This window comes from Sinorhizobium chiapasense (assembly GCF_036488675.1).
Taxonomy (GTDB): Bacteria; Pseudomonadota; Alphaproteobacteria; order Rhizobiales; family Rhizobiaceae; genus Sinorhizobium; species Sinorhizobium chiapasense.
Window position 1 is genome coordinate 3,889,241 of sequence record NZ_CP133148.1, and the last position, 57,671, is coordinate 3,946,911.

General features: G+C 62.8%; 50 protein-coding genes (2 of these 50 running past the window's edge). 29 read left to right on the plus strand and 21 right to left on the minus strand.

Annotated elements, in window-relative coordinates:
* Nucleotides 1-741: the final stretch of a DNA topoisomerase (ATP-hydrolyzing) subunit B gene (gyrB, locus tag RB548_RS18515; protein WP_331372674.1), read on the plus strand. Its footprint begins 1,695 nt before the window's first position; the window shows 741 of its 2,436 coding nt (coding positions 1,696-2,436); its start codon lies off the left edge, out of view; the stop codon is at nt 739-741.
* 61 nt (nt 742-802) lie between these two features.
* Here gyrB and RB548_RS18520 read toward each other — a convergent pair whose 3' ends face one another.
* The gene (locus tag RB548_RS18520) at nt 803-1,399 is read right to left on the minus strand and encodes a nitroreductase family protein (protein ID WP_331372675.1); all 597 of its coding nucleotides are present in this window, start codon (nt 1,397-1,399) and stop codon (nt 803-805) included.
* Nucleotides 1,400-1,497: 98 nt separating this feature from the next.
* On the opposite strand from RB548_RS18520, the gene RB548_RS18525 reads away from it, so the two are divergent.
* The 3 genes from RB548_RS18525 to hpaI all read left to right on the plus strand — a co-directional run bounded on the left by RB548_RS18525 (nt 1,498) and on the right by hpaI (nt 5,458).
* Nucleotides 1,498-2,904: a pyridoxal phosphate-dependent decarboxylase family protein gene (locus RB548_RS18525; RefSeq protein ID WP_331372676.1), complete on the plus strand. Its 1,407-nt coding sequence runs from the start codon at nt 1,498-1,500 to the stop codon at nt 2,902-2,904.
* Nucleotides 2,905-2,938: 34 nt separating this feature from the next.
* Nucleotides 2,939-4,393, plus strand: coding sequence for an NADP-dependent succinate-semialdehyde dehydrogenase (gene gabD / locus RB548_RS18530; protein ID WP_331372677.1), 1,455 nt, complete (start codon nt 2,939-2,941; stop codon nt 4,391-4,393).
* A gap of 264 nt (nt 4,394-4,657) precedes the next feature.
* The gene (gene hpaI / locus RB548_RS18535; RefSeq protein ID WP_331372678.1) at nt 4,658-5,458 is read left to right on the plus strand and encodes a 4-hydroxy-2-oxoheptanedioate aldolase; all 801 of its coding nucleotides are present in this window, start codon (nt 4,658-4,660) and stop codon (nt 5,456-5,458) included.
* A 32-nt stretch (nt 5,459-5,490) separates the two neighbouring features.
* Here the strand turns inward: hpaI and RB548_RS18540 are convergent, their stop codons facing one another.
* A complete protein-coding gene (locus RB548_RS18540; RefSeq protein WP_331372679.1) occupies nt 5,491-6,369 on the minus strand; it encodes a GntR family transcriptional regulator in 879 nt (292 codons plus the stop codon).
* A gap of 354 nt (nt 6,370-6,723) precedes the next feature.
* Between RB548_RS18540 and RB548_RS18545 the strand changes: the two genes are divergently transcribed.
* From RB548_RS18545 to RB548_RS18615, 15 genes are all read left to right on the plus strand, one after another.
* A complete protein-coding gene (locus tag RB548_RS18545) occupies nt 6,724-8,229 on the plus strand; it encodes a UxaA family hydrolase (protein WP_331372680.1) in 1,506 nt (501 codons plus the stop codon).
* A 41-nt stretch (nt 8,230-8,270) separates the two neighbouring features.
* Nucleotides 8,271-9,290, plus strand: coding sequence for an aldo/keto reductase (locus tag RB548_RS18550; protein WP_331372681.1), 1,020 nt, complete (start codon nt 8,271-8,273; stop codon nt 9,288-9,290).
* 277 nt (nt 9,291-9,567) lie between these two features.
* Nucleotides 9,568-10,557 (plus strand): ABC transporter substrate-binding protein, encoded by a 990-nt coding sequence (locus RB548_RS18555; RefSeq protein ID WP_331372682.1) that lies wholly within the window; start codon nt 9,568-9,570, stop codon nt 10,555-10,557.
* Nucleotides 10,558-10,820: 263 nt separating this feature from the next.
* Entirely contained in the window at nt 10,821-12,368 is a 1,548-nt protein-coding gene (locus RB548_RS18560; protein WP_331372683.1) for a sugar ABC transporter ATP-binding protein, read from the plus strand.
* Nucleotides 12,369-12,409: 41 nt separating this feature from the next.
* Nucleotides 12,410-13,387, plus strand: a complete 978-nt coding sequence (locus RB548_RS18565) for an ABC transporter permease (protein ID WP_331372684.1) — start codon at nt 12,410-12,412, stop codon at nt 13,385-13,387.
* Nucleotides 13,388-13,401: 14 nt separating this feature from the next.
* A complete protein-coding gene (locus tag RB548_RS18570; RefSeq protein WP_331372685.1) occupies nt 13,402-14,424 on the plus strand; it encodes a zinc-binding alcohol dehydrogenase family protein in 1,023 nt (340 codons plus the stop codon).
* The gene (locus RB548_RS18575; RefSeq protein WP_331372686.1) at nt 14,421-15,254 is read left to right on the plus strand and encodes an amidohydrolase family protein; all 834 of its coding nucleotides are present in this window, start codon (nt 14,421-14,423) and stop codon (nt 15,252-15,254) included. The genes RB548_RS18570 and RB548_RS18575 overlap by 4 nt, the downstream gene beginning before the upstream one ends.
* Nucleotides 15,255-15,496: 242 nt before the next feature.
* The gene (gene phaZ, locus RB548_RS18580) at nt 15,497-16,771 is read left to right on the plus strand and encodes a polyhydroxyalkanoate depolymerase (RefSeq protein WP_331372687.1); all 1,275 of its coding nucleotides are present in this window, start codon (nt 15,497-15,499) and stop codon (nt 16,769-16,771) included.
* Nucleotides 16,772-16,936: 165 nt separating this feature from the next.
* Nucleotides 16,937-17,359, plus strand: a complete 423-nt coding sequence (locus RB548_RS18585; protein ID WP_331372688.1) for a DUF2852 domain-containing protein — start codon at nt 16,937-16,939, stop codon at nt 17,357-17,359.
* Nucleotides 17,360-17,448: 89 nt separating this feature from the next.
* Nucleotides 17,449-18,204, plus strand: a complete 756-nt coding sequence (locus RB548_RS18590; protein WP_331372689.1) for a M48 family metallopeptidase — start codon at nt 17,449-17,451, stop codon at nt 18,202-18,204.
* Nucleotides 18,205-18,553: 349 nt separating this feature from the next.
* The gene (locus RB548_RS18595; RefSeq protein WP_331372690.1) at nt 18,554-19,240 is read left to right on the plus strand and encodes a phosphoribosylanthranilate isomerase; all 687 of its coding nucleotides are present in this window, start codon (nt 18,554-18,556) and stop codon (nt 19,238-19,240) included.
* Nucleotides 19,224-20,444: a tryptophan synthase subunit beta gene (gene trpB / locus RB548_RS18600; protein ID WP_331372691.1), complete on the plus strand. Its 1,221-nt coding sequence runs from the start codon at nt 19,224-19,226 to the stop codon at nt 20,442-20,444. Before RB548_RS18595 ends, trpB begins: the two co-directional genes overlap by 17 nt.
* Before the next feature lie 5 nt (nt 20,445-20,449).
* Nucleotides 20,450-21,289, plus strand: coding sequence for a tryptophan synthase subunit alpha (gene trpA, locus RB548_RS18605; protein ID WP_331372692.1), 840 nt, complete (start codon nt 20,450-20,452; stop codon nt 21,287-21,289).
* Nucleotides 21,290-21,339: 50 nt separating this feature from the next.
* Nucleotides 21,340-22,254, plus strand: a complete 915-nt coding sequence (gene accD, locus RB548_RS18610) for an acetyl-CoA carboxylase, carboxyltransferase subunit beta (RefSeq protein ID WP_331372693.1) — start codon at nt 21,340-21,342, stop codon at nt 22,252-22,254.
* Between the two features lie 108 nt (nt 22,255-22,362).
* The gene (locus RB548_RS18615) at nt 22,363-23,706 is read left to right on the plus strand and encodes a bifunctional folylpolyglutamate synthase/dihydrofolate synthase (protein ID WP_331372694.1); all 1,344 of its coding nucleotides are present in this window, start codon (nt 22,363-22,365) and stop codon (nt 23,704-23,706) included.
* A gap of 109 nt (nt 23,707-23,815) precedes the next feature.
* Here RB548_RS18615 and trxA read toward each other — a convergent pair whose 3' ends face one another.
* From trxA to chvI, 12 genes are all read right to left on the minus strand, one after another.
* Nucleotides 23,816-24,139, minus strand: a complete 324-nt coding sequence (trxA, locus tag RB548_RS18620; RefSeq protein WP_136505223.1) for a thioredoxin — start codon at nt 24,137-24,139, stop codon at nt 23,816-23,818.
* Between the two features lie 159 nt (nt 24,140-24,298).
* Entirely contained in the window at nt 24,299-27,865 is a 3,567-nt protein-coding gene (addA, locus tag RB548_RS18625; protein ID WP_331372695.1) for a double-strand break repair helicase AddA, read from the minus strand.
* The gene (addB, locus tag RB548_RS18630) at nt 27,855-31,031 is read right to left on the minus strand and encodes a double-strand break repair protein AddB (RefSeq protein ID WP_331372697.1); all 3,177 of its coding nucleotides are present in this window, start codon (nt 31,029-31,031) and stop codon (nt 27,855-27,857) included. Before addB ends, addA begins: the two co-directional genes overlap by 11 nt.
* Nucleotide 31,032: 1 nt before the next feature.
* Nucleotides 31,033-31,764 (minus strand): nucleotidyltransferase family protein, encoded by a 732-nt coding sequence (locus RB548_RS18635; protein WP_331372698.1) that lies wholly within the window; start codon nt 31,762-31,764, stop codon nt 31,033-31,035.
* Between the two features lie 9 nt (nt 31,765-31,773).
* Entirely contained in the window at nt 31,774-33,282 is a 1,509-nt protein-coding gene (gene tsaE / locus RB548_RS18640; protein ID WP_331372699.1) for a tRNA (adenosine(37)-N6)-threonylcarbamoyltransferase complex ATPase subunit type 1 TsaE, read from the minus strand.
* Nucleotides 33,282-35,765 carry a PAS domain-containing sensor histidine kinase gene (locus tag RB548_RS18645; RefSeq protein WP_331372700.1) on the minus strand — a complete coding sequence of 828 codons (2,484 nt, stop codon included), beginning with the start codon at nt 35,763-35,765 and terminating at the stop codon, nt 33,282-33,284. Before RB548_RS18645 ends, tsaE begins: the two co-directional genes overlap by 1 nt.
* Before the next feature lie 352 nt (nt 35,766-36,117).
* On the minus strand, nt 36,118-37,518 hold the full coding sequence (ahcY, locus tag RB548_RS18650) for an adenosylhomocysteinase (protein ID WP_331372701.1): 1,401 nt from the start codon (nt 37,516-37,518) through the stop codon (nt 36,118-36,120).
* 209 nt (nt 37,519-37,727) lie between these two features.
* Nucleotides 37,728-38,021, minus strand: a complete 294-nt coding sequence (locus RB548_RS18655) for an HPr family phosphocarrier protein (protein WP_167528290.1) — start codon at nt 38,019-38,021, stop codon at nt 37,728-37,730.
* On the minus strand, nt 38,018-38,419 hold the full coding sequence (locus RB548_RS18660) for a PTS sugar transporter subunit IIA (RefSeq protein ID WP_280660692.1): 402 nt from the start codon (nt 38,417-38,419) through the stop codon (nt 38,018-38,020). Before RB548_RS18660 ends, RB548_RS18655 begins: the two co-directional genes overlap by 4 nt.
* Before the next feature lie 155 nt (nt 38,420-38,574).
* A complete protein-coding gene (locus RB548_RS18665; protein WP_331372702.1) occupies nt 38,575-39,033 on the minus strand; it encodes an HPr kinase/phosphorylase in 459 nt (152 codons plus the stop codon).
* The gene (gene chvG / locus RB548_RS18670; RefSeq protein ID WP_331372703.1) at nt 39,030-40,814 is read right to left on the minus strand and encodes a two-component system sensor histidine kinase ChvG; all 1,785 of its coding nucleotides are present in this window, start codon (nt 40,812-40,814) and stop codon (nt 39,030-39,032) included. The genes RB548_RS18665 and chvG overlap by 4 nt, the downstream gene beginning before the upstream one ends.
* Before the next feature lie 192 nt (nt 40,815-41,006).
* A complete protein-coding gene (gene chvI / locus RB548_RS18675; RefSeq protein WP_153440567.1) occupies nt 41,007-41,732 on the minus strand; it encodes a two-component system response regulator ChvI in 726 nt (241 codons plus the stop codon).
* A 330-nt stretch (nt 41,733-42,062) separates the two neighbouring features.
* Here chvI and RB548_RS18680 point away from each other — a divergent pair, with 330 nt between their 5' ends.
* The 4 genes from RB548_RS18680 to RB548_RS18695 all read left to right on the plus strand — a co-directional run bounded on the left by RB548_RS18680 (nt 42,063) and on the right by RB548_RS18695 (nt 45,813).
* Nucleotides 42,063-43,673, plus strand: a complete 1,611-nt coding sequence (locus RB548_RS18680; protein WP_331372704.1) for a phosphoenolpyruvate carboxykinase — start codon at nt 42,063-42,065, stop codon at nt 43,671-43,673.
* Between the two features lie 292 nt (nt 43,674-43,965).
* On the plus strand, nt 43,966-44,400 hold the full coding sequence (arfB, locus tag RB548_RS18685) for an alternative ribosome rescue aminoacyl-tRNA hydrolase ArfB (protein ID WP_331372705.1): 435 nt from the start codon (nt 43,966-43,968) through the stop codon (nt 44,398-44,400).
* Nucleotides 44,401-44,536: 136 nt separating this feature from the next.
* Nucleotides 44,537-45,010 carry a peptidoglycan-binding protein LysM gene (gene lysM / locus RB548_RS18690; RefSeq protein WP_331372706.1) on the plus strand — a complete coding sequence of 158 codons (474 nt, stop codon included), beginning with the start codon at nt 44,537-44,539 and terminating at the stop codon, nt 45,008-45,010.
* A 191-nt stretch (nt 45,011-45,201) separates the two neighbouring features.
* Entirely contained in the window at nt 45,202-45,813 is a 612-nt protein-coding gene (locus RB548_RS18695) for an alpha-ketoglutarate-dependent dioxygenase AlkB (protein WP_331375012.1), read from the plus strand.
* Nucleotides 45,814-45,986: 173 nt separating this feature from the next.
* On the opposite strand, the gene coaA is transcribed toward RB548_RS18695, so the two are convergent.
* The 7 genes from coaA to hisB are packed head-to-tail and all read right to left on the minus strand — an operon-like array spanning nt 45,987 to nt 50,648.
* Entirely contained in the window at nt 45,987-46,982 is a 996-nt protein-coding gene (gene coaA / locus RB548_RS18700) for a type I pantothenate kinase (protein ID WP_331372707.1), read from the minus strand.
* Nucleotides 46,983-46,992: 10 nt separating this feature from the next.
* A complete protein-coding gene (locus RB548_RS18705) occupies nt 46,993-47,316 on the minus strand; it encodes a phosphoribosyl-ATP diphosphatase (protein WP_331372708.1) in 324 nt (107 codons plus the stop codon).
* 18 nt (nt 47,317-47,334) lie between these two features.
* On the minus strand, nt 47,335-48,111 hold the full coding sequence (gene hisF / locus RB548_RS18710; RefSeq protein WP_331372709.1) for an imidazole glycerol phosphate synthase subunit HisF: 777 nt from the start codon (nt 48,109-48,111) through the stop codon (nt 47,335-47,337).
* Nucleotides 48,112-48,115: 4 nt separating this feature from the next.
* Nucleotides 48,116-48,853: a 1-(5-phosphoribosyl)-5-[(5-phosphoribosylamino)methylideneamino]imidazole-4-carboxamide isomerase gene (gene hisA / locus RB548_RS18715; RefSeq protein WP_331372710.1), complete on the minus strand. Its 738-nt coding sequence runs from the start codon at nt 48,851-48,853 to the stop codon at nt 48,116-48,118.
* Between the two features lie 34 nt (nt 48,854-48,887).
* Nucleotides 48,888-49,538: an imidazole glycerol phosphate synthase subunit HisH gene (hisH, locus tag RB548_RS18720; RefSeq protein ID WP_331372711.1), complete on the minus strand. Its 651-nt coding sequence runs from the start codon at nt 49,536-49,538 to the stop codon at nt 48,888-48,890.
* Nucleotides 49,538-50,014 carry a DUF2628 domain-containing protein gene (locus RB548_RS18725; RefSeq protein ID WP_331372712.1) on the minus strand — a complete coding sequence of 159 codons (477 nt, stop codon included), beginning with the start codon at nt 50,012-50,014 and terminating at the stop codon, nt 49,538-49,540. The genes hisH and RB548_RS18725 overlap by 1 nt, the downstream gene beginning before the upstream one ends.
* Before the next feature lie 25 nt (nt 50,015-50,039).
* Nucleotides 50,040-50,648, minus strand: coding sequence for an imidazoleglycerol-phosphate dehydratase HisB (gene hisB / locus RB548_RS18730; protein WP_331372713.1), 609 nt, complete (start codon nt 50,646-50,648; stop codon nt 50,040-50,042).
* A 510-nt stretch (nt 50,649-51,158) separates the two neighbouring features.
* Here hisB and hslV point away from each other — a divergent pair.
* From hslV to RB548_RS18760, 6 genes are all read left to right on the plus strand, one after another.
* Nucleotides 51,159-51,716 carry an ATP-dependent protease subunit HslV gene (gene hslV / locus RB548_RS18735; RefSeq protein WP_331372714.1) on the plus strand — a complete coding sequence of 186 codons (558 nt, stop codon included), beginning with the start codon at nt 51,159-51,161 and terminating at the stop codon, nt 51,714-51,716.
* Nucleotides 51,706-52,224, plus strand: a complete 519-nt coding sequence (locus tag RB548_RS18740; RefSeq protein ID WP_331372715.1) for a GNAT family N-acetyltransferase — start codon at nt 51,706-51,708, stop codon at nt 52,222-52,224. The genes hslV and RB548_RS18740 overlap by 11 nt, the downstream gene beginning before the upstream one ends.
* Nucleotides 52,221-53,525 (plus strand): ATP-dependent protease ATPase subunit HslU, encoded by a 1,305-nt coding sequence (gene hslU, locus RB548_RS18745; protein ID WP_331372716.1) that lies wholly within the window; start codon nt 52,221-52,223, stop codon nt 53,523-53,525. The genes RB548_RS18740 and hslU overlap by 4 nt, the downstream gene beginning before the upstream one ends.
* Before the next feature lie 195 nt (nt 53,526-53,720).
* The gene (locus RB548_RS18750) at nt 53,721-54,671 is read left to right on the plus strand and encodes a DUF1402 family protein (RefSeq protein ID WP_331372717.1); all 951 of its coding nucleotides are present in this window, start codon (nt 53,721-53,723) and stop codon (nt 54,669-54,671) included.
* A 117-nt stretch (nt 54,672-54,788) separates the two neighbouring features.
* On the plus strand, nt 54,789-56,189 hold the full coding sequence (locus RB548_RS18755) for a cytochrome P450 (protein ID WP_331372718.1): 1,401 nt from the start codon (nt 54,789-54,791) through the stop codon (nt 56,187-56,189).
* A 143-nt stretch (nt 56,190-56,332) separates the two neighbouring features.
* On the plus strand, nt 56,333-57,671 hold the 5' portion of the coding sequence (locus tag RB548_RS18760) for a hydantoinase/oxoprolinase family protein (protein ID WP_331372719.1). The gene runs 665 nt beyond the window's last position; the window shows 1,339 of its 2,004 coding nt (coding positions 1-1,339); it begins with the start codon at nt 56,333-56,335; its stop codon lies off the right edge, out of view.

Consider the following 57,671-nt stretch of genomic DNA (forward strand, 5'->3'; position numbering starts at 1 on the left):
GATTACCTGATCAGCATGGGTCTCGAGGAAGCGTCGCTCGCGCTCGCGTCGGGCGAGGTGAGAGCCGGGCAGGACCTGCGCGAGGTGATCAACGACGCGCTGCGCCTGCGCTCGCTGATGGACGGGCTGCATTCCCGCTACAACCGGGCGATCGTCGAGCAGGCCGCCATTGCCGGTGCACTGAACGTCGAACTGAATGGCCGCCGCGACGAATACGAGAAGGTGGCGGCGGAAGTGGCACGCCGGCTCGACGTCATCGCCGAGGAGACCGAGCGCGGCTGGGTCGGAGCGGTCACCGCGGAAGGCGGTCTGAAGCTCGAGCGCATGGTGCGTGGCGTCAAGGAAGTCGCGGTGCTCGATATGGCGCTTATCGGCTCCTCCGATGCCCGCCATATCGATCAGCTTACGGCCAAACTCAGGGAAGTCTATGCCGAGCCGCCGGTGCTGCGCCGCCGTGACGGCACCCAGGACATCAGCGGACCGCGTGCTCTGCTCGACGCCATCTTCGCGGCCGGCCGCAAGGGCCTCTCGATGCAGCGGTACAAGGGGCTGGGCGAGATGAATGCCGAGCAGCTCTGGGAAACGACGCTCGATCCGAACGTGCGTTCGCTCCTGCAGGTGAAGGTTTCCGATGCGACCGACGCCGACGGCCTGTTCTCGCGCCTGATGGGTGACGAGGTGGAGCCGCGGCGCGATTTCATCCAGGAGAACGCGCTGAGTGTCGCCAATCTCGATATCTGATCCGCTGTCTGGCGGTCGAAAAATCGCCGGCGCCGCAAGGCGCCGGTTTTCTTTTGTGTGATCAGTCGGCCCTGAACCGGCCTTCGAAAACGAAATCGGCAAGCGGCTTGCGCTGGCTCGGCTTTTCCCGCTCGCGCAGATCGTCCGGAAGCGTCGACGGATCGGCAAGTCTGCCGATCGCGACGGCGGCCTCGACCCGGTAATGTTCCGGCACTCTGAGCACGCGCATCGCCTTGTCCCGGTCGACTCCCGCCATTGCATGCGCGTATAGGCCGGCAAGTCGCGTCTGCAGCGCGAGCGCGAACCACGCGGCACCGGTGTCGAAGGCATGGGTGTAGGCCGGTCGCATCTCGCCGTTTGACGTGAGCCTGTGGGTCTTCGAAAGAATGATGACGATCGCCGAGGCGTTTTTCGCCCAGCGCTGGTTGCTTTCGTCGAGAATGTCCAGCAACGACGCAAAGTGTTCGGTGCCGCGGCGAGCATAGACGAAGCGCCAGGGCTGGTTGTTGCTCGCCGAAGGCGCCCAGCGCGCCGCCTCAAAAAGGGCAAGCAGATCCTCTTCGCTGATTTCCTCGCCGGTAAAGGCGCGCGGCGACCAGCGCTCCAGGAAGATCGAGTGGATCGGGTGGTCGGCTCTTCTATGGTTGATTTCTGTCACGAACGAACATCCTTATTGCGCGCGAATCCTTTTGGGGCGGATTCGGCGTCACGCTACAAAAGTTCCAGCATCGATGGAACTGCACATGGGAGGGAACGATGGATGAGGCAACGTTCAGGCATTGGTCGTCCAAGGCCGCGGATTGGGGAGCGGACTACCGGCAATCGCTTCGTGACCGTCCCGTCCGGGCGCAGACCGCTGCCGGTGAGATAGCCGGCCAGATCGCACAATCTCCTCCGGAAACCGGCGAGGCCATGGAGCGGATCTTCGAGGATTTCGAGACGATCATCGTGCCGGGCATGACCCATTGGCAGCACCCGCGTTTCTTCGCCTATTTCCCGGCCAATGCCGCACCCGTCTCCGTCGTCGCCGAATATCTGGTCACCGCGGTCGCGGCGCAATGCATGCTCTGGCAGACCTCGCCGGCGGCGACCGAGCTCGAGACGAAGATGCTCGACTGGCTGCGACAGGCGATCGGCCTTCCGGCAGGCTTTTCCGGCGTCATCCAGGATTCCGCGTCCTCCGCCACGCTCGCTGCAGTGCTGGTGATGCGCGAAAAGGCTCTCGCCTGGAATGGCAATCGCGCAGGGCTCGCCGCCAACCCGCGTATCCGCATCTATTCCTCCGATCAGGTCCACACCTCGATCGACCGCGCCATCTGGGTGAGTGGCATAGGCGAACAGAATCTCGTGCGTATACCGACCATCGGTGAACGTCGAGGAATGGACTGCGCCGCCCTTGCTGCGGCAATCGAGGCGGATCGCAAGGCGGGTTATATTCCCGCAGGTATCATCGCCTGCACGGGCGGCACCAGCGTCGGCGCCTGCGATGACATTGCCGGAGTCGTCCGCGTCGCCAAAGAACAGGGGCTTTACGTCCACGTCGACGCCGCCTGGGCGGGTGCCGCGATGATCTGCGAGGAATTCCGGGAGCTCTGGCGGGGTGTCGAGGGCGCCGATTCGGTCGTCTTCAATCCGCACAAATGGCTCGGTGCGCAATTCGACTGCTCCGCCCATTTCCTCAGCAACCCCGATGATCTCGTCCGCACGCTGGCAATCCATCCTGAATTTCTGAAGACGCACGGGCAGGACGGGATCATCAATTATTCCGAATGGTCCGTTCCGCTCGGCCGGCGCTTTCGGGCGCTTAAGCTGTGGTTCCTGCTGCGCTTCCACGGTCTTTCCGGACTGAGAGAGATGATCCGCAACCATGTGCGCTGGGCGGAGGCGCTCGCCGAGCGTTTGCGGAACGAACCGGGCTTCGAAATCGTTACTGAACCGGTTCTGTCTCTCTTTTCGTTTCGACATGCCGGCGGCTCCGATGCCGACGCCCATAACCTCGCCCTGGTGAAGGCGATCAACGACGACGGCCGCATCTACCTGACGCAGACACGAGTCGACGGACGCATCGCCATTCGTTTCCAGGCGGGGCAATTCAGCATGGCCGAGGAGGATGCAGAAACGGCGTTCAGGACCATTGTCGAGTTGGCGAAAAAAGTTGTATAAGTTCTGTAGATTTTTTTCCGAGGAAGGACGCGCCATGAACTTGAAAGATCCGTCGCTGTTTCGCCAGGCCGCTCTCGTGGGCGAAAACTGGATCGAAGCCGACCCGAAAAACGCGATCGAGGTGAACAACCCGGCAACCGGCGAGATCATCGGCCGCGTCCCAAAACTCGGTGCAGCCGAGACGCGCGCCGCGATCGAGACCGCGGCGCGGGTGCAGAAGGAATGGGCGGCGAAGACCGCCAAGGAGCGCGCGGGCGTTCTGCGCCGCTGGTTCGAGCTGATGATAGAGAACAAGGACGATCTCGGCCGGATCCTGACGATGGAACAGGGCAAGCCGCTCGCGGAGGCAACCGGCGAAATTGTCTATGGTGCAGGCTTCATCGAGTGGTTCGCCGAAGAGGGGCGCCGCGTCTATGGCGACCTCGTGCCCGGCCATCAGAAGGACAAGCGCATCCTGGTGATGAAGCAGCCGATCGGCGTCGTCGCCGCGATCACGCCATGGAATTTCCCGAACGCGATGATCACCCGCAAGGCCGGCCCCGCCTTTGCCGCCGGTTGCGCCATGGTGCTGAAGCCGGCCGGGCAAACGCCGTTTTCCGCGATTGCCATCGCGGTGCTCGCAGTGCGCGCCGGCATGCCGAAGGGCCTCTTTTCGGTCATCACCGGCTCGGCACGGGAGATTGGCGCCGAGATGACCTCGAACCCGACTGTGCGCAAGCTGACTTTCACCGGCTCAACGGAAGTCGGCGCCGAGCTCTATCGCCAGAGCGCCGGCACGATCAAGAAGCTCGGCCTGGAACTCGGCGGCAATGCGCCCTTCATCGTTTTTGACGATGCCGATCTCGATGCGGCCGTCGAGGGCGCATTGATCGCAAAGTTCCGCAACAACGGCCAGACCTGCGTCTGCGCCAACCGCATCTATGTTCAGGACGGCGTCTACGAGGCCTTCTCCGAGAAGCTTGCCGCCGCGGTCGCCAAGTTAAAGACCGGGAACGGCATGGAGGAAGGCGTCATTCTCGGTCCGCTGATCGACCAGCCGGCGCTTGCCAAGGTCGAGGAACATGTGGCCGATGCGCTTGCCAAGGGCGCCCGAGTCGTCCAGGGCGGCCGACGCCACGCTCTCGGCGGCACATTCTTCGAGGCGACCGTGCTTGCCGATGTCACGCAGGCGATGGCGGTCGCGCGCGAAGAGACCTTTGGGCCGGTCGCGCCGCTCTTCCGCTTCAAGGACGAGGCGGACGTCATCCACCAGGCGAACGACACCGAATTCGGTCTCGCCTCCTATTTCTACGCCAAGGATCTCGCCCGGGTCTTCCGGGTCGCGGAAGCACTCGAATATGGCATGGTCGGCGTCAACACCGGGCTCATCTCCACGGCCGAAGCGCCGTTTGGCGGCGTCAAGCTCTCCGGCCTCGGCCGCGAAGGCTCGAAATACGGCATCGAGGAATTCATGGAGATCAAGTACGTCTGCCTCGGCGGCATCGCCTGAGGTGACAGTATTCCAGCCCCGGAGCAAACCGGCCGAAACTCTGGCCGGTTTTCTTTTGCGGGCAAGACGTTAGTGTTGTGCTCGATTCCGAATGATTACAGGACTACGGAGAAACTGCCGCTTGCCCCTCATCCGCCTGTTGGCACCTTCTCCACGCTTTGCGGGGAGAAGGGATATGCCGCGCCGCCCAAGTCCCCTCTCCCCGAGAGGGTTAGGGTGAGGGGCTCCAGTCCAATTTTCAATTGCGCGAGAGGAGAGCGATCGATGCCAGCGCCCAAAAATCCCTTTAAAGCAGCGATCCGCGAAAACCGCTTTCAGCTCGGCCTGTGGGTGGCGCTGGCGAGCCCCTATGCCGCTGAAGTCGTGGCCGACAGCGGTTACGATTGGCTGCTGATTGACGGAGAACACGCGCCGAACGATCTGCCGCTTCTTTCGGCGCAGTTCCGCGCGATTTCCGGGCGCGGTAGCCATCCGATCGTTCGTCTCCCCGTCGGCGATACGGCGCTTATCAAGCAGGCGCTCGACACCGGCGTTCAGACGCTGCTCATCCCGATGGTCGATAGCGTCGAGCAGGCGCAGCAACTGGTCCGCGCGGTTCGTTATCCGCCGCACGGCATTCGCGGCGTCGGCGCCGCGCTTGGCCGCGCCACGAATTTCGGGCGGATCGGCGACTATCTCAAGACGGCGAACGAGGAGATCTGCCTCATCCTGCAGATCGAGAGTCGCAAGGGATTGGACGCGATCGACGAGATCGCTGCGCTCGATGGCGTCGATGGTCTCTTTATCGGCCCGGCCGACCTTGCCGCGGACATGGGCCACCTCGGCAACCCGGGCCATCCGGACGTCCGTGCCGCCATCGTCGATGCCTTTGCGCGCATCAAGAGCGCCGGCAAGGCGCGCGGCATCATGACCCTCGATCTCGCCCAGGCGCGTGATTATCGCGATCTCGGCGCCGATTTCATGGCCATCGGCACCGATGTCACGCTGCTCGTCAGTGCGACGCAGCGCTTGCGGCAGGAATTTACAGGCGAGCAACAAACGTCGAGGCCACCATCCGGCTACTGAGCAGCCGCCGAGTTCTGTAAGCCTTTAGTCGGCTACGGAATGGATTGCAGCAACGTCTCCCGCGCCGATTTCAAATGCCGCCGGCAAGCCTGGTCCACTTGCTTGGGGTCGCGCGACTGGAGCGCAGCGATATAGGCGAGATGCTCTTCGAGCGCGCGCGCATTGCGTTCACGTGAGTTGGCCTTGTTCCACTGATAGTGATAGTGGAAGACGATCGCGATGATGTCGTAGAAATCGATGATGAAGCGGTTGCTGGACGATTTGTGCACCAGCAGGTGGAAGCGCTCGTCGAGCTCGGAGAATTCCTTGTAGCGGTTGTCGATGTCCGCCAGGATCTCGCGGTGCACGGCCTCGATCTTTTTCAGCTCCTCCCAGGCCGGGTGGTCCTCCGGCAGGGCGACGAAGCTCGCCGCGGACCTTAGCTCGAACATTTCCCGCACTTCCGTCAGTTCGAGAGCGAACTCGCGGGTAAAACCCTTGAGCACCCAGTGGCTGTTCGGTCGCTTCTCGATCAGGCCGAAGCGGCTGAAGCGGATCAGGAACTCGCGCACGCTCGTCGTGCCGGTGCCGATCTCGCGTGCCAGTTCGAGTTCGTTGATCTGCATGCCGGGCTCGGCGCCGCCGGCGAGAATCCGGCGCATGAAACTGCGCTCGATGATTTCCGCAAGCGAATTGGTCTCTTCCGTCGGAAAATAGTCCGCTGGTTCGGGACGGCGCAGCACGATCTTCCGGCGCTTGTCCCAGATGATCAGCTTGAGTTCCTCGCAGCGGGCGAGAATGGCACGGACGGTGGTGCGGCTCACCCCGAGCACCTGTCCGAGTTCGGGCTCGGACGGCAGCGTGGAGGTCTCCGCCAAGAGCTTCAGGCAGCGATTGAAGGCGTCCTTGAAAACGGTGTTCTGCTTCGCCATGGAAGGTCCGGCTGGTTCCCTGTTGCTGCGGGCATCGGCCCGAAACGTGTTGCTGCTCTATCGCGCGGCGCGTCTGGCCCGACGCGGAAAGGTCGCTGTGGCACTTTGAATTGCTGTATTGTCCTTCATCCGAAACCGTCCGAAGCAATCATGCTGTAGCGCGGTAGGGCGTATTTGTCTTGGCCGTCGCGGAGACATTTCGACATCTGATGACTCCAGTCTCCGCACACCCGCTTCGGCCGACCACGTCAGTTTTCAATCATAATACCTGTTGACGTATTTCTGTCTATTGTGGATAAAAGACAAATTGACTGTGCGAGCAATGCACATGAACGAAATCCAGGAGTGCCGCTTTTGTCCGCCCCGTCTTCAATCCTTCTTTCGCCGGAGGACAATGTCGCCGTAGCCACCTTTCCGATCGAGGCGGGACAGCCGCTTCCGGGCGGCGCCAGGGCCAAGGCGCGGATCGAGCCCGGCCACAAGGTTGCGGTACGGGCGATCGGAAGCGGCGAGCCGGTGATCAAGTACGCCCAGGCGATCGGCCGCGCGACCAGCGACATCGGCGCCGGCGACCACGTGCATTCGCACAATCTCGCCTTTGACCAGGACCGTCTCGCGATCGGCGCCGCAGTGCCGCCCGAATCCGCAAGTGCAGCCGACAAGGCTCGGACCTTCCTTGGTTACCGAAGGGCGGACGGACGGGCCGCCACGCGCAACTATATCGGCATCATCGCCAGCGTGAACTGTTCCACCACGGTCTGTCGCGCCATCGCCGACGAGGCCAACCGGCGCATCCTGCCGCGATATGAAGGCATCGATGGCTTCGTGCCGATCGTGCACGATCAGGGCTGCGGCATGTCGTCCACCGGCGACGGCATGAAGAACCTGCACCGCACACTTGCCGGCTATGCCCGCCACGTCAATTTCGGCGGCGTGCTGATGGTCGGGCTTGGTTGCGAAGTCAACCAGCTGACGCTCTACGGCCAGAGCGGCTCCGGCGCGGAGAAGCGTCATTTCAACATCCAGGAGGCGGGCGGATCCCGCCGTTCTGTCGAGCGCGCGCTCGGCGTACTCGATGAAATCGCCCAGGAAGTCGCAACGGCGCGGCGTGTGCCGATCCCGGTCAGCGAGATCATTGTCGGCCTGCAATGCGGCGGCTCCGACGGTCTTTCGGGCGTCACGGCGAACCCCGCACTCGGCGCAGCGGTCGATATTCTCGCCGGTGCCGGCGGCACCGCGATCCTCTCGGAAACCTCGGAAATATACGGCGCCGAACATCTCTTGCGCAGCCGCGCGGTCAATGAAGACGTGGGGGTGAAGCTCGACAGCCTGATCGCCTGGTGGGAAAACTACGTTGCGTTACACGGCGCATCGCTCGACAACAATCCTTCGCCGGGCAACAAGCGCGGCGGCCTCACCACGATCCTGGAAAAATCGCTCGGTGCAGTCGCGAAGGGCGGGCGGTCGCCGTTGACGGCTGTCTACAACTACGCCGAGCGCGTAACTGAGCACGGGCTCGTGTTCATGGATACGCCTGGCTACGATCCGGTTTCGGCAACCGGTCAGGTCGCCGGCGGTGCCAACGTCATTGCCTTTACCACTGGACGCGGCAGCTGTTTCGGCTGTCGCCCCGCGCCATCGATCAAGCTCACCAGCAACACGCCGCTTTATCGCGCCATGGAGGAAGACATGGACATCGATTGCGGTGTGATCGCTTCGGGAGAGGCGACCATCGCCGGGCTTGGCCGTGAAATCTTCGAACTGATCATCGATACCGCTTCCGGCCGCAAGACCAAGAGCGAACTGTTCGGCTACGGCGACAATGAATTCGTTCCCTGGCATCTGGGGGCGACACTCTGACGATGTGAGAAATGCGCATCCTTGGAGGGAGGAGACAGGGAATGCAGACAAGAAAAATCGGCCGAACGGATCTCTCCGTGACCGAATACAGCTTCGGCGCGGCCGGGCTCGGCGGCCTCTATCGCGAATGCACGCGCGAAGCCGCAATGGCGACGCTGGACGCCGCCTGGGCCGCCGGCATCCGCTATTTCGACGTAGCGCCCTATTACGGGCTGGGCTTGGCCGAGCGGCGCGTCGGCGATTTCCTGCGGGACAAGCCGCGCGACAGCTTCGTGCTCTCCACAAAAGTCGGCCGCCTGCTTCATCCGGTGCCGGAGGGCGCGGTTCCCGACTATTCCTATGTCAAACCGCTGAATTTCGACGTCACCTTCGACTACAGTTATGACGCGATCATGCGGTCCGTCGAATTCAGCTATGCGCGCCTCGGTCTCAATCGCATCGACATCCTTTATGTCCATGACATCGGCGTCTACACCCACGGCGCCGCAAAGAATGCCGTGCTCTTGCGGCAACTGATGGATTCCGGCCTGAAGGCCTTGGAAGAGCTGAAATCGAGCGGCGTCATCTCTGCCTATGGGCTAGGCGTCAACGAAGTGCCCGTCTGCCTTGAGGTCATGCGGCGGGCCGATATCGACTGCATCCTCCTGGCCGGGCGCTACACGCTGCTCGACCGCTCGGCGGTCGCCGAACTGCTTCCCCTATGCGAAAAAAGAGGGACGTCGCTCGTCGTCGGCGGCGTTTTCAATTCCGGCATCCTCGCCACCGGTCCGGTGGACGGCGCGCATTTCGACTACAGCCCGGCGAGCGAAGATGTGCGGGCGCGGGTTGCGGCGATGGAAAAAATCGCACGCGAACGCGGCATGCCGCTTGCGGCACCCGCGCTCCAGTTTCCGCTTGCCAACCGCCAAGTCGCCTCGGTTCTGCTCGGTACCGCGAAGCCCTCAAGCCTCGAACGCAATATGGAACTCACCCGACGAAGGATCGCTACGGCAGACTTCGCTGCCTTCGAGCCTTACACGCTCGTCGCGCCCGAACTCGGGCTCGAGGCGGTACGGGCCTGACACGTAACGCCGCGCTCGCTTGATGCCGGCGCGGCGGCCAAAAAAGAAACCGGGGACACCGGCACTTCGCTGGCCCGTCCGGATACCGAAATGCCTATGAAAACATGTTGTTGCGTCTGGGAGGAACGCAATGAAATCGAACCGGCAGAACGGCTTGCCATTTGAAATTCACTGCGCTAGCGTGCCAATCTGTTTTTTATAGATAAAAGATCGATCCGTGTGCACCTTGCGGATCGCATTCGATAACGGAACAGGTGTAGTTGAGAGGAGAAACCCGATGAGCATCACAAAGCACATTCTATCCCGCCGTGCCTTTACCGCACTTGCCGGTGCCGCCTTTCTTGCAACAATGGCGCCGGTCGCGTCATTCGCTCAGGACGTCACGATCCCGATCATCGTGAAGGATACAACTTCCTTCTATTGGCAGATCGTTCTTGCGGGTGCGCGCGCCGCCGGCAAGGACCTCGGCGTGAGTGTGCCGGAACTTGGCGCCCAGTCCGAATCGGACATCAACGGCCAGATCAGCATCCTTGAAAACGCCGTCGCCGGCTCTCCGGCTGCCGTCGTCATCTCGCCGACCGAGTTCAAGGCGCTCGGCAAGCCGATCGACGAGGCAGCAAAGTCGGTTCCGATCATCGGCATCGATTCGGCCGCTGATTCGAAAGCTTTCACCTCGTTCCTGACGACCGACAACGTCCAGGGCGGTCGTATCGCCGCTGACGGGCTCGCCGCCGCAGTCAAGGAGGTGACCGGCAAGGAGGAAGGCGAAATCGCGATCATCACCAGCCTGCCCGGTGTCGGCTCGCTCGACCAGCGCCGCGACGGCTTCCTCGATCAGGTCAAGGCCAAGTATCCGGGCTTCAAGGTTGTCGCCGACAAATATGCCGATGGCCAGGCTACGACCGGCCTCAACATGATGACCGACCTGATCACCGCCAACCCGAACCTCGTCGGCGTCTTCGCCTCCAACCTGATCATGGCGCAGGGCGTCGGCCAGGCGATCGCCGAAAACAAACTCGGCGACAAGATCAAGGTGATCGGCTTCGACAGCGACGAAAAGACCGTCGGCTTCCTCAAGGAAGGCGTGCTGGCGGGTCTCGTCGTGCAGGACCCCTATCGCATGGGCTATGATGGCGTGAAGACGGCACTGGCGGTTTCGAAGGGCGAGAAGGTCGAAGCCAACGTCGATACCGGCGCGAACCTCGTGACCAAGGCCAATATGGCCGATCCGAAAATCGATGCGCTTTTGAACCCGAAGGTAAACTAGACCCGGAGGCATGACGCTGCCGCATGTATCCTTAGATCCTAGCCGATTGAGGATAAAAACATGCCGCAGCTCAAGGTGCTGCAGCGCCGTTTGCGCGTCTGATCGGACGCGCGGCGCTGCAGGCGACGGCAGGTACGAGGGGGCGCCGTCGCCATCCGGGTTGGCGCATAACCCCGGGAAGCGATTTTCGGGGTTATGTGCGGATAGGCGTTGCAGCGGCGCGTCGGCTTTGACGCGAAGGCGCTGTCGAGGAGGAGGCATTCATGATTGGACTTCAAGAGGTCGGCCATCGACACGAGCTGAGAACGCCCGCCGGCCACCCCGTTCCGAAAGGTGAGCCGATCCTCGAATTGCACAGTCTGCGGAAGAACTACGGTGCGGTCGAAGCGCTGAAGCCGGCGACCATGACATTCCTTTCGGGCGAGGTGCACGCAATCGTCGGTGAAAACGGCGCCGGCAAGTCGACGCTGATCAAACTGCTGACGGGGGTGATAACCCGAACCTCGGGCGAGATCCTCTGGTGCGGCGAGCCGGTCCAGCTCGCGAACCCCAACGAGGCGATTTCGCGCGGCATCAACGCCGTTCATCAGGAAGTCGTGCTCTGCCCGCACTTGAGCGTCGCGGCCAACATGTTCCTCGGGGACGAGATGAACAGACGCGGCCTGATGCGTAAGCGCGCCATGACCGATGCGGCCCAAGGCGTGCTCGACGATCTCGGTTTCAAGCTGCCCGCAGGCGCGGTGCTCGGCAGTCTGACGATCGGCCAGCAGCAGCTTGTCGCTACGGCGCGGGCGGCGATGCGCGGTACCCAGTTCCTGATCTTCGACGAGCCGACTGCCTATCTCACGCGCCAGGAATCCGAGCAACTGTTCCGCCTCATACGCCGGCTGCAGAGCGAAGGTGTCACGATCGTCTATATCAGCCACCGCCTGGAGGAGGTATTCGAGCTCGCCGACCGGGTCTCGGTTCTCCGCGACGGCACCCATGTCGGTACGCGGGCGATCGGCGAGACCAACGAGGCCGAGCTGATCGCGCTGATGATCAATCGCACGATCGAACAGATTTATCACAAGGAACATTTTCCCGCGGGCGAGACGCTCCTCGAAACGCGCGGGCTCTCCGGCCCGGGCTTTGCCGACGTGTCGCTGACGGTCAGGGCCGGCGAAATCGTCGGCCTCTATGGCCTGATCGGTGCCGGCCGCAGCGAATTTGCACTCGGCCTTTATGGCCGCCATCGGCTGAGCGCCGGCGAGGTCTTCTGGCAGGGCAGGAAGGTCGAGATCGACAGCGAGCGAAAGGCGATGGAACTCGGGATCGCGCTTGCGCCGGAGAGCCGCCGCGATCAGGGGCTCTGCCTCAACCTGCCGATCGGCCTCAACATCAACTTGCCGGTTTTCCGCAAGCTGACGCGCGGACTGACGATCAACCGTGCCGAGGAGGCGGCGAACGCCGACCGCCAGATCCGTGATCTGAAGATCAAGACGCCGTCGCGCCGGGTGCTGGCATCGGCCATGTCCGGCGGCAACCAGCAGAAGATCGTTATCGGAAAGTGGCTGAGCCACGGGGCGAAGCTGTTCATCTTCGACGAACCGACCGTCGGCGTCGATGTCGGCACCAAGGCGGAAATCTATCGGCTCTTCGCGCGGCTGCTTGAGAAGGGGGCGGGCATTATCCTGATCTCGTCCTACCTGCCGGAGGTCTACGAACTGTCGGACCGGCTGCATGTCTTCCGGCAGGGGCGGCTTGTCGGGAGCCACGGCTACCACACGGCAAGCCATGAAGAGGTGCTGGCGCAGGCGATCGGCGCGTGATGGCAAGAAACAAGGCATAGCGGACTGCAGGGAGGAATGACATGAGTGTGGAAACGGTTGAAAGCAGCACAGGGCCGACGCCGAGGAAAGGGATCAGCATCCTGTTCGGCCTGACGCTGGTCGGACTGCTGCTCTTCCTCTGGCTGCTCCTTGGTTTTGCGACCAACAGCTTCTGGACGCCGAACAACATCAGCAACCTCCTGCGCCAGGGCGCCATGACGGCGATTCTCGCCGTCGGCCAGACCTTCGTGATCATCACCGCCGGCATCGATCTCTCGGTCGGGGCCGTGGTCGGCTTCACGAGCGTCATCGTCGCATGGCTGCTCGCCGCCGGCGTTCCCCTGTGGCTGGCCCTCGTCGCCACCCTGGCGATCGGCGTCCTGATCGGCGCGTTCCACGCCTTCGGCATCGTCCGCATGGGCCTGCCGCCCTTCATCATCACGCTGGCAACGCTGACCTCGCTGCGCGGCATCGGCCTGCTGATCACCAACGGCTCGACGATATCGATCACCAACGAGGCCTTCACCACTTTCTCCCGGGCCGATTTTCTCGGCGTACCGAGCCTGTTCTGGATGGTGATCGTCGTCGCCGTGCCGGCCTATGTCTTCCTGCACCTCAGCCGCTTCGGCCGCTATCTCTTTGCTGTCGGCTCGAACAGCGAGGCGGCGCGCCTTTCCGGCGTCAACGTCAACCGCACGATCTATCTCGCCTATATTCTGTCATCGACCTGCGCCGCCTTTGTCGGCCTGCTGCTTGCCTCGCGCATCGGCATCGGCAACGCCACCCAGGCAGAGGGCTGGGAACTGCAGGCGATCGCCTCGTCGGTGATCGGCGGCACGAGCCTTTTCGGCGCCGTCGGTTCGGTCCACGGTCCGCTGCTCGGCGCCTTCATTCTGGCGACGATCAACAACGGCGCCAATCTCTTGAACGTCAATTCCTTCTGGCAGCGCATCATCACCGGGCTGCTCATCATCGTCATCGTCTACTTCGACCAGCTCCGGCGGCGGGGCGAGCGATGACCGGGAGTGATGGTATGAAGGCCGTCCTCTGCCCGGAGCCGGGCCGCCTCGAGATCGTCGAACGCAGCCGGCCTGAGGCGCCTGCCGCCGGCTGGGTGCGCCTCGCCGTCAGCCATGTCGGGATCTGCGGTACCGATTATCATATTTTCGAAGGCAAGCATCCCTTCCTGCAATATCCCCGCGTGATGGGGCACGAAATCTCGGCGAACGTGATCGAAGCGGGGCCTGAAACGTCGCTCGCACCGGGGACGCTGGTGGTCGTCAATCCCTATCTCTCCTGCGGAGACTGTGTGGCCTGCAGAAGCGGAAAGCCGAATTGCTGCACGGCAATCCGTGTCCTCGGCGTGCACACCGATGGTGCCTTCTGCGAGGAGATCATTATGTCGGCAGGAAATCTCTACCCGGCTCAGGATCTGTCACCCGAAGCCGCCGCTGCGGTCGAGTTCCTGGCGATCGGAGCCCATGCCGTGCGCCGGTCGAAGGCAGCGCCCGGCGCCCGTTCGCTGGTCATCGGCGCCGGCCCTATCGGCCTCGGGACGGCGATCTTCTCGCGCATTGCCGGGCACGACGTGACCCTTCTCGACACGAGTGCGGAACGACTGGCCTTTGCCATCGACAAGCTCGGCTTCTCGCGCCGCATCGTTGCCGATGGCGACACGGAACGTGCGGTCGCGCAGGCCACGGATGGCGATGGCTTTGATGTCGTCTTCGATGCCACCGGCAATGGAACGTCGATGGAGCGGTCGTTCGCGTACGTCGCCCATGGTGGAACGCTGGTCTTCGTGAGTGTGGTCAAGGAAGATATCCGCTTCTCCGATCCGGAATTCCACAAGCGCGAGATGACGCTCATCGCCAGCCGCAACGCGACACGGGCGGATTTCGATCATGTCGTCGCGTCGATCCGTGACGGCCTGGTCCCGGTCGACGTGCTGATCACCCATCGCACGACGCTCGCTCAGGCGGTGAACGATCTGCCGCGCTGGGCGCACGAAAAGGCCGGTCTCGTCAAGGCCGTGATCAAAGTGGGTGCCGCATGACCTTGATCGATGCTCACCAGCATTATTGGGCGCTCGGCCTTGGCCATAACAACTGGCCAGGGCCGGATCTGGCGCCGATCTATCGCGATTTCGGGCCGGACGATCTCAAGCCTAGCCTCGCGGCGGCAGGAATTACGCGAACCGTTCTTGTCCAGGCCGCACCGAACGTGAGGGAAACCGAGTTCCTGCTTGCCATCGCTGAGCGGGAGGAGACGGTGGCCGCCGTGGTCGGTTGGGTCAATATCCTGGCCGCCGATGCCGTTTCAGAGATCACTCGCCTCAAGGCCCACCGGAAATTCAAGGGCATCCGACCGATGCTGCAAGGCATTGTCGAGACCGCCTGGATCCTGCAGCCGCGGGCGATCGTCACACTGCAGGCATTGCCGCAGTTGGACCTGCGGTTCGACGCCCTGATTCAGCCGCGGCATTTGCCGGTCGTTGCTGCCCTTGCCGATGAGGTGCCCGAGCTTGCGATCGTCGTCGACCATGGCGCCAAACCCTTTATCGCCGCCGAAAAGATGGAGCCGTGGCAGTCGGACATGGCGGCGCTCGCCCGTCGCCCCAACGTCCACGTCAAACTCTCGGGGCTGGTGACCGAGGCTGGCGGCGGCTGGTCGGTCGAGAGGCTCAAACCCTACGCCGCGCATCTCCTCGATGTCTTTGGAGCGGATCGCGTGATGTTCGGCAGCGACTGGCCGGTGGTGCTGCTCGACGCCGACTATGGCGCGTGGTTCGTTGCAGCGCAGGAGTTGACGGCGCACCTCAGATCCTCAGAGCGGGAGGATGTCTTTTCGCGCACGGCGGCCCGCTTTTACGGAATTTCCGGCTAAGGAATTGTCTTGCCGGCTTTTCCCGGGGAGAACAGCCTCGCGCAAGGGAACCGGCGCAGCGTTCAGAATCCAGTAACATTTTACTGAAAGATCTTGTACCGGGGCGGAAAGGGCATATTTGTTGCACCGCACAAGAAACGTGGTAGTCTGCCAGCGATTGCGGACACCAAGACAAACAATCGCAAGCTTGCGTCCGACTGGGAGCGGCGTTGTCATTGATTGAAACAAGGGGTACGCGTCCCATGTTCTACCAGCTCTACGAATTGAACCACGCCATGATGGCGCCGTGGCGAACGGCCGCGGATGCCCTGCGCCTCGCCTTCAACAATCCCATGAATCCGGTTTCGCACACCTATTTCGGTCGTGCCACGGCTGCGGGATTGGAGGTATTCGAGCGCGCCACACGGCGTTACGGCAAGCCGGAATTCGGCCTTCCCGAAACGATCGTCGACGGGCAACCGGTGCCGGTGCACGAGAAGATCGTCTGGCGTGCGCCGTTCTGCAATCTCATCCACTTCGAGCGCACTCTTCCGAAGGGGAGAGCGTCGGATCATAAGGTGTTGATGGTCGCGCCGATGTCCGGCCATTACGCTACGCTGCTGCGCGGCACCGTCGAAGCGCTGCTGCCGCATGCCGATATTTACATCACCGATTGGATCGACGCCCGGATGGTGCCGCTGGCCGAGGGCACGTTCGATCTCGACGACTATATCGACTATGTCATCCAGATGCTGCACTTCCTCGGGCCCGATACCCATGTGATCGGCGTCTGTCAGCCGGCTGTGCCGGTTCTGGCCGCGGCCTCGCTGATGGAAGCGGCGGAAGATCCGCTCGCACCTGCATCGATGACGCTGATGGGCGGACCGATCGACACCCGCATCAATCCGACGGCCGTCAATCAGCTGGCGAAAGAGCGGCCGATCGAATGGTTCCGCGACAATGTCATCATGCCCGTGCCGTGGCCGCAGCCGGGCTTCATGCGCATGGTCTATCCGGGCTTCCTGCAGCTCTCGGGCTTCATGTCGATGAACCTTGATCGGCACTTGATCGCCCACAAGGAATTCTTCGCGCACCTCGTCAAGAACGATGGTGACGCCGCCGACAAGCATCGCGACTTCTATGACGAATATCTGGCGGTCATGGATCTGACGGCGGAATTCTACCTCCAGACCGTCCAGGTCGTGTTCATGCAACATGCCTTGCCGAAGGGCGAGATGATGCACCGCGGGCGGCGCGTCGACCCATCGGCAATCCGCAAGGTTGCGCTCCTGACCGTCGAGGGCGAAAACGACGACATTTCCGGCGTCGGTCAGACGAAGGCCGCGCAGACGATCTGCACCAACATCCCGGAAAATATGCGTCAGCACTACATGCAACCGGATGTCGGCCATTACGGCGTCTTCAACGGATCGCGCTTCCGCCGCGAAATCGCGCCGCGCATCGTCGCCTTCCAGCGCGAACATTCGCGTCGCGCGGCGCCGGTCAAGCAGCTCATCAAGGGCGGAAAGTCGGCCTGACGGGAGACGTTCCGCTTTCGCCGAAGGCGGTCGTTTTTGACTGTGCAGAGTCAAGATCTTGTCCGATTCCGACACCGGAAGTCTTGCAGACACGGCGGGCCTTTCCCACATCGTTTTCATCGGGTCGCGATTGTCGCGGCCCGCTGATTGCGAGGAATCGTGAAGATGAACCAATCTGCATTGATCCGTCCGGACTGGACGCCCGCGACCATTGCATTGATGGTGCTCGGCTTCGTTGTGTTCTGGCCGCTTGGCCTGGCAATGCTCGCTTATATCCTCTTCGGCGAAAAGCTGAGGGCGTTCAAGAAGGACGCCAACGGCAGCGTGGATCGCATGTGCGCCGGCTTCCGGCGTAACCACCGTCAGCACTGGGCGCATCATCGCACCGGCAACGTCGCTTTTGACGACTGGCGCGAAGCGGAGCTTGCCCGCCTCGACGAAGAGCGTCGCAAACTGGACGAAATGCGCGAGGAATTCGACGCCTATGTGCGTGAACTTCGCCGCGCCAAGGACCAGGAGGAGTTCGACCGCTTCATGCGCGAACGCAGGAACGGCGGCCCTTCGCCGTCTTCCGGCGAGACGAACTGACCCGAAAGCCGCTATCCGGCGTTTCATGTGAAACGCCGGATATCCAAGCCCGTGCTGCGAATGATCCGCGAATCGGATAGAAAGGCGCCATGTTTTCCTCTCTCAAGCGGCGCCGCCACAATGGAACCCCTGCCGACATCACGCGCGACATCGAGGTCGCCGGCAAGCTCCTGCCGCTGACCATCCGCCAGAATGCCCGTGCCACGCGCATGACGCTTCGTATCGAACCGGGCGGTCGGGCACTGAAGCTGACCGTCCCCGAAGGCCTACCGGAGCGCGAAGTTCAATCCTTCCTGAACCGTCATCAGGGCTGGCTCTTGACCAAGCTCGCGCGGTTTTCCGGTGAAAGCGAAATCGAGGAAGGGGGCTCCATCCTGATCCGCGGTGTTGCTCACCGCATCGAAAGAACGGGCCGGATCCGCGGCCTGACCGAGGCCGTGATGCTCGGGGAAGAGAGTATCTTGCGGGTGAGCGGCGGAGAGGAGCATTTGCGCCGGCGCATCGCCGATTTTCTGAAGAAGGAAGCGCGCAATGATCTTGAGCGTCTCGTCGCCGTCTACACCGGCAGGATTGGGTGCCGGGCGCGATCCCTGAGTTTGAAGGATACCCGCAGCCGGTGGGGCTCCTGCTCCGTCGACGGCGATTTGAGCTTTTCCTGGCGCATCGCCATGGCGCCGCCAAAGGTCATCGCCTATCTCGCGGCGCACGAGGTTGCGCATCTTGAGGAGATGAACCACGGACCGGACTTCTGGGCGCTTTGCGAAAAGCTGTGTCCCGACACCCGCGATGCCAAGCACTGGCTGAAGCGCAACGGCACCATGCTGCACGCGATCGATTTCGGTTAGAGCGGTCCTGGTGCCGCGTTACAATTTTCCGCCCGCTGGTTCAAGGCGTCAGGCGCGATCCCGGGCCCCGAGCGCCGCCCTTGATCTTAGGGCAGAACGAGAGCCGATCAGCAGACGCATGGTTCCCTTCTCCGTTGTGGTACAATGCATGTGAGAAGCTGGCCGTCCCGCAACGTTGCGCCGGCCGCGTTTGCGGCGCCGCGCGTCTTATCAGGCGCAAAGGACGCTGCAGTACTTTGAATGCCGCATGTTTTTATCCCTTAGATCGGCTACGGTTTGAGGAAACATGCAGCAGGCGACGCAACGTTTTGGCTCGACTCGGGCGACATTTCATGCAAGGTCGCTTCCCATGAAAACCGACGTGAAGATTTGCGGGCTGAAGACTGCGGAGGCTGTGGAGCGTGCCGTGGCGCTTGGCGCATCGCACACCGGCTTTATCTTCTTTCCGAAAAGCCCGCGCAATATCGAACCGGACGACGCCGGCCGTCTGGCGGCGCGTATCCGCGGGCGGGCGAAGATCGTTGCAGTCACGGTCGATGCCGGCAATGACGACCTCGATGAGATCGTTTCCGCCCTCAACCCGGATATCCTGCAGCTTCACGGTTCGGAGAGCCCGGAGCGCGTGCTGACGGTGAAGGCGGTCTACGGTCTGCCTGTCATGAAAGCCTTGTCGATCCGCGAAGCGTCCGACCTCGACCGGATCGGACCTTATGTCGGCATTGCCGATCGTTTCCTCTTCGACGCCAAGCCGCCGGCGGGTTCGGACTTGCCGGGCGGCAACGGCGTTTCGTTCGACTGGCGGCTGCTCGACGCGCTTGACGCCGGCGTCGATTACATGCTTTCCGGTGGATTGAATGCGAACAACATCGGCGAAGCCCTTGCGCTGACTGGCGCGCGGGCCATCGACACATCCTCCGGCGTCGAGAGCGCGCCGGGCGTCAAGGATTTGGAGCTCATGGAAGCATTTTTCGATGCCGTTCGTCGGGCGGACGACGAGCGCCACGAGCAGGGAGCGAGACGTGAACGAGGCGCCTAAACTGAACTCCTTCAGAGCCGGACCCGACGAGGAAGGCCGCTTCGGTATCTTTGGCGGCCGTTTCGTTGCCGAGACGCTGATGCCGCTGATCCTCGACCTTCAGGACGAGTGGAACAAGGCAAAGTCTGATCCGGCCTTCAAGGCCGACCTGGAAAAGCTTGGAGCGCATTACATCGGTCGCCCGAGCCCGCTCTATTTCGCCGAGCGCCTGACGGCCGAACTCGGCGGCGCAAAGATCTATTTCAAGCGCGAGGAGCTGAACCATACGGGCTCGCACAAGATCAACAACTGCATCGGCCAGATCCTGCTCGCCAAGCGCATGGGCAAGACGCGCATCATTGCCGAAACCGGAGCGGGCCAGCATGGCGTCGCCTCCGCGACCGTTGCGGCCCGCTTCGGCCTGCCCTGCGTCGTCTACATGGGCGCGACCGATGTCGAACGGCAGGCGCCGAACGTCTTCCGCATGAAGCTCCTCGGTGCCGAAGTGAGGCCGGTGACTGCCGGCCACGGTACCCTCAAGGATGCGATGAACGAGGCGCTGCGCGACTGGGTGACGAATGTTGACAGCACCTATTACCTGATCGGCACCGCCGCCGGACCGCATCCGTATCCGGAAATGGTCCGCGACTTCCAGTCGGTCATCGGCCAGGAAGCCAAGGAGCAGATTCTCGCGGCGGAGGGCCGGCTTCCCGATCTCGTTATCGCGGCGGTCGGTGGCGGCTCCAATGCGATCGGCATCTTCCATCCGTTCCTCGATGACGAAGGCGTCAAGATCGTCGGTGTAGAGGCCGGCGGCAAGGGCCTTGAGGGCGACGAGCATTGCGCCTCGATCACGGCCGGTTCGCCGGGCGTCTTGCACGGCAACCGCACCTATCTGCTTCAGGACGGCGACGGCCAGATCAAGGAAGGGCATTCCATCTCCGCCGGTCTCGACTATCCGGGCATCGGGCCGGAGCACGCCTGGCTGAACGATGTCGGCCGCGTCGAATATGTCCCGATCATGGACCATGAGGCGCTCGAAGCCTTCCAGACGCTGACGCGGCTCGAAGGCATCATTCCGGCGCTCGAACCGTCGCACGCGTTGGCCGAGGTCATCAAGCGGGCGCCGAAGATGAGCAAGGACGAGATCATCCTGATGAATCTCTCCGGTCGCGGCGACAAGGACATTTTCACGGTCGGCAAAATTCTGGGTATGGGGCAATAACGATCATGACCGCACGTATGGAGAAGAGGTTCGCCGACGTAGCGGCGGCGGGTCGCCCGGTCCTCGTCACCTATTTCATGGGGGGAGACCCGGATTTCGATACGTCGTTGGCGATCATGAAGACGCTGCCCACGGCAGGCGCCGACGTGATCGAGCTTGGCATGCCTTTTTCCGACCCGATGGCGGATGGGCCGGCGATCCAGCTCGCGGGGCAACGCTCGCTGAAGGGCGGCCAGACGCTTGCGAAGACGCTCGAGCTTGCGCGCCGCTTCCGCGGAGAGGACCAGCACACGCCCATCGTGCTGATGGGTTACTACAATCCTATCTACGTCTATGGCGTCGATCGTTTCCTGACGGATGCGCTGGAAGCGGGGATCGATGGCCTGATCGTCGTCGACCTGCCTCCGGAGATGGACGACGAGCTCTGCATCCCGGCGCTTAAGAGGGATATCAACTTCATCCGCCTGGCGACGCCGACGACCGATGACCGCCGCTTGCCAAAGGTGCTCGAAAACACGTCGGGTTTCGTATATTACGTCTCGATGACCGGCATCACCGGTTCGGCTCTGCCGGATCCGTCGCTGATTGCGGGCGCCGTTCAGCGGATCAAGTCGCACACTGAGCTGCCCGTCTGCGTCGGTTTCGGCGTCAAGACCGCCGAACACGCACGGGCGATCGGCGCATCGGCCGATGGTGTCGTCGTCGGCACCGCGATCGTCAATCAGATCGCCTCCAGCCTCACGGAAGAGGGACGTGCGACCGATGCGACGGTGCCGGGTGTCGAAGCGCTGGTCAAGGGCCTCTCGGCTGGTGTGCGGGCGGCAAGGCTCGCTGCAGCCGAATAATCGCCCAGATTAACGCGCACAACCCGAAGGAATTCTTCAGGAGTTTATAAGTGAACTGGATCACAAACTACGTTCGGCCGAAGATCAATTCGATGCTGGGCCGCAGGGAAGTTCCGGAAAATCTCTGGATCAAGTGCCCTGAAACCGGCGAGATGGTGTTTCATCGCGATCTCGAAGAGAACAAGTGGGTCATTCCGCAGTCCGGCTACCATATGAAGATGCCGGCGAAGGCTCGGTTGAAGGATCTTTTCGATGGTGGGATTTACGAGACGCTGCCACAGCCGAAGGTGGCGCAGGACCCGCTCAAGTTCCGCGATTCGAAGAAGTACACCGATCGCCTGCGCGACAGCCGTGCGAAGACCGAGCTTGAGGACACGATCGTCGCCGGTCTTGGCCTCGTTCAGGGGGTCAAGCTCGTTGCCGTCGTTCACGAGTTCAACTTCATCGGCGGCTCGCTCGGTATGGCTGCCGGCGAAGCGATCGTTAAGGCTTTCGAGAGGGCTATTGCGGAAAAATGCCCGCTGGTGATCTTTCCCGCCTCCGGGGGCGCCCGCATGCAGGAAGGCATCCTTTCACTGATGCAGCTTCCGCGCACCACCGTGGCGGTGAATATGCTCAAGGAAGCCGGGCTTCCCTATATCGTCGTATTGACCAATCCGACGACCGGTGGCGTGACCGCTTCCTATGCGATGCTCGGCGACATCCACATCGCAGAACCCGGCGCGGAAATCGGCTTCGCCGGAAAACGGGTGATCGAACAGACCTTGCGCGAAAAGTTGCCGGAAGGCTTCCAGACGTCCGAATACCTGCTGGAGCACGGCATGGTCGACATGGTGGTCAAGCGGCATGACCTCCCGGCGACCCTGGCACGTGTGCTGAAGATCCTGACGAAGAAACCGGTCGAAGCTGCCAAGCGCGAGGGTGGATCGCAAGTGTCGGCCTTGCCGGTCGCGGCGCGGGCTTAGACCTCACGCCCCCTCGGTTTCGGTAGACTCGGTGCGGCATCCAGGCGTGATCTGCTTCATACTCTTTCGGTGGTGAGTCCCGGCGGACGATTTTTCGAGGCGATTGACATGACGGCGACGCAGGTCAGCGAAGCGGCGCAGGAGATCGAGAAGCTTCTCGCCCTGCACCCCAAGGGGTTCGATCTGTCGCTCGACAGGATCACGCGGCTTTTGGCGGCACTCGGCAACCCGCAGGACCGGTTGCCGCCCGTCATCCATGTCGCGGGCACCAACGGAAAAGGATCCGTCACTGCCTTTTCCCGGGCGATCCTCGAGGCTGCGGGTCTCAGCGTCCACGTCCACACGTCGCCGCATCTCGTGAACTGGCACGAGCGCTATCGGCTGGGCGTCAAGGGCGGCAAGGGTTCGCTTGTCGGCGATCGCGAGCTTGCCGATGCGGTGCGGCGCGTGGCGGAAGCCAATGCCGGACAACAGATCACGGTCTTCGAAATCCTGACCGCGGTCACCTTCCTGGTCTTTGCCGAGCATCCTGCTGACGTCGCGATCATCGAAGTCGGCCTTGGCGGCCGGTTTGACGCGACGAACGTGATCGCCCGGCCGGCGGTTTCCGTCATCATGCCGATTTCGCTCGATCACCAGTCCTATCTCGGTGATCGGGTGGAACTGATCGCCGCCGAAAAGGCCGGGATCATGAAGCGAGGCTGCCCGGTGGTGATCGGCCATCAGGAGGAAGACGGTGTGCGCGATGTGCTCGTCGCCACGGCCGAGCGCCTCGGTTGCCCGATGTCCGTCTACGGTCAGGATTTCATGGCGCATGAGGAGTTTGGCCGGCTCGTCTTCCAGGATGAGCGCGGATTGGCGGACCTGCCGCTGCCGCGCCTGCCCGGTCGGCACCAATACGCCAACGCCGCCGCGGCGATTCGCGCCGTCAGGGCGGCCGGTTTCGATGTTCCGGAGGCAGCGATCGAGAAGGGGCTCGCTGGCGTCGAATGGCCCGGGCGTCTGCAGCGCCTCGCCGGCGGCAAGCTTTCGCATCACGGTCCGCCGGGTGCCGAGATCTGGGTCGACGGCGGACACAATCCGGGCGCCGGCCAGGTCATCGCCGAGGCGATGGCGAGTTTCGAGGAGCGAGAGCCGCGGCCCCTGTTCCTGATCATCGGCATGATCAACACCAAGGATCCGGTCGGCTATTTCAGAGCCTTTCTCGACCTTGCGGAGCAGGTCTTCACTGTGCCGATCCATGGGTCCGATTCCGGACTGGACCCGGTGGCCCTGGCCGAGGATGCCGGCTTTGTCGGTTTCGAGACCACCGCGACCTCGTCCGTTGCGGAAGCGCTCGGGATCATTGCCGAGCTTGTCGACGAGGATCCGGTTCCACCGCGCATCCTGATCGGCGGATCGCTTTATCTCGTCGGCGACGTGCTCGCCGAAAACGGCACGCCGCCGCGATAGAGCAATTGCAGGAAAAGTGTGTAACGGTTTTTCGTCCGGAATTGCGCACGGCAAGAAAAAAGCCCGGCGTGCCGGGCTTTTCGAGTTCTATGTCTTGGGACTTGGCCGCTCAGGCTACGGCAGTCGAAATCCAGGAGGTCAACGCGGTCTTCGGAGCGGCGCCGACCTTGATGTCCGCCACTTCGCCGGCCTTGAACATGGCGAGCGTCGGGATCGAGCGTACGCCGTATTGAGCGGCAAGCTCGGGGTTTTCGTCGATGTTGAGCTTGGCAACCTTGACCTTGCCAGCGAGCTCGGTGGCGATTTCCTCAAGGCTCGGCGCGATCATCTTGCACGGACCGCACCATTCCGCCCAGAAATCGACGACGACCGGCTCGGCCGAGTTCAGGACTTCCTGCTGAAAATTGGAGGTATCGACTTTCACAGTGGCCATCTGCTGCTCCTTGCTTTCGGAAATGGCGACCGCACGACCTTGGTCGTGCGGTACTTCAAAATGTTACCGCGCCTTTCGGTTCGAACCGGGGCGGCGCGGCGTGTCCAGATGTTGTGCCTCATGTGAGGTGTCGCCACCGGATTTGCAATATCGTGTATCTCACTTTGTTGCGAGCTCTTCAAGGCTCCTGTCCAGCATCACGTCAGGCAGCACCTGGATTGCCGGTCCCTCGGTGAAGATCAGCGCGCAACGGAAGCGCAGCCCGGGGTAGAGCGGCTTGAGCAGTTCCCGGTAGATGGCAAGTTGCGTTCTGTAGACCGGCGGCACCTCCGCCAGCGACGTCGGCACCTGGCGATTGGTCTTGAAGTCCGCAATCGTCACCGTGTCACCGGAAACGGCCAGTCGGTCGATGCGACCCGACACCGCGAACTCGCGCCCACCGAGGGTGAGCGTTCCCATGACGGAGACTTCCGCCCGGCTGTGCGCGGCAAAGAGTGTCTGCAGGTCGGGATGGTCCAGCAAATCGATCACGGCGTCGGCAAGCGCCCGACGCTCCGGCTCGGCCCAGCGCGGGACCGAGCGCAGCAGATAGCGGTCGGCCGCCGCCGGGCGTTCCGCAGGATCGATCGACGGGAGAACCTGCAGCAAGCGATGAAGGATCGCGCCGCGCAGCAGCGAGCGATTGGGTGCCGCCTTTTCCGTGAAGAGCGCCGATCCGACGATCGAATCGCTGTCCGGATCATCGATGACTATGCCGGTGCCGGATGGGGTGAGCGGCCGCGGCAGCCGACGCGGCGACGGCAAGGGTGCCGAAAGCGTCGCGGGCAGGCCCGGCGCTCCGCGTTCTCCCTCGGCCCGCACACCCTCTGCCACGGGGGCGTCTATATGGGGATGCGTCTCGCGCCACGCGTGGCCCTCCCACTCTTCGCCGCCCGCGCGGAACACCATGGGCGTCCCGCGTCCCTTGATATCCTGGGCCAGCGTCCCCCGGACCATGGCATGCCAGGTATCGGTATTCTCCCTCTGTCCGCGATAACCGCAAATGACGAGCCGGTCTGCGGCGCGCGTCATGCCGACATAGAGCAGACGCCGGTACTCCTCCTCGGCCAGCGCCTTCAGGCGCGTATTGTCGGCGTCGAGCAGGGAATTCGATCCGGAACCAGGCGCCCGCCAGACAGGTACGGTGACGACGGAACCATCGGCCCGCGGCTTTTCGAAAAGGCGCAGATCGGGAACATGTTGGCTGTTGAAGGCTTTTCCACCGCCGTCGACGTGGAAGACGACCGGCGCCTCCAGGCCCTTTGCCGCGTGCACGGTCATGACGCGGACTTCGTCACGCTCCTTGTCCTGCTCGCGCTTGACCGTCGGCGCTTCGATCTCGAGCGTCGAGATGAACGCCTGCAACCCGGGCAAGCCCGCTCTTTCGTGATCGAGCGCGAAAGTGAGGAATTCGTCGAGAATGTCGCTGACCTCGCTGCCCAGCCGGGCAAGGAAAGCCGCTCTGCCGCCCAGAACACCCAGGATGCGGGCATAGAAATCGTGCGGCAGCATATGGCGGGCGAGATCGGAATACTGCGAGAGCGTGCGCGCGACCGCGTGGTATCGGCTCGTCTCGTCGATGCCGAGGCTCTGCAGGCGTTGCCAGAGGCTCTCGGTTTCCGCCCTTCCCGCCGCAAGCTCGAAAAGATCGTCCTCACCGAGATTGATGAGCGGACTTTTCAGCAGCGCGGCGAGAGAAAGGTCGTCCTCCGGCAAAAGGGCAAAGCGGCCGAGCGCCATCAGATCCTGAATCGCAATGTGGCTGGTCAGCACCAGGCGGTCGGCGCCCGCGACCGGGATGTTGTTTCTGCGCTTCAGCGCCCGCGTCAACGCATTGACGAAGGCGTCGCGCTTGCGAACGAGGACGATCACGTCACCCGGGCGCATCGGTCGGCGAACGCCCTTCTCGATGACGGTTTCCTTGCCGATCCATTCATCGAGAACCGCGGCGATGCGTCGGGCGAGAATGTTTGCCGGCGCGCGCTCGGGCGTCGCGTCGAACGCGGCCGTCCATTCCTCTTCGGCGAGCGTCGGTTCGGGCGCGATCACGTCCCATATGTCGACCGCGCCGGGGTGGCCGATCCGGTTCGAGGCATGGACGATCGCCTCGTCCCGCGCGCTAAGCCCCTTGGCATTCGCCTTGTTGGCAAAGACCGTGTCGACCGCCGACAGGACGTCGATGGTCGAGCGGAAGGAAAGCTGCAGGCGGATCGGGCTGAAGTATTTTCCGCCAGCGCGCACGCGCCGCTCCGTCACAATGCTTTCGCGGGAGAAACGCTCCGGCCGTGCGCCCTGGAACGAATAGATCGATTGCTTCTCGTCGCCGACGGCGAAGATCGTCCGCTCGTCCACCCTCGCCGTCTCGCCGGCGAAGAAATCGGCGGCAAGCGACTGGATGATCGTCCATTGCGCCGGGCTCGTGTCCTGCGCCTCGTCGACGAGGATGTGGTCGATGCCCTGATCGAGCTTGTAGTGAACCCAGGCGCCGACGTCGCCGCGGGCGAGAAGCGCTGCCGTGCGGTTGATCAGATCGTCGAAGTCGAGCTGGCTGCGCGCCTTCTTGATTTCCTCGTAATCGCGGTTGAGCCTCGCGGCGAGGGTAAGAGCGGCCCGTGTCGCCTCGTACATCCTGACGATGCTGAGACGGTCGACGCAGGCGGCGACATGATCGCGCGCTTGCTCGACCAAGGGGGCGAGATCAGGCGCCTCGCGCCGCATCGCGGCGTTCAGAAACGTGGAGTCGGCCCTCGGCTTGCCGCCGCCGTTGAAGAAGAGCCCGAGCAGTCGACGATAGCGTTCCTCGGGATCGGCGAGTATTGCGACCGCCTTCAATCCTTCCGCAAACTCGACGGGCTTGGCGCCGCCCTTGCGTGCCGCGAGCTCGAGATATTGCTGAAGCGCCGCCCCGTTCAGGCCAGCCAGCGGCCAGACCTTCGCCAGCACACCTTCGGCGGTCTCGCCCGGCGCAATGGCAAGCGACGCACGCAGATGCGCTTCCAATCCGCCGCGCTTTGAGGCGCGATCGAGAAAGGCTTGAATGGGCGTGCGATTGGCGACGATCGTCGCTAGCAGCCGTTCAAGACCGGTATCGTCGGCGAGATCGAGAACCGTGGCAAAGGCGCCGGCTAGCTCTGCGTCGTTTGCCGCGGTAGCCGCCAGCAACGCGCGCCGGGCATCCGTGAGCAGGACCGCGGCGGCGCTGTCGTCGAGCACGGAAAAATGCCCGGCGACATTGGCTTCGAGCGGAAACTGATGCAGGAGCGCTTCGCAGAACGCGTGGATCGTCTGGATCTTCAGGCCGCCGGGTGTCTCAAGGGCGGCGGCGAACAACCGCCGCGCCTCTTGGATTTTCACGGCCGATGGCCGGGCGCCTTCGATCGCTTCGATACGCCTCTCAAGAGCGGGGTCGTCAAGCGTCGCCCATTCGGCCAGGCGCTCGAAGATCCGGTTCGACATTTCCGAAGCGGCGGCCTTCGTGTAAGTGAGGCAGAGAATTGCAGAGGGGCGGCAGCCAGCGAGCAGCAGGCGGATGACGCGCTGGGTCAGGACATGCGTCTTACCCGATCCGGCATTGGCGGAAACCCAGGCCGAGCGCGCCGGATCGGAGGCAAGCGATTGCCGCTCCGTCGTCCAGTCGAGCCAAGCCCGGGGCGTCGTTTCTCGAGGCCCGAAAGTATCATCCCTCATCGGCATCGTCCTCGCCTTCGGCGGTCGCCCATTCGGCAACACGCGCCAGATGATCGTATTCGCCTCCGTAGTCGCGCTCCTTCTGCACGATCAGGCGCGAAACGAAGCCGTGGCGGCCGGTCATCAGTGCCGCGAGCAGTTTCCGCAATTCGGTGAGCGATTCTTCCGCCAGTTGGTCGGCGGATTTCGTTTCCTTTTGCCTGCCACCCTCGTTGTTGACGGGATCGACGCTGAAGCGGTTGCCGGGTTTCAGGCGGACGTAGAGAAGCGCATTCGGTTCGGCGCGTCCCGTCGCGCCGAAGGCTCCGGCCTTGAGGGCGGCGGCCTCGAGCGAAAGCTGCGGGTCGAGCAAACTGCGCGCCTCCTTGGGCGAGGGACTGGAGCCGGTTTTGTAGTCGATGATGTCGATGGTGCCGTCCGGACGCTGATCGAGGCGATCGGCAACGCCGGTCAGCCGGATATCCGCAAGGCCGATATCCATGGATGCGGAAACCTCGGTGAAAGATTTCAGAATACTCTTCCGGCGGTCGCGCTCCCAGGCGAGGAATGCCTTCCCGACGGCGGCAAAACGCGGGCGCCAGATCGTGTCGATATGCGGCGGGAGCCCTTCCTCGTCGAAGGCTTCGTTGAGCAGTCTCGTCATCACCGCTTCCGCTTCGGATGATGCCGGATCGAAGCCGCCCCTGACGAAGCGATCGACGATTCGATGGTAGAGCGTTCCACGCTCGGCGGCCCCCGGATCACGATTGAACGGATCGATCGGCTGCAAGCGCAGAATCCGCCGTGCATAGACGGCGTAAGGATCGCGACGGAGGCGAGTCACTTCGCTGAAGGAATACTTGCGCGGCTGCAGCTCGGCGGGGGGCTTCGGCTCCGGCCGCGTCGCAAGCGGCTGGCTTTCGCCTTCATCGAGAATGCGCGCCCAGTGCAAATAGTCCGCACCGTTGGACTTGATGAGTTGCGTCAGTCCATCGCCGCCGAGCGCCTGCAGGCGCTGCAGCCACCTCGAAGCGACGGTCGGTGCCGAACCCTGGCGCATGGAGCGCGAAAGGATCAGACGGCGCGTGCCGCAGGCCATCTGAAAATCGTGGGCGAGCTGGCCGATACGCCGTTCCGGCGGTTCGAGGCCGATTCCGGATTTCATCGTCCGCGACAGGAAAGGGTCGTTTGACGTCTGTCCCGGCCAAGTGCCTTCGTTCATGCCGCCGAGCACCACGAGGTCCATGCTTTGCAGGCGCGATTCCAACGCACCAAAGATGAAGACGCGGGGATGCCGCATCGATCGGGGCTTGACCGCCTCGCTTGCCGCAAGCGCTTCGACGATGTCGCACCATTGCGGTCCGTCGGCGTTCATCTGACCTTCCGTCTCGATGATGCCTTTGAGAAGCGTTGCCAGTGTTTCGCCGGCTTCCGTCGACCAAAGGTCGCCAAGGCGGCCGCGTTCGTCCACGCAAACGGCTTCCAACGCGCGACCCGTTCGCTCCGCCCAGTCGGCAAGCGTGAGAACCTTGGACTGAGGCTGGCCGTCGATGCGAAGCACGGAAGCGCTTGCCAAGGGTTCGGCGGCCAACGCAATGCGCTCGGCGAGTTTGCGGGCGGCCGCTATATCCTCCTCGTTGAGGCGACTCTGCCACGGGGGAGGATGGCGATCATGCTTTCGCTTTTCGAGCGCCTGCTCGATCAGCGGGCCAAGTGCCGAAATCCCGGCGCTGCCGGTACCACCGCGCAGCGCCAGCAGTTCCAGCGCATCGGCGGCGCGGCGGACACCCTCGGTTGTCTCGCCAAAGCGGGCGAGCGGGTGCTTGAGGAGAGCGACGAGGGGCACCGGATCGCCCGGCCGCAACGCCGCTTCCAGCAACAAACGGACGACGGCGCCGGCGGCCGTGGCGGCGAGCGGTGTGCCGGCGGAATCGTCGGCCTCGATGCCAAAACGGGCGAGTTCCGCCCCGACGCGGCGCGCAAGCCCCCGATCCGGGGTGATCAACGCCGCCTGGCTTTCGTCGTCGTCGGCGAGCGCGAGCCTGAGTGTGATGGCGATGGCCGTTGCCTCTTCCCGCTCATTTGCCGTCTCGATCAGTGCGACGTCCGAGAAGGCCGAGAGAAGCCTTGCCTGATCGAAGTCTTCACGCGCGCGGGTCCAGCTGTCGGTCGCCCTTGCCGGAAGCAGGGCGCGCGAAAAAACCATGCTGCGATAGTCGAGGGAGCCATCGGCCGGCTCGAGAGTGAGAACATCGCGTCGCCCGATGCCCATGCGTTTCAGCAGCCGGTAGAAGCCGTATTGCGGGTGGCTGCGGCTTGCCGGATCTTTTGTGACGCCGCTCGAAGCATCGCCGACGATCAGCTCCCATTCCGTATCGCTCATCGTCTGATCGAGGCCCGGCAGAACGATGGTGCCGTTCGGCAGCCTGCTCACGGCTGCGATCAGCGCGGCCGTCACCGGGATCGAGCCGGTCGAGCCAGCGATGATGATCGGCCCGCCCACCTTGCCGGCGGCGATGCGCTGTGTTTCTGCCTTGAGAATGGCATTGCGGTGGCGCGAGGGCGAGGATTGCTTGAGTTCGTCCAGCCGCTCCGGCCAGTAGGTGCGGGCGATCTTCAGGAAGGCAAGCGTCAACTGCCACCAGAGCGCATGTTCGCCGGCGTCGAGCTCATCGAGGGCTTCCCAGTCGAGTTCCTCGGTTTCGACGGCGTCGATCAGGTCGGCGAGATTGCGCGCGAGCCAAATGGCATCGGCGGGGCTCGCCGGCGCGATCAGCGGACTTTCGCCATGGATATCGAGCACCGCCTGCGGCAGCTGGTTGCGCCAGGCGAGAATGAGGCGGCCGAGTTCGATCAGGCGTGCCGTGCCGGAAAGCGGCGGGGCGAGATCGAGAATTGCCGGCATCTCGGCGTCGAAAAAACCGCTGTCGTCGTCCGTCTCGCCGAGTGCGCGGATCATCGGCAGGATGGCCGAGCGACCGCCGAGCAGATCGACGAATTCCGAGCGAAGCACACGCGCCGAGCGTCGTGTGGGAACGAAGATCGTCACGCCGGCAAGCATCAGGGGATCCGCGGGATCGTACTTGAAACCCGGGACGAGCCCGCCGTCGCAGAGCTTTCGGGCCAAAGTCCTCAGGAACGGCAGGCCGGCGGGGATCGAAAAGACGTTCGAGGCGTGGCCGGGCATCCTATCCTCCCGGCTGGAAACGGCGCACGGCCGCCTCGGCTTCAGCGATCGCTTCCGGTGTTCCGACCGTCATCCAGTGGCCGTCGAGCATCAACCCGAAGAGGCGCCCCCTGGCGATCGCGTGGTCGAAATAGATGTTGAGGTTGAAGGCATCGCTCGGCGCATCGGCGAAGAGGCGCGACTCCATGGCGATCGCGCCGGCATAGACTACTGGATTTTCCATGCCTTCCTCGTAACGCGCGAGCCTGCCGTCCTGAGCGAGCGAAAAATCTTTCTTGCCGTTGTGTCCGGTCGTGTCTTCGAGCCGCACGCAGAGGAGCGCCATGTCCATCCTCTGCGGATCGAAGAACTCGGTAAGCCTTTGAAGGTTGCTCGGCTCACCGGCGTTTTCGCCGACCCAGAAGAGATCGGCATTCATGACGATCAGCGGCCCGTCGTCCAGCAGTTTCAGTCCCTTGGCGAGCCCGCCCCCCGAATTCATCAGGGCGTCCCGCTCGTCCGAAATCAGGATATCCGGCGTCTCTCGGCGACGGAGATGCTCTTCCATCTGGTCGGCGAAGTGGTGGACGTTCACCGCCGCCTTGGTCACGCCGGCGGCCGCCAGGATGTCCAGCACGTAGTCGATCATCGGCTTGCCGGCGATCTTGACCAGGGGTTTCGGCAGTGTATCGGTGATTGGCCGAAGGCGGGTGCCCAGTCCGGCCGCAAGCACCATAGCATTGGTGATGGGCATGATTTCCTGTCAGTTGGCTGATTCGCTAGCCAAGATTCCAGCCTTAATGCACCAATCGCGCAAGGGCGTCAGCACCTCATGGCCGAGCGCACGGCTCAGATAGGCGAAGGTGCGTGGCATATGCTTCATGTAACCGGGCTTGCCGTCACGCTGCATCAGCCGCACCCAGATGCCGGCGAGCTTGCAGTTGCGTTGCGCCGACATCAGGTGCCAGTCGCGAAGGAAGGTTGCCTCGTCGAATGGGCCGGAGGCTTTGCGCTCGGAGAGATAGGCGTCAATCAGCCGGTCGGCTAGGTCCTGGTCGATGGTCACGCGCGCATCCTGCGTAAGCGAGGCGACGTCATAGGCGGTCGGACCGATCATTGCGTCCTGGAAGTCGATGATGCCGACGCGGCCGAGCCCTTCACGGTCCGGCCGCCAAAGAATGTTCGGCGAGTGAAAATCGCGCAGCAGCAGGTTCTTCTCGGCCGATGCAAGAACATCGATCAGTTGATCCCATATGGCGAAGTACTCTTTACGCTCGCTGTCGGACGCCGCTTCGCCGCGCTTCCATGGCAGGTACCAGTCGATCAGCAGGCTCGCCTCGATCTTGATCGCCGTGCGGTCGAAATCGGGGATGCGATGGATGAGGCCATCGCCAATGGCGATCTCGCGCGTCAGCGGTTCACCGTGAAGACGGGCGAGCAACCGCACGCTTTCGAGGTAGCGCTCCACAACCGGTCTTCCGTCGGCGTCGAGAATACCCTCGGAGCCCAGGTCCTCGATCAGCAGGATGCCCTTGTCGAGGTCGCGGGCGTAGATTGCCGGCGCGGCAAAGCCGTGTCCGCGCAGCAGCTTGGAAATCCCGACGAAGGGAACGACATCCTCGGCAAGGTGCGCAAGTTGCTGATAGTATTTTCCGTCCTGGAGAATGGGGCCGGGCTTATGCCTAGGCGCATCCATCAGAACCTTCGCCGGCTCACCGTCCGTGTCGATCCGCTCATAGGCCCTGATCGAAGCGTCGCCGCTCAGGTGCCGGCGCCGGGCCGTCGCATAGCCGTTTTGCGAGAGGAAACTGCGGATCGCGAGCGAGCGGGAAATACGCTCGAACGAAGCGTCGGGCGCGGAAATGGCAAGCTGGCGCCCGTCGTCATGATGGGCGAAGACGAGCGTGATCCGGTCGGAAGGAAGCGCTTCGTCCCCTTTTTCCGGCCATTCGACAAGACAGATCCCTTCGGAAAGGGCCTCGTCGAAGCCGAGTTCGTCGAGTTCCCAAGCGTCGGCGAGACGATAGAGGTCAAAATGGGCGACGGGGATGCGCAGGTCGTAGTTCTGGACGAGCGTGAAGGTGGGGCTCGGCACTTCGAGCGCCTCGTCGTCGGCGACCGCGCGGATCAGGGCGCGCGCGAAGGTCGATTTTCCCGCGCCGAGATCGCCCGACAAGGCGACGCAATCGCCGGCCTTCAGCGCCAGCGCCAGGTCTTCGCCAAGCTCGATGGTGGCTGCCTCGTCCTTCAGGAACCGTTGCAGATGCTTCATTATTCGGCCGCGATGATCTTCGGCATTTCGGACGACGGAATGCGGCAGGTGACCTCGGTGCCTTCGCCCTCCTTGCTGTGGATCGAAACGGTGCCGTGATGCAGGCTGACGAAACTCTCGACGATCGACAGTCCGAGACCGGCGCCGCCGTGCTGACCGTAGCTTTCGAAGCGGTTGAAGACGGTGTTCAAGACGTCCTGCGGAATGCCGGGGCCGGAATCGCTGACCGAGAAGACGAAATCGGTGCCTTCGCGCCGGCACTTGAGATCGATCGTGCTGCCATCGGGCGCGAAGTTGGCGGCGTTGGTGAGAAGCTTGATGAAGATCTGCTTCAGCCGCTGCTGGTCTGCGATCATGCGGCCGAGGTTGTCGGGCGCATCCACCTGCAAGGTGACGCCGCTTTCGACAAGCCTGTCGGCCATTTGATGGGCAACGTCATCGAGAAAATCGACGAGGTTCACCTCGGACATGTCGAGCTCGACGATGCCGGCGTCGACGGTCGCCAGGTCGAGGATGTCGTTGACGATCGTCAAGAGCAGCGACGATGACGTCGCGATGTGGTCGACATATTCCGCCTGGCGCTCGTTGAGCTCGCCGAATGCGGGCGTCTTCAGGAGATCGGCGAAGCCGATGATGTTCGTGAGCGGCGAGCGCAATTCGTAGGAGACGTGATGAACGAAATCGTTCTTCAGCGCGTCGGCCTTGCGCAGCGCCTCGTTCTTCTCGGTCAGAGCGCGCTCGACCCTGACGCTGTCGGTAATGTTGACAAAAGTCAGCATCGTCTGGGCGTTCGGCAGCGGGATCACGGCATAATCGAGGATCAGGCCGGTCCGCAATTCCAGAATGCCGCGGCTCGATGGCCGCTCGTCGTCGAAGCTGGTGATGATATGGGCAAATCGCTTCCAGCCATCCGGCTGGTCGTAGGAGGGCAGGCAGGCCTGTTCGACCGCGCGAATGTGCGTGCCGGGTTTGGCCTCCGCCTCGCTGATGCCCCAGATCGCCCGGAACGCCGGGTTGGACAGCCGGATGCGGCCATCGGGCCCGAACACCGCGACCCCTTCGGCGAGATGGTCGATCGTTTCGCCCTGGACCTGGAGCAGGGTATTGTAGCGGGTTTCAAGATCGACCTTTTCGGTCAGGTTCTCGAACACCCAGGTTGCGCCGCCCTGCGGCCGCGCCGTGGCGAAGACCCGCAGCGTCTGGCCGTTCGGCAGGTGCCAGAGGTCGGATTGCGTGTCGAGCGCCTGATAGACGGACAACGCATTGGCCTTCCATTGCTTCCAGTTGAGTTGCTCGGGGAGCTTGCCGCTGGCCCGCAACCGGTCGAGCACCTCGCCATTGTCGGGCTTGCGCTCGAGGAAGCCCATGTCCAGATTCCAGACCCGCTGGAACGCCTGATTGTAGAATTGCAGGCGTTGATTGCCGTCGAAGATCGCCACCGGCGTCGCCAGATGGTCGAGCGTTTCGGCATGGCTCTTCAAGGTCCGCGCAAGCTCTTCACGCACGGCTTCGATGCCGGATACGTCGATGGCGATGCCGGCCGAGCCGGCCGGGCTGCGGGCGTCGACGACATCGAAGAAGGTGCGATTGCCTTTTACGACAGTCGAAACCTTGTCGCTGAAGGGCGTTTCAAGGGTTGATACGGAGCGGATTTTTTCGCGCGCCGCGGTCGAGAGCAATTCACGCCCTTCGGCGACGGCGAGGTTCGCGCTCAGCGCGTCGACCGCCTCCGCAAAGGCCTCGTTGACCCATTCGAGCTTGCCGTCGGCGGTGCGCTGCCAGACAGGCAGGTCGATCGCATCGAGCAGCGTGCGGAATGTCGACAGAGATGCGTGCAGACGATCGCGTTCCAGTTTCAATTCGGCAAGTTCGGCCCGGAGATTGTTGAGTGCGATGAAGCGCACGAAAGCCCGTCCGCCGGAAACGCGGCCCTGAGCCTCCAGAACCTCGTTGCGCTGCGTTTCGAGCACGAGGTCGAAGCTTTGCGCCTGCGCGCGCAATGTCTCGATCGCCTTTTCAAGCTGGCTGGCGGACGGCGCCTTCAGCCAGCGCCCGAAGGCGAGAAAGGCGCGGTCGTCCTGCGGAGCGCCGGTCTCGACGGGAAGCTGTCCGAGGAACTCGGGACGCTCAGCCAGACCATCCCAGATCACGATGCGCCGGTTCTTGTCGGCGATGAGGGCCTGGAAACGGGAAATCCGCTGGCTTGCATCGGAAAGACCGGATCTCAGTTCGCGGTTCTCGGCTTCGATATTGCCGCGCTGGCGGATGAGCCAGATGGCGGAAATCATGGCGGCGGAAATGACGCCGATCAGGACGGAAAAAGTGACGACTTCGGAGGAGCCGAAAATGGCCTTGGCCACCGGCGTCGATGCCTGAGCTGCTGCGTCGGTTGCCGAGAAGAACACGGTGCCGGCGAGCAGTCGCCGCACCGATGCCGGCGCGTTGAGGCATCGGCCAAAAAGCGTGGATCGTTCTGTTTCCATGGCGCCGCTGTCCCCGTTTGTCCGGAAGTTGCCGCCGACCTTACGCCGCCATGCACCGAATCCCCCGGAAGGGGTTCGCGTCAGTTGCGATTGCATCCCCGGTCTGTCTCCGTCTGTTTGCCGCATGTCCGACAAGACATCCCCGTCCGCGACACTCGAAGGTCCGCACTACAGCGCCGCGCGTCTTACCAGACGCGCAAAGGACGCTGTAGAAACGTGCAGTAGCGTCACGAATCAATGAGTTAAGCATACTTGTTTGACGAATCGCCGGAAAGTGCGCGGCTCAAAAAAGAGGCCGCGATCTCTTGTCAAGATCGCGGCCACAACATCTTGTGGATTGTCCGGCTAACGATTAGTACCGGTAGTGTTCGGCCTTGAACGGACCCTGCGGCTTCACGCCGATATAGGCCGCCTGTTCTTCCGAAAGCTCGGTCAGTTTGGCGCCAAGCTTTGCGAGATGCAGACGGGCAACCTTCTCGTCGAGCTGCTTCGGCAGCACGTAGACTTCGTTCTTGTAGTTCCCACTCTTGGTGAAGAGCTCGACCTGCGCCAGCACCTGGTTGGAGAAGGAGGCCGACATCACGAAGGACGGATGTCCGGTGGCATTGCCGAGATTGAGCAGCCGGCCTTCCGAGAGCAGGATCATGCGGTTGCCCTTCGGGAACTCGATCATGTCGACCTGCGGCTTGATGTTGGTCCATTTCAGGTTGCGCAGCGCCGAGACCTGGATTTCGTTGTCGAAGTGGCCGATGTTGCCGACGATCGCCATATCCTTCATCTCGCGCATGTGGTCCATGCGGATGACGTCCTTGTTGCCGGTCGTCGTGATGAAGATGTCGCCGGTCGAAACGACGTCCTCGAGCTGAACCACTTCATAACCGTCCATTGCAGCCTGGAGGGCGCAGATCGGGTCGACTTCGGTGACCTTCACGCGGGCGCCTGCGCCCTTCAGAGAGGCAGCCGAACCCTTGCCGACATCGCCATAGCCGCAAACGACCGCGACCTTGCCGGCCATCATCACGTCGGTGCCGCGGCGGATGCCGTCGACGAGCGATTCCTTGCAGCCGTACTTGTTGTCGAACTTCGACTTCGTGACGCTGTCGTTGACGTTGATCGCCGGGAAGGGAAGAAGGCCCTTGGCCTGGAGCTGGTAGAGGCGGTTGACGCCGGTGGTCGTTTCTTCGGTGACGCCCTGGATGGCGTCGCGCTGTTTCGTGAACCAGCCCGGCGTTGCGGCGAGGCGCTTCTTGATCTGGGCAAAGAGGATTTCCTCCTCTTCCGAGCCCGGGTTCGAAAGCACGTTCTCGCCGGCTTCGGCGCGAGCGCCGAGCAGGATGTACATGGTGGCATCGCCGCCATCGTCGAGAATCATGTTCGACAGGCCGCCGTCGGCCCACTGGAAGATCTTGTCGGTATAGGCCCAGTATTCCTCAAGCGTTTCGCCCTTGACGGCGAAGACCGGAACACCGCTTGCCGCGATGGCGGCAGCGGCGTGGTCCTGGGTCGAAAAGATGTTGCACGACGCCCAGCGAACCTCGGCGCCGAGCGCAACCAGCGTCTCGATCAGCACGGCCGTCTGGATGGTCATGTGCAGCGAGCCGGTGATGCGCGCGCCCTTCAGCGGCTTCGATGCACCGAATTCCTCGCGGCAGGCCATCAGGCCCGGCATTTCCGTTTCGGCGATGGCAATTTCCTTGCGGCCGAAATCGGCCAAGCCGAAATCGGCGACAATATAGTCCTGAGTTGCGGTCATGGAGTTCTCCAGGGCTGATCTTTTCCGGCCGCGCCGGCCCCTCTGGCCTTTTGGCGGCGTGACAACGCCTCCCGCGCAGGATCGCGGGGAGAGTGGGCACGGTCTATCAGGAATCGGCGGGCAGGGCAACCGCGATATAAAGAAGTCTTTATATGTTTATATCGCGCGAAGCGCCGGAACAGCTTTCAGTTTGAGCTCGATGCGCCGCGTCAAATTTCTTCGCCGAACTTATCGCGTACCAAAGCGTCGAGGGCGTTCAGCGCCTCTTCCGCCTGGACGCCGCTGGCTGTGACGAAAACCGTACAGCCGGTGCTGGCGGCGAGCATCATCAGGCCCATGATCGACGTGCCGCCGACCGTCATGCCGTCCTTGGATACCGTGATCTCGGCATCATAGGCCTCGACGGTCTGGACGAATTTCGCCGACGCGCGTGCGTGCAGGCCGCGTTTGTTGATGATCAGCAGCTCGCGCGTCAACGACATGTCCGGGCGATGGTCCATCATTTTCCACTCAGCACGCGGCTGGCGACATTGATGTATTTGCGCCCCGCCTCGGAGGCCTCGACGAGGGCCTTGTCCATGTCGCTTTCGCCGCGAACGCCGGCAAGCTTGATCAGCATCGGCAGATTGACGCCTGCGATCACCTCGACGCTGCCGCTGCGCATGACCGAGATGGCAAGGTTGGAAGGCGTGCCGCCGAACATGTCCGTCAGGATGATGACGCCATTGCCCTCGTCCGCGCCCGCAACCGCATCGAGGATATCCTGACGCCGCTGGTCCATGTCGTCCTCGGGCCCGATGGACACGGTCTCGATAGCTTTTTGCGGACCAACCACATGCTCCAACGCGTGCCGAAACTCTTCCGCCAGCTTGCCATGGGTGACAAGCACAAGTCCGATCATGGGTATCTTTGCTCCAACTGCATAGCAACTCGTTGATGGTCAGATATCGCAATGCAGCAATTTCGTCCACCTGTTGGGGCGGCCATCTTGGCAAGGAAAAGGCGAAGTGCAAGCCAAAAATGCCGAAAAAGCAGCCCTTGTGCCCTCGAATAAGGCTAAAGTGCTAAATTTTTGGGTAGCAGCGCGTGCAGTGCATCGAGAGGCGAAACGGGGTTTTCAACGGGAACGCGCAGGAGCGGCAGACTTCGCCCAATTTCTAGCTGCAACGCTTCGTTCTCGGGCGGCAGACGCGCGTCGCGGGACGGTCTGACCGGCATGATCGCCCAGTCGAGAACGCAGGCGGAAACCGTTTCGACGGCGACAATGCCGCCGCCACGGATCTCGATCAGGCCGCGAATGGATTGGGGGCACTGGGCGATGATCCGGTCGTTCTCAAGGCTGAGATCGACCCGGTCATCGGCGACGAGTGCCGCGAAGCGTCCACGGCGCCTCGCCTCGGAGATGCAGGAAAGCGCCAGCGCCGACTTGCCCGAGCCGGAAGGGCCGGTAATCAGAAATCCGGTCGTGCCGAGAACGATCGCCGTTGCGTGGATATTGCAAACCGGTGCGGTCACTGGTGCGGCTCGGCGGGCAGCGAGAGGATGAAGCGAGCGCCGGTTATGTGCCCGCCCTGGCCGACGATGTTTTCCGCCTTCAACGTGCCGCCATGCGCTTCGGCGATCTGGCGCGAAATCGAAAGGCCGAGGCCGGAATTCTGACCGAAGTCCTCGCCCTCCGGCCGGTCGGTATAGAAACGTTCGAAAATCCGATCGATGTCTTCGGCCTGGATGCCTGGGCCATTGTCCTCGACATAGACGATGCAGCGGGAGCGCGACCGGGTCAGGCGGATGATGATGCGGCCATTCTGCTCGGGAACGAAGGAGCGAGCGTTTTCGATGAGGTTCGTGATGATCTGGCCGATGCGCAACTCGTAGCCGCTGACGACAAAGCTCGCGCGCGGATTGTCCTTGCGGTCGATGACGAAATCGAGCAGCACCGGCTTCTTCTTGCTGCGGATCTGTCGGGAAATATCGATGAGATCGCCAAGCAGCTTCTCAAGGTCGATCTTCTTGGCATCGCTGCGCGCCAGTTCGGCATCGAGGCGCGAGGCGTCGGAAATATCGCTGATAAGCCGGTCGAGGCGGCGCACGTCGTGCTGGATGACGTCGAGCAGCCGCTTCTTGGAGTCCTCGTTGCGCGCGAGCGGCAGGGTCTCGACGGCGCTGCGCAGCGAGGTCAGCGGGTTCTTGAGCTCATGGCTGACGTCGGCGGCGAAGTTTTCGATCGCCGCGATGCGGTCGTAGAGCGCCGTCGTCATTTCCCGGAGCGCCACGGAGAGGTTGCCGATTTCGTCCTGGCGCGAGGAGAAGTCCGGGATTTCCTCGCGTTCCTTCGCGCCGCCGCGGCGCACGCGGATCGCGGCTGCCGACAGCCGCCTCAGCGGATTGGCGATCGTCGACGACAGAAGCAGTGACAGGATGACGTTGACGAGGGCGGCAACGCCGAAGACGCGGATGATCGCGAGGCGTTCGGCATGGACGATCTTGTCGATGTCGCCCGCCTGCGTCGAAAGCAGGAGCACGCCGAGCACGGCGCGAAAACGCTGCACCGGCACCGCGACCGAAACGATGAGCTCGCCCTTCTCCGTCACCCGGACGACGGCTCCGCGCACGCCGGTCAGCGCGTTCATGACCTCCGGGTAGATCGAACCGTTGCCGCCCGGCGGCTCCTTGTAGAGCGGCAGGTCGCCCGGCTGCAGCAGCCGGTTGAGCCACATGCTGAGCTTGTCGGCGATGCCGGTCGTTTCCGGGTCGACCGGCGGCAGGTCGAAGCGCAGCACCTGGCCGCCGCTATAGAGGTGGCGGGAGTCGAGCAGGAGATCGGCATCGGCGTCGAAGAGGCGGGCACGGGTCCGCGTCGGCGAAATCAGGCGCCTCAGGACAGGCGCGACACGCTCCTGGATGATCGGGAATTCGAGGTCCTCGTCGCTCGGCAGCGGTGTGATGCTTTCACCGGCCTGGAGTTCGAGCAGTTTTTCCGGATCGATGGTGATCGAGTTGGTATCGACCGAGGCGGAGGCGGAAATGGCCCCGGCGATGATCTCGCCCTGGGTGAGGAGGCTTTCCACCCGGGCGTCGATCAGCCCCTCGCGGAACTGGTTGAGATACATGATGCCGCCCACGAGCACCACGAGCGCGACGAGGTTGAAGAAGACGATGCGGCGGGTGAGGCTCGAAAAGACGGCATTGCCGAACAGGCGGCGGATCAGGGTGAAGGGATGCGCCCACCGGCGCTGGCTGCGCGCCGATGCCCGCCCTTCGATATCCTCGAGATCGCCCTGCAAGACTTCTACCAAGTCTCCTGCTCCCACGACGAAAATTCCGTCGCCTTCTTTTCCTTAGCATCGGCAGATTGCATCCGCCTGGTCCTCGCCTGTTCGCCGGCCCGGCTCGTGTCCCGTGGATGCGGCCTGCCACTCCCGCGTCGCCGTTACGCCACTTCTGCATGATCCACAATCGCCGCGATGACAAGCGTGGAACCGCGGCCGTCAGGCCGTCTCGCGAAAACGATAGCCGACGCCGTAGAGCGTTTCGATCATGTCGAAATCGTTGTCGACCATCTTGAATTTCTTGCGAAGCCGTTTGATGTGGCTGTCGATCGTGCGGTCATCCACATAGACTTGCTCATCATAGGCGGCATCCATCAATGCGTCACGGCTCTTCACCACGCCCGGACGCTGCGCCAGCGAGTGCAGGATCAGAAATTCGGTGACGGTAAGCGTGACCGATTCATTCTTCCAGGTGCAGGTGTGGCGCTCTTGATCCATCACGAGCTGGCCGCGTTCCAGCGAACGGGACGGTGCGTCGGAAGCCTTCGCCGTGCCGATGGCGCCGACCGCGGCGAGGTCGCGATTCGGCGCGCGACGCAGGATCGCCTTGACGCGCTCGACCAGCAGGCGCTGGGAGAAGGGCTTGGTGATGAAATCGTCGGCACCCATCTTGAGGCCGAAGAGTTCGTCGATTTCCTCGTCCTTGGAGGTCAGGAAAATCACCGGCAGGTCGGACTTCTGCCTGAGGCGGCGCAACAGCTCCATGCCGTCCATACGCGGCATCTTGATGTCGAAGATCGCGAGCTGCGGCGGACGCGCCAGCAGGCCTTCGAGCGCCGATGCACCGTCAGTGTAGGTTTCGACCTTGTAGCCCTCGGCTTCAAGCGCGATGGACACGGACGTCAGGATATTGCGGTCGTCATCGACAAGCGCGATGGTCTGCATCGTATTCAACTCCGTCTCTTGAGGTCCGTTGGTCAGACCCACTTCAAGAATCGCGGCAACCGCGATTCACCGGCGTTACTTGAGTATAAAGGTGGAACAAATTGTGGCGAAGCATAAAAGCGCCGCCTGCCAATCGTCTCGGGACTGGCCGACAAATGTGTCTCGTAGAAGCCGAATTCAACCGATTAAAAATTGCATATTTTTCTTTAAATCGATTAATATACTGATATCATTACTGTTTTAGGAATCGATGCCTTGTCTTCGCCCGACCTTGCCGGTATGTTCCAACGAAATTCACCACCAATGGCCAATGACAAAGGAAGCTTGACCATGGAGCAACTCGGCACCCGCAATCCCTCGAACGGACTGGAAACAATCGGCTTTTCGGACCTGGCTTTCGTCCGCTACAACCTCGAGGCAGCGGAGCTTTACGAGGACGCCCTTCGCCGGGGTGAGGCGCAGTTGACGGCGCACGGCGCGCTCTGCGCACGGACCGGCCAGCACACGGGCCGCTCCCCCAAGGACAAATTCGTCGTCCGCGACGCGGCGACCGCTGACCAGATCTGGTGGGACAACAACAACGCGATCTCGCCCGAAAACTTCGAACGCCTGCGCCAGGACATGCTTGCTCATGCCAAGGGCAAGTCGCTTTACGTGCAGGACCTCATCGGTGGCGCCGATCCGGCGCATGCCCTGCCGACGCGCGTCGTCACCGAGCTCGCCTGGCACTCGCTGTTCATCCGCAATCTCTTGATCCGTCCGGCGCGTGAAGCGCTCGCGGGCTTCGAGCCGAAGCTGACGATCATCGACCTGCCGAGCTTCAGGGCGGATCCGGAGCGCCACGGTTGCCGCAACGAGACGGTGATCGCCTGCGACCTGACGAACGGCCTCGTCCTGATCGGCGGCACCTCCTATGCCGGCGAAATGAAGAAATCGGTCTTCACGGTGCTCAACTATCTCCTGCCGAAAAAGGCCGTCATGCCGATGCATTGCTCGGCCAATGTGGGGCCCGCTGGCGACACGGCCATCTTCTTCGGTCTGTCCGGCACCGGCAAGACCACGCTTTCGGCTGACCCCGCCCGCACGCTCATCGGCGATGACGAGCACGGATGGGGCGAAGACGGCGTCTTCAATTTCGAAGGCGGTTGCTACGCCAAGGCGATCAAGCTTTCGGCCTCGGCCGAGCCGGAGATTTACGCGACCACCCGGCGCTTCGGTACCGTTATGGAGAACGTCGTGCTCGATGAGCGCCGCGTGCCCGACTTCGACGACGGTTCGCTGACGGAAAACACCCGTTGCGCCTATCCGCTCAACTTCATTCCGAATGCCAGCGAAACCGGAACGGCGCCGCAGCCGCGCACCGTCATCATGCTGACGGCGGATGCCTTCGGCGTCATGCCGCCGATCGCCAGGCTGACACCGGAACAGGCGATGTATCACTTCCTGTCCGGCTACACGGCCAAGGTCGCCGGAACGGAAAAGGGCGTGACCGAACCGGAGGCGACGTTCTCGACCTGCTTCGGCGCTCCGTTCATGCCGCGCCATCCGTCCGAATACGGCAACCTGCTGAAGGACCTCATTGCCAAGAACGGCGTTACCTGCTGGCTGGTCAACACCGGCTGGACCGGCGGCGCCTACGGCACCGGAAACCGCATGCCGATCAAGGTGACGCGTGCGCTGCTCTCGGCAGCACTCGACGGCTCGCTCAACGGTGCACAATTCCGCGCCGACGCGAATTTCGGCTTCGCTGTGCCGGTGTCGGTGCCGGGCGTCAACGATGGCATCCTTGACCCGCGGTCGACATGGGCGGACGGCGTTGCCTATGATGCGCAAGCGCGCCGCCTGATCGACATGTTCATCGCCAACTTCGCCAAGTTCGAACGCCACGTCGATGGCAGCGTGCGCGACGCCGCTCCCGGAGCGAAGGTCGCCGCCGAATAAAGATTGCTGGCTATGATTCACGTGAAACCCGGCCCGAAAGGGCCGGGTTTTCGCGTTTTATCCTGATTGTTTTCAAATGCTTCACGATGGGTCACGGTGATTTTCGGATTGATTCGATCCAAAATCGTGAACGTGATCGATTCTGATGAGTTACTGCATGGTTCCTTAAATCAGAACCGATCTAAGGATCAGCGACCTTTGTGCGTCTGAAAAGACGCACGCCGCTGTAAAGAGGGAACGGGCAACCGCCTCCGCCTGCCCGCGGCATCAGGACGGTTGAAACGGAGCAAACATGGCCAGCGATCCGCTTTACATCAACGACCGCATCGTCATTGCCGGCTGGGAATTGACGGAGCAGTTCGTGCTGGCCGGCGGGCCGGGCGGACAGAACGTCAACAAGGTGTCGACGGCCGTCCAGCTCTTCTTCGACATCCAGGCGTCGCCATCGCTGCCGGACCGCGTCAAGGCGAACGCATTGCGGCTTGCGGGCCGCCGTGTCTCCAAGGACGGCGTGCTGATGATCGAGGCCAATCGCTTTCGCAGCCAGGAGCGCAATCGCGAGGATGCCCGCGAGCGGCTGAAGGAACTGATCCTGAAGGCGGCCGAGCCACCGCCACCGCCGCGCAAGAAAACGAAGCCGACCCGCAGTTCAATCGAGCGACGGTTGAAGGAAAAGTCCGGCCGCGCCGAAATCAAGAAGCTTCGCGGCCGGCCCGGCGGCGAGTGAGGGAATCCGGACCGCGAGCCTGCGAAGGAAGCCGCGCCCGTGTTTTACCGGCCAAGCGAATCTTTCGGCCGCTCCCTTGAACTTTCGCCGGTGCCGCCCTCTTTTATCGAGGGCATCTGCGAAAGAGGAGGCAACCATGGGTTTGTTCAGCTTTATCAAGAACGCCGGCAAGAAGCTCGGGATCGGTGGTGACGACGCGCCGCCGGATGCCGACAGTGTCCAGAAGGAACTCGCCTCGCATGACCTCGGCACCAAGGACGTAGAGGTCGAAGTCGTGGACGACAAGGTTGTCCTCAAGGGCGTCGTGAAGGATCAATCGACCTTCGAAAAGGCGGTCGTGGCGGTCGGCAACACGCTCGGCGTATCGGCGGTCGAAGCGTCCGATCTCAAGGTCGCAGACGCCGGCGCCGCGCCCGCGCCTGCCAAGGCACCCGTCTTCTACACCGTCAAGAAGGGCGATAATCTCTGGAAGATTGCCGAGGCGCAGTACGGCAAGGGCAAGGGTGCCAAACACACGCTGATCTTCGAAGCGAACAAGCCGATGCTGAAAGACCCCGACAAGATCTATCCGGGGCAGGTCTTGCGCATTCCGGATCTGGACGCCGGCTGAACGACGGTATTTTCGGGTGGCGACCAAGTCCCGCGAAGACTATATCGCGGGCGACATCGGGCTTGATGACTTACAGCGTTGCGCGCCCCTTCAGATGCGCAACGCCGCTGCAGCATCTTGAATTGCTGCATGTTCATCCGCAAATTGCAACGATTCGCCCGTTGATCGCAGCGGATGACGGGACACACGCGATGCAGGTGCTGCCGAAAGGGATAAGACACATTCCGGGGTTCCTTGACCGCTCCCGCCAGCAGGAGCTGGTCGAGGCCATCCGTCTGGTCGTGGCGGAAGCGCCGCTCTTCGTGCCGGAAATGCCGAAGAGCGGAAAGCCGATGTCGGTGCGCATGACCAATTGCGGTCCGCTCGGCTGGGTGACCGATTGCGAACGTGGCTACCGCTATCAGGCGGAGCACCCGCTGACGGGAAGACCCTGGCCGGCAATGCCGACGCTACTCACCGATATCTGGCACGCGGTTTCGGCGAGCGACAAGGAACCGGAAGCCTGCCTCGTCAACTTCTATTCCGCAGACGCGCGCATGGGTCTGCATCAGGACAGGGACGAGCGAGATCTCGAGACGGCTGTCGTTTCGATCTCGCTCGGCGATACCTGCCTCTTTCGTGTCGGTGGCCGGGAACGCGGCGGACAGACCATCTCGTTCAAGCTTGCGAGCGGCGATATCGTCGTGCTCGGCGGCGAAAGCAGGCTCGCCTTCCACGGCGTCGACCGCATTTATCCGAACACCTCTACGCTGCTGAAGAACGGCGGCCGCCTGAACCTCACCTTGCGGCGGGTAAACGTCTGAGGTCCTTCAGAGGTTGCGTAACGGTGACCTCGCAGTGCGGCTGCCCCTCACCCTAACCCTCTCCCCGCAGGCGGGGAGAGGGGACTTGTCACGACGCTGGGCCGCGAGTCCCTTCTCCCCCATGGGGGAGAAGGTGGCCGGCAGGCCGGATGAGGGGCCCTTGCATAACCTCTTCAAAGCTTCCTGAGTGCGACCGTCTCCGTCAGGTGGTTCGGGCCCTTCTGCAGGATCAGATCGGCGCGTGGCCGCGTCGGCAGGATGTTCTGGTGCAGGTTCTTGAGGTTGATATTGTGCCAGAGCCCCTCGGCGATGGCGCGCGCCGCATCCTCGCTGATCGTCGCATAGCGATGGAAGAAGGACTGCGGGCTCTTGAAGGCCGTTTCGCGCAGCCGCATGAAGCGGCTCACGTACCAGCTGTGAATGAGACTTTCCTCGGCATCGATATAGATCGAGAAATCGAAGAAATCCGACACCATCGGCACGATCTTGCCGTCGGCCGGCAGATTGCGCGACTGCAACACATTGATTCCCTCGAAGATCAGGATGTCCGGCCGGTCGATGGTCTGGAACCGGTCCGGGATGACGTCATAGGTCAGGTGCGAATAGGTAGGCGCCTTGACGTTCGGCTGACCCGCCTTGATCGCCGAGAGGAAGCGCAAGAGCGCGCCGATGTCGTAGCTCTCGGGAAAACCCTTGCGATCCATCATGTTTTCCCGCTGCAGGATCGCGTTCGGGTAGAGGAAGCCGTCGGTTGTGATCAGGTCGACCTTCGGGCTCGAGGGCCACCGCGCCAGGAGCTCGGCCAGAATGCGCGCCGTCGTGGATTTGCCGACGGCGACCGAACCGGCGATGCCGATGACGAAAGGCGTCTTCGTTTCGTCGGACATGCTGAGAAAGCGCTTGCGCTGCTGGAACAGGATCTGCGAAGCCTCGACATGGGCGGAGAGCAGCCGCGACAGCGACAGATAGATGCGGCGTACCTCGCCAAGGTCGACTGGGTCGTTGAGCGAGCGCAGCCGTTGCACCTCATCGGCCGTCAGCGTCAACGGCGTGTCGGCGCGAAAGCGCGACCATTCCTCGGCCGAGAACACGTGGTAAGGCGAGTAGTCCCCGCCCTGGAGGTTACCCGGAAGATCCCCGGAGTCGATGTCTTTCGCGGCGATAGTCATGGATTTTGCGTCACGGGTTTTGTCGGTTTGCCTTCTCCTGCAGGCCGGACTGGCTGGTCCGCCTGGCAAGTTCGTCCATCACATCCTGCAACGGGACGGCGGCGATGTTCAATACGACCATAAGATGATAGAGGAGGTCGGCACTCTCATCGACCAGATTCTTGCGATCGTCGCTGATCGCCGCGATGACGGTTTCAACCGCCTCCTCGCCGAGCTTCTTGGCCGCCTTGCGCTGGCCGGCTGCGACGAGCTTGGCGGTCCAGGATTCGTCTGGCGCCACCTTTGCCCGCACGGCCACGATGTTTTCGAGATCGGAAAGAGTGAAATCGGTCATCATGAAATCCTTCAAGCGTCAGTCGAGCCGCATGGCGATGCCGTGCTTTGCCATATAGCGCTTCGCCTCGCCGATGCTGTAAGTACCGAAATGGAAGATCGACGCTGCGAGCACCGCCGTCGCGTGGCCGTCGCGCACGCCCTCGACCATGTGGTCGAGCGTCCCGACGCCGCCCGACGCGATGACGGGCGCCCGCACCGCATCGGCAATCGCCCGCGTCAGGGCAATGTCGTAGCCGCTTTTTGTGCCGTCGCGGTCCATGGACGTCAGCAGAATTTCGCCGGCGCCGAGATCGACCACCTTCCGGGCGAATTCGACCGCGTCGATGCCTGTCCGCTCCCGTCCGCCATGGGTGAAGATCTCCCAGCGGTTCGGCTCGCCCTCGGCCGACACCTTCTTGGCATCGATCGCGACGACGATGCACTGGTTGCCGAACTTGTCGGCGGCTTCCGCGACGAAGTCCGGATTCTTCACCGCCGCCGTGTTGATCGACACCTTGTCGGCGCCGGCGAGCAGCAGCTTGCGGATGTCGGACACCTGCCGCACGCCGCCCCCGACGGTCAGCGGCATGAAGCATTGTTCGGCGGTACGGGCGACGACGTCGAAGATCGTTTCGCGGTTGTCGGAGGACGCGGTGATGTCGAGGAAGCAGAGCTCGTCGGCGCCGGCTGCATCATAGGCTCGCGCCGCTTCCACCGGGTCGCCCGCATCGATGAGGTCGACGAAATTGACGCCCTTGACGACGCGTCCGTCTTTCACGTCCAGGCAGGGGATTACGCGGGCTTTCAAGGTCATCGGATCATCCTTTTCTCGCGGCCCGGATCAATGACAGCGCTTCCTGCGGGTCGATGCGGCCGTCGTAGAGCGCGCGACCGGAGATCGCACCCTCGAGTTTTTGCGCATCCGGCTGGGTCATGCGGCGAATATCGTCCATCGAGGCGAGGCCGCCGGAGGCGATCACCGGGATCGACACCGCGTCGGCAAGCTCCAGCGTCGATGCCCAGTTGATGCCGGTCAGGATGCCGTCGCGATCGATATCGGTATAGATGATCGCCGCGACGCCGGCACCCTCGAATTTCTTCGCCAGCTCGATGACGCCGAGTTCGGAGGCCTCGGCCCAACCTTCGACCGCTACCTTGCCGCCCTTGGCGTCGATGCCGACGGCGACCCTGCCGGGGAATTTGCGGCAGGCTTCGATGACGAGCGCCGGATCGCGAACGGCAACCGTGCCGAGAATGACCCGCGCGAGCCCGCGCGAAAGCCAGTTCTCGATATGCGCCAGCGTGCGGATGCCGCCGCCGAGCTGCACGGGATTCCGGGTTGCCTTGAGGATCGCGTCGACCGCTGCGCCGTTCACCGTCTCACCGGCAAAGGCGCCGTTCAGGTCGACGACGTGCAGCCATTCGAAACCCTGCTCCTCGAAGGCCCGCGCCTGGGCGGCCGGATCGGGATTGTAGACGGTCGCCTGTTCCATGTCGCCGAGTTTCAGGCGCACGCATTGGCCGTCCTTGAGGTCGATCGCGGGGAAGAGAATCATGTGTGTTCCGATCAAGAAAGAACGCCGGGCAGCCTCAAGGCTTCCAACGCAGGAAATTCGAAATGAGGGCGAGGCCAAGCGTCTGGCTCTTTTCCGGGTGGAACTGCGAGCCGGCCTTGTTGTCGTGGGCGACGAATGCGGTCACCGGCCCGCCGTAGTCCGCCTCCGCGATGACGTCCTCGGGACTCTCGGCAGCGAGGTGATAGGAGTGCACGAAATAGGCGTGCAGCCCGCCTTCGCCCGTCGGGATACCCGTAAAAAGCGCGTGCGGCCGGTTGAGCCTCAGCGTGTTCCAGCCGATCTGGGGAATCTTCAGCGACGGATCCGCCGGCGTCATTTCCTTGACGTCGCCCGGAATCCACCCGAAGCCTTTCGTGATCGTCTTTTCGAGCCCGCGCGACGACATGAGCTGCATGCCGACGCAGATCCCGAGAAAAGGGCGCGCGTCCTTCTCAACGGCCAGCGTCAGAGCGTCCTCCATGCCGGCGACGGCGGCGAGGCCGCGGCGGCAATCGGCATAGGCGCCGACGCCCGGCAAGACAATGCGGTCGGCGGACGCCACCCGTTCCGGCTTGTCGGTCAGGTCGATCTCGGCGGCGATGCCGGCTTCCCGTGCCGCTCGTTCGAAGGCTTTCGTGGCCGAGCGCAGATTGCCCGACCCGTAGTCAATGATGGCGACCCGCATCAGCGTTCTCCATAGGGTTGAAAGAGGCCGAGGCCGGCGGTGCTTTCAGCCTGTTTCGTCGCAGACCTTTCGATCGACGGCAACGGAGTTGCCGTTCTGCGTTCCGCCGTCGTCGATATGTTGGAAAAATAGATCTCTTCCGCTGTTTCCAGGTCGCGCGCCGGAACGATGGAGCGAAGCGTCCAGTCTCGTTTCTTGAGATTTCGCGCGATCAGCAGCGGTGCCTCGAGCGATACCAGCAGGCTGAGCGCAAGTTGCATGAACAGCGAGGCGGCAAATGCGCCGGGAACCACGGACAGGAGGATTAACAGAATTTGCAGAACGGCAACCAGGATTCCAAGGAGCCATGAGCGCTTGCTCATCAGCCAGAGCGCGGGAAAGAAAAAGGCGGCCCAGGAAAAACCGTCCGCGATGAACCGCGCCCTTTCGTCATCGGCCGGTGCGCCGGGCGGGGTCATGATCAGATAAGAAGCCATGGGTCTCAGCCGGGTATTGGCCGGCTCAGGCGAGCGTTCCCTTGGTTGAGGGTACACGTCCGGCCTGGCGCGGATCGATTTCGGTTGCGGCGCGGAGCACGCGGGCGACGGACTTGAAACAGGTCTCGGCGATATGATGGTTGTTGGCGCCGTAGATGTTCTGGATATGGAGCGTGATGCCGGCGTGCTGGGCCAGCGCCTGGAAGAATTCACGCACCAGCTCCGTGTCGAAGCTGCCGATCTTCGGCGAGGTGAACGTCACGTTCCAGACGAGGAAGGGCCGGCCGGAAACATCGACGGCCGCTCGCGTCATCGTTTCGTCCATGGCAAGGTCGATCGAGGCGTAGCGCGTGATGCCGCGGCGATCGCCGAGCGCCTTGGCGAGCGCCTGGCCGAGCGCAATGCCGGTGTCCTCGACCGTGTGGTGGTCGTCGATATGCAGGTCGCCGTCCGCCTTGATCTCCATGTCGATCAGCGAATGGCGCGAAAGCTGGTCCAGCATATGGTCGAAGAAGCCGACTCCGGTCGCGATCTTCGACGTTCCCGTTCCATCGATGTTGACGGAGACCGATACGGCGGTTTCATTTGTCTTTCTGGAAACTTGGCCGCTGCGGCTGGGCATGCTTTCTGCCATCAGGCTCTCCTGTACGCACTCGATCCGGATGATTTCGCATTGAAACAACCCAAGATCAGCGGGATCGATACCAAACCACAGCGCCGCGCGTCTTTTCAGCGCAAAGGACGCTGTAGCACTTTGAATTGCTGCATGTTTTTATCCTCAAATCGGCTAGGGTTTAAGGGAAACATGCAGAGCTGGATGCGGAAGGAAAAGCACGTCACACTTTTCCCATACCGCTCCAGAGCCGCTCCATATCAGGGGAGGCGCGAAATATCCAGAACCGTCACGGAAATTCGAGCGACCGGGGACAGCGGGAAGGAAGATCGCCGGGAGACGGTAGGACCAATTGCAATCGCGCGGTGCGCACTTACATAGGCGTCAAGCAACCAGGCTCGCCTGCAGCGGCGCGTCTCGCAAAAGCCGCTGTAGCACTCTAGAGTCGCCGCATGATTTACCCCCAAATCATTCCGATTTGAGTGATCATGCAGCGGAGCCGCAACGCCCCGAGGGCCGATAGGTATCTTCATGAGCGAACACAATCCCTACGGAACGATGCATGCGACCACCATCATCACGGTGCGCAAGGGTGGCAAGGTGGTGATGGCGGGCGACGGTCAGGTCAGTCTCGGCCAGACCGTCATGAAGAGCAACGCCCGCAAGGTCCGGCGCCTGTCGAAGGGTGACGTGATCGCCGGCTTCGCCGGTGCGACGGCGGATGCCTTCACGCTGCTCGAACGGCTCGAGGCCAAGCTCGAGCAATATCCCGAGCAGCTCATGCGTGCCGCCGTCGAACTCGCGAAGGACTGGCGCACGAACAAATACCTGCGCAATCTCGAGGCGATGATGCTCGTTGCCGACAGATCCATAACGCTGGCGATCACCGGCAATGGCGACGTGCTCGAACCCGAACACGGCACCATCGCGATCGGCTCGGGTGGAAACTATGCCCTGGCGGCCGCGCGTGCGCTGATGGACAGCGACAAGTCGGCGGAAGAGATCGCCCGCCGCGCACTCGAAATCGCTGGCGATATCTGCGTCTACACCAACCACAATCTCGTGGTGGAGACGCTGGATGCGGAATGACGGGGTCGATGTCAGTTTCCTGTCCGTAGCCGACGGCCACCTGTCGATGCTTCATGGTTGGCTTTCCGAGCCGCATGTACGGCAGTGGTGGGGCGACCCGGACAAGGAGCTGGAATCGATCCGCGATGGCTGCGCGAGCGGCGAGGTAGACGGCTTCATTTTTCATGTCGACGGGAAACCCGCCGGATACATCCAGTCCTGGACGCCGTCGCAATATGACGAGCCATGGGCGAAGGACTTGCCGTCCGACACGCCGGGCGTGGATATCTTCGTGGGACCGCCCGAAATGACCGGAAAAGGCATCGCCGCCCTGGCGCTCAAGGCCTTTGCCGGAAGACTGTTCGAAAACGGCGCCGCCCGTATCGTGATCGACCCCGACGCCGGCAATCGCCGCGCGGTCCGGGCCTATTCGAAGGCAGGCTTCGTGCCCTTTGGCGAATGGATAGATGAGTCCGGCCGGACACTCCTGATGGAGCTGACGCGCACGGAGTTTGAGAGGAATTCATGACCAACTTTTCACCCAGAGAAATCGTGTCGGAGCTCGACCGCTACATCATCGGCCAGAAGGACGCGAAACGCGCAGTCGCCATTGCCTTGCGCAACCGCTGGCGCCGTCAGCAGCTTGACGACGATCTGCGCGACGAAGTCATGCCGAAGAATATCCTGATGATCGGCCCGACGGGCGTCGGCAAGACGGAAATCTCCCGGCGGCTGGCGAAGCTCGCCGGCGCCCCCTTCGTCAAGGTCGAAGCGACCAAGTTCACCGAGGTCGGCTATGTCGGCCGTGACGTGGAGCAGATCGTTCGCGACCTCGTCGAGGTCGGCATCACATTGGTGCGGGAGAAGAAGCGCGCTGACGTCAAGGCGAAGGCCCACCAGAACGCCGAAGAGCGTGTGCTCGACGCCCTGGTTGGCGCAACCGCCTCGCCCGCAACGCGCGATTCCTTCCGCAAGAAATTGAGAGCCAACGAGCTCGACGACAAGGAAATCGAGATCGACGTTGCCGAGACCGGCGCTCCGGGTGGCTTCGAGATTCCGGGCATGCCCGGCGCCAATATCGGCGTCCTCAATCTTTCCGAAATGTTCGGCAAGGCGCTCGGCGGCAGGACGAAGAAGGTCAAGACGACTGTCAAGGCCTCCTATGAACTCTTGATCAACGACGAGTCCGACAAGCTGCTCGACAACGAGCAGATCCAGCGCGAAGCGGTCTCTGCGGCCGAGAACGATGGCATCGTCTTCCTCGACGAGATCGACAAGATCGCGGCGCGCGATGGCGGGATCGGTGCCGGCGTGTCGCGCGAGGGCGTCCAGCGGGACCTGCTGCCGCTGGTGGAAGGCACGACGGTCGCGACGAAGTATGGACCGGTGAAGACGGACCACATCCTCTTCATCGCCTCCGGCGCCTTCCACGTCTCCAAGCCATCTGATCTGCTGCCGGAATTGCAGGGCCGCCTGCCGATCCGCGTCGAACTGCGCGCACTGACCAAGGAGGATTTCCGCCGTATCCTGACGGAGACCGAGGCGAGCCTCATCCGCCAGTACAAGGCGCTTCTCGACACGGAGGAAGTCAAGCTCGATTTTACCGAGGATGCGATCGACGCACTCGCCGAGGTCGCCGTCCAGCTCAACACCAATGTCGAGAATATCGGCGCGCGCCGCCTGCAGACGGTGATGGAGCGCGTCCTCGACGACGTTTCCTTCAACGCGCCGGACCGTGGCGGCCAGACGGTGATGATCGATGCGGAATATGTCCGCAAGCACGTCGGTGATCTCGCCGCCAACACCGACCTGTCGCGCTATATTCTTTAACTTCGTGCACCCCGGAGTAGTGCAAGTTCCGGCAATCGCTGAATTGTGAGGCGCCTGTCTCTCGACAGGCGCCTTCATTTTTTCTACAGCGATCGGTAAATCGATCGAAGGCCGGGCATTATTCCGACATGATCTTGCCGTAGGGGCCGCGCGCTCGAATAACCGGGTCCCGGAGTTTCATAGGAAGAACAGATCGTGCGTCTCACCGCCTGCTTGCTCGTCATTGCCACGCTTTGCCTCTCCGCCGGCCAGGGAGCCGCGGCGGAAATCAGCGTGGTTCCGGCGGGCAATCGCCACGTCGAGCAGCCGAAGATACCGGGCGCCTCGGTCCGCCGCACGAAAGCAGGCCGCACCTCCTTCGACGCGAAATACGAGAAGGTGCGTGATCTGCTTGCCAGCGACCGGCAGCTCGTCGGCAAGATCAAGTCGGTCGCCGCCGCCTATGGCATCGCGCCCATCCACATGATCGGCGCGATCGTCGGTGAACACACCTATAATGTCGATGCCTACGACCGGCTGCAATCCTACTACGTCAAGGCGGCGGCCTATGCTGGTAACAGCTTCGAGTTCGGCCATGACGGAGAGTCCGTCGCAGAGTTCGTCGCGCGGCCGCAATTTGCCGCCTGCGCCGGCGAGGACAACTCCTATTCGCTCTGGAGCTGCCGCGAGCGCATTTGGGACAGCGAGTTCCGCGGCCGTTCGGTCGGCGGCAAATCCTTCCCGGACAACCGCTTTAGCGCCGTCTTCTTCCAGCCCTTTTTTGCCGGCCAGACATTCGGCCTCGGCCAGATCAATCCATTGACCGCTCTGATGCTGACGGACATGGTTTCGCGCGTTTCGGGCTACGAGCGCCTGGATGAGAACAATGCCGCTGGCGTTTATGAGGCGATCATGGATCCGGACGTCTCGCTCGCATACATGGCAGCCTCGATCCGCCATTCGATCGATGCCTATCGCTCGATCGCCGGCATGGACATCGCCAGCAATCCGGGACTGACCGCGACGCTCTACAATGTCGGCAATCCGGACCAGCGCGCCGCCGCGCTCGCGGCGAAAAACCAGGACGGCGAGGTCCATTGGCCGGAAGAAAACTACTACGGCTGGCTCGTCAACGACAAGCTCGCCGAACTCGAAGGCCTGCTCTGAGCGTGATCGCCGGGTCCCGTCCTTATCTTTCCGTTCTTCCGTGATTCACGTGAAGCATCTTCCTCGATTGCGCCGTATATTATTGAAACGGTAGACGATCGAGAAAGGCTCTCCATCATGGACACGCGACCGGAACCCTTCGAGCCGCCTGCGCCCGAACCCCGCGTCGGCATCCCCTCGCGGCTGCAAATCATCCGCACGGTCTTTCGCAATCCGCTCGAACTCTGGGGCGAGCCCTCCTACACGCTGCCCTGGATCGAGACGAAGTTCATCAATCAGCGAACCCTGATCGTCAACGATCCCGGTCTCATCCGCCATGTTCTCGTGGAGAATGCCGGCAATTACGAGATGGCGGTAGTCCGGCAGTTAATCCTTCGCCCGATCCTTCGCGACGGCCTGCTGACGGCGGAGGGGGATATCTGGAAGCGGTGCCGCAAGGCGATGGCGCCGGTTTTCACGCCGCGGCACGCCAAGGGCTTTGCCGGCCAGATGCACCGCGTCTCAGAGGAGTTCGTTCAGCGATACGAGCGGGCCGCTGCGCAGCCGTTCGATACGAATATCGCTGTCGACATGACCGAGCTTACCTTCGAGATCCTCGCCGAAACCCTCTTTTCCGGCGAGATCGCGGTCGAAAAGCAGGGTTTTGCAGGCAATGTCGAGGAGTTGCTGCACCGGATGGGCCGAGTCGATCCCGTGGATCTCCTGATGGCGCCGCCGTGGGTTCCGCGGCTCACGCGCATCGGCGGCAAGAAGGTCCTGAACCGGTTCCGGTCGATCGTTTCCGACACGATGGCGCAGCGCCGGCGGCGGATGGCCGAGGAGCCCGAGCGCGGTCCGAACGATTTCCTGACACTGCTACTGCAGCTTGAAGGACCCGAGGGTCTTTCGACGTCCGAGATCGAGGACAATATCCTGACCTTCATCGGCGCCGGTCATGAAACGACGGCGCGGGCGCTCGCCTGGACCCTCTACTGCATCGCCAATACGCCCGCCTATCGCGAGGTGATGGAGCGGGAAATCGACGAGGTGATGGCAAGCGGGGCGGATCCGGTCGACTGGCTCGGCCGCATGCCGCATGTGCTTGCCGCTTTCGAGGAGGCGCTCAGGCTCTATCCGCCCGCGCCGTCGATCAATCGCGCCGCAATCGAGGATGATGAGTGGACTTCGCCCGAAGGCGAGTACGTCCGTATCGAAAAAGGCATAACGGTGCTGATCATGCCGTGGACGCTCCATCGGCACGTGCTCTATTGGCAGAAACCCCGCGCGTTCATGCCGGAGCGCTTCCTCCCCGAGAATCGGGAGAAGATCAACCGGTTCCAGTATCTGCCCTTCGGCGCGGGGCCGCGCGTCTGCATCGGCGCGACCTTCGCCTTGCAGGAGGCAGTCATCGCGCTCGGCGTGCTCATGCACCGTTTCCGCTTCGATCTGACCGAGGAAACTCACCCCTGGCCGGTGCAGAGGCTGACCACGCAGCCGAGAGGCGGCCTGCCGATGACGGTGTCGGTGCGCGTGCGGTAGCGCGTCCGAGGGCACCGCTTTCGCGCCCAGACGCGCAATGGTCGCTGTCGCGCGATGGTTTTTCCCGGAAATATGTCCTATCACCGGGCAATCCCCTCCCGTCAGGGCTTCGCCCGCATCCCCTAGCATCGGATGAGCAGAAATTGACCTCGCATCTTCTTCTCGGCATCGACACCGGCGGAACCTATACCGACGCCGTTCTTTTCAGCGAAGCGGCGGGTGTCATCGCCAAGGCCAAGGCGCTGACCACGCGCCATGATCTGGCGGTCGGCATCGCCGGAGCGGTGGAAGCCGTTCTTGAAAAGGCGGAAGTTCCGGTCACGGCGATCAGCCTCGTCTCGCTGTCGACGACGCTCGCCACCAACGCGCTCGTCGAGGGGCAGGGCGGCAGAGCGGGCCTGGTGATGATCGGCTTCGGTCCGGAGGATTTGAAGCGCGACGGCCTGCTCGAGGCACTGGGCTCGGATCCCGTGCTTTTTCTGCCCGGCGGGCACAATGTTCATGGCGGCGAGACGCCGCTTGACATGAGCGCGCTCGACGAGGCGCTGCCGACGCTCGCGGACCAGGTATCGTCCTTCGCGATCGCCGGCTATTTCGCGGTGCGCAATCCGGCGCACGAAAAGCGTGTGCGCGACCGCATCCGCGAGGTCTCGCACCTGCCGGTAACATGCAGCCATGAGCTTTCGTCGAAGCTTGGCGGCCCACGCCGCGCGCTGACGACACTTCTCAACGCCCGGTTGGTGTCGATGATCGACCGGCTGATCGGCTCCTGCGAGGATTTCCTCAAGGTCCGCGGCATTCACGTTCCGATGATGGTCGTACGCGGCGATGGCGCGTTGATCTCGGCGGCCGAAGCGCGGCTGAGGCCGATCGAGACGATCCTCTCCGGGCCGGCTGCGAGCCTTGTCGGTGCTCGGCATCTGACCGGGCTCGAAAACGCGGTCGTCTCGGATATCGGCGGCACGACGACGGACGTCGCCGTGCTTGAAAAGGGTCGTCCGAGGCTCGATGCCGAAGGAGCCGTGGTCGGCGGGTTTCGCACCATGGTCGAGGCCGTTGCCATGCGCACCTATGGGCTCGGCGGCGATTCGGAAGTGCGGATCAACGATCGCGGCCTCAAAGCAAAGATCGATCTCGGTCCGCGCCGGTTCCTGCCGCTGAGCCTCGCGGCGGCCTTGCATGGCGACGCCGTGCTGTCCGTGCTCGAAAAGCAGTTGCGCGCGACGCATGCGGGCCGTCACGACGGGCGCCTCGCCGTCCGGACCGGTTTGCCCGACCATCTCGCGAGCGGCCTTCAGCCGCAGGAACAGGCGCTTTACGATCGGATCGGCATGGTGCCGGTGGCACTCGCGGACGTGCTGCTCAGTACCCCTCAGAAGGCGACGCTCGACCGCCTTGTGGCGCGCGGTCTGGTGCATATCTGCGGCGTCACGCCGTCTGATGCGATGCATGTGCTCGGCAGACAGGCGCAGTGGAACGCGG

Bases quoted from the DNA above. Each gene is read 5' to 3' on its own strand.
- RB548_RS18525 (WP_331372676.1), top strand. From the start codon at position 1,498: ATGGATGAGGCAACGTTCAGGCATTGGTCGTCCAAGGCCGCGGATTGG.
- gabD (WP_331372677.1), top strand. From the start codon at position 2,939: ATGAACTTGAAAGATCCGTCGCTGTTTCGCCAGGCCGCTCTCGTGGGC.
- hpaI (WP_331372678.1), top strand. From the start codon at position 4,658: ATGCCAGCGCCCAAAAATCCCTTTAAAGCAGCGATCCGCGAAAACCGC.
- RB548_RS18540 (WP_331372679.1), bottom strand. From the start codon at position 6,369: ATGGCGAAGCAGAACACCGTTTTCAAGGACGCCTTCAATCGCTGCCTG.
- RB548_RS18550 (WP_331372681.1), top strand. From the start codon at position 8,271: ATGCAGACAAGAAAAATCGGCCGAACGGATCTCTCCGTGACCGAATAC.
- RB548_RS18555 (WP_331372682.1), top strand. From the start codon at position 9,568: ATGAGCATCACAAAGCACATTCTATCCCGCCGTGCCTTTACCGCACTT.
- RB548_RS18560 (WP_331372683.1), top strand. From the start codon at position 10,821: ATGATTGGACTTCAAGAGGTCGGCCATCGACACGAGCTGAGAACGCCC.
- RB548_RS18565 (WP_331372684.1), top strand. From the start codon at position 12,410: ATGAGTGTGGAAACGGTTGAAAGCAGCACAGGGCCGACGCCGAGGAAA.
- RB548_RS18570 (WP_331372685.1), top strand. From the start codon at position 13,402: ATGAAGGCCGTCCTCTGCCCGGAGCCGGGCCGCCTCGAGATCGTCGAA.
- RB548_RS18575 (WP_331372686.1), top strand. From the start codon at position 14,421: ATGACCTTGATCGATGCTCACCAGCATTATTGGGCGCTCGGCCTTGGC.
- phaZ (WP_331372687.1), top strand. From the start codon at position 15,497: ATGTTCTACCAGCTCTACGAATTGAACCACGCCATGATGGCGCCGTGG.
- RB548_RS18585 (WP_331372688.1), top strand. From the start codon at position 16,937: ATGAACCAATCTGCATTGATCCGTCCGGACTGGACGCCCGCGACCATT.
- RB548_RS18590 (WP_331372689.1), top strand. From the start codon at position 17,449: ATGTTTTCCTCTCTCAAGCGGCGCCGCCACAATGGAACCCCTGCCGAC.
- RB548_RS18595 (WP_331372690.1), top strand. From the start codon at position 18,554: ATGAAAACCGACGTGAAGATTTGCGGGCTGAAGACTGCGGAGGCTGTG.
- trpA (WP_331372692.1), top strand. From the start codon at position 20,450: ATGACCGCACGTATGGAGAAGAGGTTCGCCGACGTAGCGGCGGCGGGT.
- RB548_RS18615 (WP_331372694.1), top strand. From the start codon at position 22,363: ATGACGGCGACGCAGGTCAGCGAAGCGGCGCAGGAGATCGAGAAGCTT.
- trxA (WP_136505223.1), bottom strand. From the start codon at position 24,139: ATGGCCACTGTGAAAGTCGATACCTCCAATTTTCAGCAGGAAGTCCTG.
- addA (WP_331372695.1), bottom strand. From the start codon at position 27,865: ATGAGGGATGATACTTTCGGGCCTCGAGAAACGACGCCCCGGGCTTGG.
- addB (WP_331372697.1), bottom strand. From the start codon at position 31,031: ATGCCCGGCCACGCCTCGAACGTCTTTTCGATCCCCGCCGGCCTGCCG.
- RB548_RS18635 (WP_331372698.1), bottom strand. From the start codon at position 31,764: ATGCCCATCACCAATGCTATGGTGCTTGCGGCCGGACTGGGCACCCGC.
- tsaE (WP_331372699.1), bottom strand. From the start codon at position 33,282: ATGAAGCATCTGCAACGGTTCCTGAAGGACGAGGCAGCCACCATCGAG.
- RB548_RS18645 (WP_331372700.1), bottom strand. From the start codon at position 35,765: ATGGAAACAGAACGATCCACGCTTTTTGGCCGATGCCTCAACGCGCCG.
- ahcY (WP_331372701.1), bottom strand. From the start codon at position 37,518: ATGACCGCAACTCAGGACTATATTGTCGCCGATTTCGGCTTGGCCGAT.
- RB548_RS18655 (WP_167528290.1), bottom strand. From the start codon at position 38,021: ATGATGGACCATCGCCCGGACATGTCGTTGACGCGCGAGCTGCTGATC.
- RB548_RS18660 (WP_280660692.1), bottom strand. From the start codon at position 38,419: ATGATCGGACTTGTGCTTGTCACCCATGGCAAGCTGGCGGAAGAGTTT.
- chvI (WP_153440567.1), bottom strand. From the start codon at position 41,732: ATGCAGACCATCGCGCTTGTCGATGACGACCGCAATATCCTGACGTCC.
- RB548_RS18680 (WP_331372704.1), top strand. From the start codon at position 42,063: ATGGAGCAACTCGGCACCCGCAATCCCTCGAACGGACTGGAAACAATC.
- arfB (WP_331372705.1), top strand. From the start codon at position 43,966: ATGGCCAGCGATCCGCTTTACATCAACGACCGCATCGTCATTGCCGGC.
- lysM (WP_331372706.1), top strand. From the start codon at position 44,537: ATGGGTTTGTTCAGCTTTATCAAGAACGCCGGCAAGAAGCTCGGGATC.
- RB548_RS18695 (WP_331375012.1), top strand. From the start codon at position 45,202: ATGCAGGTGCTGCCGAAAGGGATAAGACACATTCCGGGGTTCCTTGAC.
- coaA (WP_331372707.1), bottom strand. From the start codon at position 46,982: ATGACTATCGCCGCGAAAGACATCGACTCCGGGGATCTTCCGGGTAAC.
- RB548_RS18705 (WP_331372708.1), bottom strand. From the start codon at position 47,316: ATGACCGATTTCACTCTTTCCGATCTCGAAAACATCGTGGCCGTGCGG.
- hisF (WP_331372709.1), bottom strand. From the start codon at position 48,111: ATGACCTTGAAAGCCCGCGTAATCCCCTGCCTGGACGTGAAAGACGGA.
- hisA (WP_331372710.1), bottom strand. From the start codon at position 48,853: ATGATTCTCTTCCCCGCGATCGACCTCAAGGACGGCCAATGCGTGCGC.
- hisH (WP_331372711.1), bottom strand. From the start codon at position 49,538: ATGCGGGTCGCCATCATTGACTACGGGTCGGGCAATCTGCGCTCGGCC.
- RB548_RS18725 (WP_331372712.1), bottom strand. From the start codon at position 50,014: ATGGCTTCTTATCTGATCATGACCCCGCCCGGCGCACCGGCCGATGAC.
- hisB (WP_331372713.1), bottom strand. From the start codon at position 50,648: ATGGCAGAAAGCATGCCCAGCCGCAGCGGCCAAGTTTCCAGAAAGACA.
- hslV (WP_331372714.1), top strand. From the start codon at position 51,159: ATGAGCGAACACAATCCCTACGGAACGATGCATGCGACCACCATCATC.
- RB548_RS18740 (WP_331372715.1), top strand. From the start codon at position 51,706: ATGCGGAATGACGGGGTCGATGTCAGTTTCCTGTCCGTAGCCGACGGC.
- hslU (WP_331372716.1), top strand. From the start codon at position 52,221: ATGACCAACTTTTCACCCAGAGAAATCGTGTCGGAGCTCGACCGCTAC.
- RB548_RS18755 (WP_331372718.1), top strand. From the start codon at position 54,789: ATGGACACGCGACCGGAACCCTTCGAGCCGCCTGCGCCCGAACCCCGC.